This is a genomic window from Paenimyroides viscosum, from assembly GCF_003858535.1.
In the GTDB taxonomy this organism is placed as follows: domain Bacteria; phylum Bacteroidota; class Bacteroidia; order Flavobacteriales; family Flavobacteriaceae; genus Flavobacterium; species Flavobacterium viscosum.
In genome coordinates, this window is record NZ_RQTJ01000019.1 from 1 (window position 1) to 45,446 (window position 45,446).

The 45,446-nt window shown below is 34.4% G+C and carries 51 protein-coding genes; 38 read left to right on the forward strand and 13 right to left on the reverse strand.

Annotated elements, in window-relative coordinates; all coding sequences use genetic code 11:
* Positions 1–260: 260 nt before the first annotated feature.
* Positions 261–590, reverse strand: a complete 330-nt coding sequence (locus EG242_RS09495) for a DMT family transporter (RefSeq protein ID WP_024565581.1) — start codon at positions 588–590, stop codon at positions 261–263.
* Between the two features lie 980 nt (positions 591–1,570).
* Here EG242_RS09495 and EG242_RS09500 point away from each other — a divergent pair.
* From EG242_RS09500 to EG242_RS09530, 7 genes are all read left to right on the forward strand, one after another.
* A complete protein-coding gene (locus EG242_RS09500; protein ID WP_158608861.1) occupies positions 1,571–2,554 on the forward strand; it encodes a zincin-like metallopeptidase domain-containing protein in 984 nt (327 codons plus the stop codon).
* A 427-nt stretch (positions 2,555–2,981) separates the two neighbouring features.
* Positions 2,982–3,581 carry a ParA family protein gene (locus EG242_RS09505; RefSeq protein WP_090410433.1) on the forward strand — a complete coding sequence of 200 codons (600 nt, stop codon included), beginning with the start codon at positions 2,982–2,984 and terminating at the stop codon, positions 3,579–3,581.
* Positions 3,574–3,852, forward strand: coding sequence for a hypothetical protein (locus EG242_RS09510; RefSeq protein ID WP_090410432.1), 279 nt, complete (start codon positions 3,574–3,576; stop codon positions 3,850–3,852). The genes EG242_RS09505 and EG242_RS09510 overlap by 8 nt, the downstream gene beginning before the upstream one ends.
* Positions 3,836–4,060: a hypothetical protein gene (locus EG242_RS09515; protein ID WP_124899663.1), complete on the forward strand. Its 225-nt coding sequence runs from the start codon at positions 3,836–3,838 to the stop codon at positions 4,058–4,060. Before EG242_RS09510 ends, EG242_RS09515 begins: the two co-directional genes overlap by 17 nt.
* Positions 4,061–4,206: 146 nt before the next feature.
* Complete coding sequence (locus EG242_RS09520; protein ID WP_124899664.1) at positions 4,207–5,361, forward strand: hypothetical protein; 1,155 nt, start codon at positions 4,207–4,209, stop codon at positions 5,359–5,361.
* Between the two features lie 1,127 nt (positions 5,362–6,488).
* Positions 6,489–7,286: a topoisomerase C-terminal repeat-containing protein gene (locus EG242_RS09525; RefSeq protein ID WP_090410429.1), complete on the forward strand. Its 798-nt coding sequence runs from the start codon at positions 6,489–6,491 to the stop codon at positions 7,284–7,286.
* Between the two features lie 244 nt (positions 7,287–7,530).
* Entirely contained in the window at positions 7,531–7,707 is a 177-nt protein-coding gene (locus EG242_RS09530; RefSeq protein ID WP_090410428.1) for a histone H1, read from the forward strand.
* Positions 7,708–7,788: 81 nt separating this feature from the next.
* Here EG242_RS09530 and EG242_RS09535 read toward each other — a convergent pair whose 3' ends face one another.
* Together EG242_RS09535 and EG242_RS09540 are read right to left on the reverse strand one after the other, a co-directional pair.
* Complete coding sequence (locus EG242_RS09535) at positions 7,789–8,256, reverse strand: LexA family protein (RefSeq protein ID WP_090410427.1); 468 nt, start codon at positions 8,254–8,256, stop codon at positions 7,789–7,791.
* The gene (locus tag EG242_RS09540; protein WP_090410426.1) at positions 8,253–9,506 is read right to left on the reverse strand and encodes a Y-family DNA polymerase; all 1,254 of its coding nucleotides are present in this window, start codon (positions 9,504–9,506) and stop codon (positions 8,253–8,255) included. The genes EG242_RS09535 and EG242_RS09540 overlap by 4 nt, the downstream gene beginning before the upstream one ends.
* A 45-nt stretch (positions 9,507–9,551) precedes the next feature.
* Between EG242_RS09540 and EG242_RS09545 the strand changes: the two genes are divergently transcribed.
* The 8 genes from EG242_RS09545 to EG242_RS09580 all read left to right on the forward strand — a co-directional run bounded on the left by EG242_RS09545 (position 9,552) and on the right by EG242_RS09580 (position 18,186).
* On the forward strand, positions 9,552–10,007 hold the full coding sequence (locus EG242_RS09545; protein WP_090410425.1) for a hypothetical protein: 456 nt from the start codon (positions 9,552–9,554) through the stop codon (positions 10,005–10,007).
* 119 nt (positions 10,008–10,126) lie between these two features.
* A complete protein-coding gene (locus EG242_RS09550; RefSeq protein WP_090410424.1) occupies positions 10,127–10,582 on the forward strand; it encodes a helix-turn-helix domain-containing protein in 456 nt (151 codons plus the stop codon).
* Positions 10,572–11,135, forward strand: a complete 564-nt coding sequence (locus tag EG242_RS09555; RefSeq protein ID WP_090410423.1) for a PIN domain-containing protein — start codon at positions 10,572–10,574, stop codon at positions 11,133–11,135. Before EG242_RS09550 ends, EG242_RS09555 begins: the two co-directional genes overlap by 11 nt.
* A 126-nt stretch (positions 11,136–11,261) precedes the next feature.
* Positions 11,262–11,825: a recombinase family protein gene (locus EG242_RS09560; RefSeq protein WP_124899665.1), complete on the forward strand. Its 564-nt coding sequence runs from the start codon at positions 11,262–11,264 to the stop codon at positions 11,823–11,825.
* A 55-nt stretch (positions 11,826–11,880) separates the two neighbouring features.
* Complete coding sequence (locus EG242_RS09565) at positions 11,881–12,270, forward strand: hypothetical protein (protein WP_124899666.1); 390 nt, start codon at positions 11,881–11,883, stop codon at positions 12,268–12,270.
* 41 nt (positions 12,271–12,311) lie between these two features.
* On the forward strand, positions 12,312–13,859 hold the full coding sequence (locus tag EG242_RS09570) for a type I restriction-modification system subunit M (protein WP_124899667.1): 1,548 nt from the start codon (positions 12,312–12,314) through the stop codon (positions 13,857–13,859).
* Positions 13,856–15,046, forward strand: a complete 1,191-nt coding sequence (locus EG242_RS09575; RefSeq protein WP_124899668.1) for a restriction endonuclease subunit S — start codon at positions 13,856–13,858, stop codon at positions 15,044–15,046. Before EG242_RS09570 ends, EG242_RS09575 begins: the two co-directional genes overlap by 4 nt.
* Before the next feature lie 38 nt (positions 15,047–15,084).
* Positions 15,085–18,186, forward strand: a complete 3,102-nt coding sequence (locus tag EG242_RS09580) for a type I restriction endonuclease subunit R (protein WP_124899669.1) — start codon at positions 15,085–15,087, stop codon at positions 18,184–18,186.
* A 123-nt stretch (positions 18,187–18,309) separates the two neighbouring features.
* Here the strand turns inward: EG242_RS09580 and EG242_RS15150 are convergent, their stop codons facing one another.
* Positions 18,310–18,444, reverse strand: coding sequence for a hypothetical protein (locus EG242_RS15150; protein WP_262673791.1), 135 nt, complete (start codon positions 18,442–18,444; stop codon positions 18,310–18,312).
* Between the two features lie 543 nt (positions 18,445–18,987).
* Between EG242_RS15150 and EG242_RS09585 the strand changes: the two genes are divergently transcribed.
* A complete protein-coding gene (locus EG242_RS09585; protein WP_090410538.1) occupies positions 18,988–19,299 on the forward strand; it encodes a hypothetical protein in 312 nt (103 codons plus the stop codon).
* A 102-nt stretch (positions 19,300–19,401) separates the two neighbouring features.
* Here the strand turns inward: EG242_RS09585 and EG242_RS09590 are convergent, their stop codons facing one another.
* Positions 19,402–19,590, reverse strand: coding sequence for a hypothetical protein (locus tag EG242_RS09590; RefSeq protein WP_124899670.1), 189 nt, complete (start codon positions 19,588–19,590; stop codon positions 19,402–19,404).
* A gap of 297 nt (positions 19,591–19,887) precedes the next feature.
* Between EG242_RS09590 and EG242_RS09595 the strand changes: the two genes are divergently transcribed.
* Genes EG242_RS09595 through EG242_RS09605 form a run of 3 tightly spaced genes read left to right on the forward strand, consistent with a single transcriptional unit; the run spans position 19,888 to position 23,237 of the window.
* The gene (locus tag EG242_RS09595; RefSeq protein WP_124899671.1) at positions 19,888–20,451 is read left to right on the forward strand and encodes a BfmA/BtgA family mobilization protein; all 564 of its coding nucleotides are present in this window, start codon (positions 19,888–19,890) and stop codon (positions 20,449–20,451) included.
* Complete coding sequence (gene mobB / locus EG242_RS09600) at positions 20,451–21,608, forward strand: MobB family relaxase (protein WP_124899672.1); 1,158 nt, start codon at positions 20,451–20,453, stop codon at positions 21,606–21,608. The genes EG242_RS09595 and mobB overlap by 1 nt, the downstream gene beginning before the upstream one ends.
* A gap of 12 nt (positions 21,609–21,620) precedes the next feature.
* Complete coding sequence (locus tag EG242_RS09605; RefSeq protein WP_124899673.1) at positions 21,621–23,237, forward strand: type IV secretory system conjugative DNA transfer family protein; 1,617 nt, start codon at positions 21,621–21,623, stop codon at positions 23,235–23,237.
* 429 nt (positions 23,238–23,666) lie between these two features.
* On the opposite strand, the gene EG242_RS09610 is transcribed toward EG242_RS09605, so the two are convergent.
* The 4 genes from EG242_RS09610 to EG242_RS09625 form a co-directional block, all read right to left on the reverse strand.
* Positions 23,667–24,395, reverse strand: a complete 729-nt coding sequence (locus EG242_RS09610) for a hypothetical protein (protein ID WP_124899674.1) — start codon at positions 24,393–24,395, stop codon at positions 23,667–23,669.
* Between the two features lie 25 nt (positions 24,396–24,420).
* Positions 24,421–25,335, reverse strand: a complete 915-nt coding sequence (locus EG242_RS09615; protein ID WP_124899675.1) for a hypothetical protein — start codon at positions 25,333–25,335, stop codon at positions 24,421–24,423.
* Between the two features lie 396 nt (positions 25,336–25,731).
* Entirely contained in the window at positions 25,732–26,385 is a 654-nt protein-coding gene (locus EG242_RS09620) for a hypothetical protein (RefSeq protein ID WP_124899676.1), read from the reverse strand.
* A gap of 540 nt (positions 26,386–26,925) precedes the next feature.
* Positions 26,926–27,384: a hypothetical protein gene (locus tag EG242_RS09625; protein ID WP_124899677.1), complete on the reverse strand. Its 459-nt coding sequence runs from the start codon at positions 27,382–27,384 to the stop codon at positions 26,926–26,928.
* Positions 27,385–27,731: 347 nt separating this feature from the next.
* On the opposite strand from EG242_RS09625, the gene EG242_RS09630 reads away from it, so the two are divergent.
* The 10 genes from EG242_RS09630 (at position 27,732) to EG242_RS09675 (ending at position 36,995) form a co-directional block, all read left to right on the forward strand.
* Positions 27,732–28,022: a hypothetical protein gene (locus EG242_RS09630; protein ID WP_124899678.1), complete on the forward strand. Its 291-nt coding sequence runs from the start codon at positions 27,732–27,734 to the stop codon at positions 28,020–28,022.
* Between the two features lie 247 nt (positions 28,023–28,269).
* Positions 28,270–30,708 (forward strand): TraG family conjugative transposon ATPase, encoded by a 2,439-nt coding sequence (locus EG242_RS09635; protein WP_124899679.1) that lies wholly within the window; start codon positions 28,270–28,272, stop codon positions 30,706–30,708.
* 15 nt (positions 30,709–30,723) lie between these two features.
* Complete coding sequence (locus EG242_RS09640) at positions 30,724–31,233, forward strand: hypothetical protein (RefSeq protein ID WP_124899680.1); 510 nt, start codon at positions 30,724–30,726, stop codon at positions 31,231–31,233.
* The gene (locus tag EG242_RS09645) at positions 31,234–32,034 is read left to right on the forward strand and encodes a hypothetical protein (protein WP_124899681.1); all 801 of its coding nucleotides are present in this window, start codon (positions 31,234–31,236) and stop codon (positions 32,032–32,034) included.
* 1 nt (position 32,035) lies between these two features.
* Positions 32,036–32,671, forward strand: coding sequence for a hypothetical protein (locus EG242_RS09650; RefSeq protein WP_124899682.1), 636 nt, complete (start codon positions 32,036–32,038; stop codon positions 32,669–32,671).
* Positions 32,672–33,694, forward strand: coding sequence for a conjugative transposon protein TraM (traM, locus tag EG242_RS09655; RefSeq protein WP_124899683.1), 1,023 nt, complete (start codon positions 32,672–32,674; stop codon positions 33,692–33,694). It abuts the gene before it with no gap.
* On the forward strand, positions 33,691–34,479 hold the full coding sequence (locus EG242_RS09660; protein WP_124899684.1) for a DUF4138 domain-containing protein: 789 nt from the start codon (positions 33,691–33,693) through the stop codon (positions 34,477–34,479). The genes traM and EG242_RS09660 overlap by 4 nt, the downstream gene beginning before the upstream one ends.
* Positions 34,480–34,489: 10 nt before the next feature.
* A complete protein-coding gene (locus EG242_RS09665; RefSeq protein ID WP_124899685.1) occupies positions 34,490–35,038 on the forward strand; it encodes a hypothetical protein in 549 nt (182 codons plus the stop codon).
* Positions 35,039–35,097: 59 nt separating this feature from the next.
* A complete protein-coding gene (locus EG242_RS09670; RefSeq protein WP_124899686.1) occupies positions 35,098–36,276 on the forward strand; it encodes a hypothetical protein in 1,179 nt (392 codons plus the stop codon).
* Positions 36,277–36,323: 47 nt separating this feature from the next.
* A complete protein-coding gene (locus tag EG242_RS09675; RefSeq protein ID WP_124899687.1) occupies positions 36,324–36,995 on the forward strand; it encodes a hypothetical protein in 672 nt (223 codons plus the stop codon).
* 22 nt (positions 36,996–37,017) lie between these two features.
* Here the strand turns inward: EG242_RS09675 and EG242_RS09680 are convergent, their stop codons facing one another.
* Positions 37,018–37,911 carry a lytic transglycosylase domain-containing protein gene (locus EG242_RS09680; RefSeq protein WP_124899688.1) on the reverse strand — a complete coding sequence of 298 codons (894 nt, stop codon included), beginning with the start codon at positions 37,909–37,911 and terminating at the stop codon, positions 37,018–37,020.
* Between EG242_RS09680 and EG242_RS09685 the strand changes: the two genes are divergently transcribed.
* The 6 genes from EG242_RS09685 (at position 37,912) to EG242_RS09710 (ending at position 40,873) form a co-directional block, all read left to right on the forward strand.
* On the forward strand, positions 37,912–38,130 hold the full coding sequence (locus EG242_RS09685) for a hypothetical protein (protein WP_124899689.1): 219 nt from the start codon (positions 37,912–37,914) through the stop codon (positions 38,128–38,130).
* A gap of 99 nt (positions 38,131–38,229) precedes the next feature.
* Entirely contained in the window at positions 38,230–38,460 is a 231-nt protein-coding gene (locus EG242_RS09690) for a hypothetical protein (protein ID WP_124899690.1), read from the forward strand.
* 6 nt (positions 38,461–38,466) lie between these two features.
* A complete protein-coding gene (locus tag EG242_RS15245) occupies positions 38,467–38,652 on the forward strand; it encodes a zinc-ribbon domain-containing protein (protein ID WP_124899691.1) in 186 nt (61 codons plus the stop codon).
* Between the two features lie 36 nt (positions 38,653–38,688).
* On the forward strand, positions 38,689–39,597 hold the full coding sequence (locus EG242_RS09700; protein ID WP_005807145.1) for an IS1595-like element ISBbi1 family transposase: 909 nt from the start codon (positions 38,689–38,691) through the stop codon (positions 39,595–39,597).
* A 71-nt stretch (positions 39,598–39,668) separates the two neighbouring features.
* A complete protein-coding gene (gene sul2, locus EG242_RS09705) occupies positions 39,669–40,484 on the forward strand; it encodes a sulfonamide-resistant dihydropteroate synthase Sul2 (protein ID WP_001043260.1) in 816 nt (271 codons plus the stop codon).
* 86 nt (positions 40,485–40,570) lie between these two features.
* Positions 40,571–40,873 (forward strand): phosphoglucosamine mutase, encoded by a 303-nt coding sequence (locus EG242_RS09710; RefSeq protein WP_000251875.1) that lies wholly within the window; start codon positions 40,571–40,573, stop codon positions 40,871–40,873.
* A 175-nt stretch (positions 40,874–41,048) separates the two neighbouring features.
* Here EG242_RS09710 and EG242_RS09720 read toward each other — a convergent pair whose 3' ends face one another.
* From EG242_RS09720 to EG242_RS09730, 3 genes are all read right to left on the reverse strand, one after another.
* Entirely contained in the window at positions 41,049–42,542 is a 1,494-nt protein-coding gene (locus EG242_RS09720) for an IS91-like element ISCR2 family transposase (protein WP_001120888.1), read from the reverse strand.
* A gap of 210 nt (positions 42,543–42,752) precedes the next feature.
* On the reverse strand, positions 42,753–42,977 hold the full coding sequence (locus tag EG242_RS09725; protein WP_000743213.1) for a hypothetical protein: 225 nt from the start codon (positions 42,975–42,977) through the stop codon (positions 42,753–42,755).
* Complete coding sequence (locus EG242_RS09730; protein ID WP_001366550.1) at positions 42,974–43,711, reverse strand: recombinase family protein; 738 nt, start codon at positions 43,709–43,711, stop codon at positions 42,974–42,976. Before EG242_RS09730 ends, EG242_RS09725 begins: the two co-directional genes overlap by 4 nt.
* Positions 43,712–43,858: 147 nt before the next feature.
* Between EG242_RS09730 and EG242_RS09735 the strand changes: the two genes are divergently transcribed.
* From EG242_RS09735 to EG242_RS09745, 3 genes are read left to right on the forward strand one after another with little or no spacing between them, the layout of a single operon-like run.
* Positions 43,859–44,191 (forward strand): ArsR/SmtB family transcription factor, encoded by a 333-nt coding sequence (locus EG242_RS09735; RefSeq protein ID WP_000447876.1) that lies wholly within the window; start codon positions 43,859–43,861, stop codon positions 44,189–44,191.
* Positions 44,188–44,955, forward strand: a complete 768-nt coding sequence (gene arsH, locus EG242_RS09740; protein WP_001239389.1) for an arsenical resistance protein ArsH — start codon at positions 44,188–44,190, stop codon at positions 44,953–44,955. Before EG242_RS09735 ends, arsH begins: the two co-directional genes overlap by 4 nt.
* Complete coding sequence (locus EG242_RS09745) at positions 44,952–45,335, forward strand: arsenate reductase/protein-tyrosine-phosphatase family protein (RefSeq protein ID WP_203227699.1); 384 nt, start codon at positions 44,952–44,954, stop codon at positions 45,333–45,335. The genes arsH and EG242_RS09745 overlap by 4 nt, the downstream gene beginning before the upstream one ends.
* Positions 45,336–45,446: the final 111 nt, after the last annotated feature.

The window sequence follows — 45,446 nt, forward strand, 5'->3', positions numbered from 1 at the left end:
AGGTTCCGAAATTCGGAGCCTTTTTGTTTTAACTGCGTTTGCGGCTAAAATTACACATAACGGGAAAGGGCTTTGCGAGGTGCGGGCTACTGCAACCGGAAGTGGAGAGGATAACCGAACGCTAGCAAAAACTTTTTCCATTTTTTAAAATTACGAAAAAACTAAAAATGGAAAAGTTGTTTGCGGGTATTTTCTACAAATTTTCTGAGATTTACTTCAACCCCGCATCTTGCAAAACCCATGTTATCTGCAGGCATTTTTTAGTGTGTTGAAGATTTAGAGAAAAAGTTCATAACAAAAACACCTGCAACAATCAAAATAATTCCAATAATTGCTGGTAAATCCAAAGATTGTTTAAAGATAATTACTGAAATCAATGCAGTTAAGACAATTCCTAAACCTCCCCAAATCGCATAAGCAATTCCTAAAGGTATTGATTTTAATGCTTGAGAAAGGAAGAAAAAGCAAGCAATATATGCTATTATTGTTATTGTCGTGGGTAAAAGTTTTGAAAATCCGTCAGATGCTTTCATAAAACTTGAACCTAAAACTTCAAGAACAATCGCTAATGCTAAATATAAATATTTCATTGTTTGTTATTACTTTTTGTTAAGATAAAATTACTATAATTTAAATTCTTAGATAGTTTTTTTGTGAAATTCCTTCTATGAAATGGGTTTGGATATGCTTGCAGATAACTCCCAAATATACGCAATTACATTTATTTAAGAAATATTTGTTTATTCTTTATCAACATAGGTATAATACGGGATATAATAAAAAGATATAGTGCGTAATTTGTATTGTAATTTTAAATTTTAATGCGATTTTAAATAAAATATATACAAAATACGAATCTGGAAATTTAGGTGTTGATAAGCTCTTTATATTATATTATTTTTTATACATGAACATGATAATAATCCCACCCACCCTATTTCAAAGTTAAATTTCTATCTAACTGTTTAATACTTTACAACCGGGAAATAACCCCTTGCTGTAAATAATTAAACAATAAATTCACAAAACACAACCTCTTAAAATCGGTTGAGTTTTTAGTCGTTCATTTTACGATAGAAATTAGTGTGTTCATCCCAGTTTAAAGGAAAAGTAATTAATGTTTTAAGTTATTCTTTTTGCTTGGTTTTTATTGCTCCATCAATATATTGAAAATAGTTGTTCCTCTTTTTACATCATTCTACTCGGAGTGATCGCCATATATGGTTTTCTTGTTGCAAAATAATTGCCTATTCCGCTTTATAAAAATCTATTGAGGTTTCTACTTCTTAAGAACTACAAAAATAGATATCACCTTAAAATCGTCATTATTTTTAGGAAAAATAACGCCAATTTTCAGTTTATCTATCGTGTATTTCTAACTCGCAGACACTCCTAAATATATTTACCAGTCGAATCCATTTGTCAGCTTCAGTTCTGTAGCGGCCAATGGATTTTTCCTTTTATAAATCGTTCGGTAGGCAATAGTTCTATTTCGCACAGAAAAGCCATAAGCGACAACTCACGAAGAATGATTAATAAAAATTGTAGAACTATTAAATATTATTTTATTATGGAAACAAATGTAAAAACTGCCCAAGCAAAAAGAACCTTTAAAACAACAGATAAGAGCCAAGCTCAAACTACAAAGAATAATTATAACGATTTGTTCTTTAGTTCAATTATTGAACAACTGGAAAGCGTAGAAGAGAAACATTGGCAACATTTTTTAAAAGAAAATGTATCTTTTATGCCTGCTAACAGACTTTCTTTACAATCTTACACACGATTAAACCAATTTATATTGGCACTTGATATGTTGATTAATAAGCGTTCAAATTGCTATTATGCAACTTTTAATCAAATAACTAAATCAAAAGGTAAAATAAAAAAAGGCTCAAAATCATTGCCTATACAGTACTTTAGTTATGATATTAGACATAAAGAAACGGAAGAACGTATTCAACTTGCTGATTTTAAGGCTTTAGATAGCACCAAACAAAAGCAATATCGAGTAAAAAGCTTTATGAAGTATTATCGTGTATTTCATACGGATAACATTGAAAATATAAATGATTGTGACTTTCCTATTATTGCAGATATTGAATTCATTGAGCTTGACGAATGTGCCGAAAAATTTATTAATGATTTAATTGAAACCAAAAATTTATCCTTACAACATCTAGTACAAGGCGAAGCGTATTATACTCCTGGAAAAGATGAAATTCATTTACCCAAACCGCAGTATTTCAAAAATAAGGGTGCATATTATTCAACTGTTTTTCATGAAATTATTCATTGGACAGGACACAAAGATCGGTTAAACCGATTAGACCAAGATTTTGAAGACGGTAGAAATAAATATGCTTTTGAAGAGTTAGTTGCTGAACTGGGTTCTTTATTGTTTTCATTAGAATTTAATTATTCGGAGCAGTTTATTAACTCAATTATCTATCTAAAAAGTTGGTTAAAGCATACATCTGAAGAGAAAAAACATCAAATTTTAGAAGAGGCTTTTAGTTATGCGAATAAAGCAATAAATTATCTTAAATCATAATCTTTTACGCCCTTTATTATTTTTAAAGGGCGTAAAAATTTGCCCCTTCGGGGCGGATTGCTTTAGTTAGTGATACCTTACATTTTTATCCTAATATTTTCTTACCCACCCACCCTATTTCAAAGTTAAATTTCTATCTAACCCTCTAATACTTTACACCCGGGAAATACCCCTTGCTGTAAACAATTATATGGTACATTCACAAAACACAACCTTTTACAATCGGTTTAGTTTTTAGTTGTTCATTTTACGATATAAATTAGTGTGTTTAACCCATTTGTAATAAAGTATTTATAAAATATTATTTTATAAAAAACAGTAGTATATAAATATATATTTATATGTAAATATATTAATATTTAACTATACACATATTTGTATATCAATATATTTTGTTTTATTTTTGATAAAAATTAATAGATGAATTATGGCTAAGATCATTTTATTTACTCATCAGAAAGGTGGTGTTGGGAAAAGTACATTGTCTTACAATGTTGCAAATTTACTCAACCAAGATGCTAAGGTTGGCTTAATTGATTGGGATTATCAAGGTACATTACTTCAAGTAAAAGACTTAAATGACCAGCTGACGTATATTGATGTGGATCGTAAAATTAATAAGATTCCGCATGAAGATTTCGATTTCATCATTATCGATACACCTCCTTACCTATTCGAAGAAATACACTCATTGGTACAACAAGCTGATTTAATTGTAATACCAACGCAAGCGAGTATTAATGATTTATTAGCTATTGATAAAACTGTACAGATTATTAAAGATAATAATGCTGTAGATCGATCTTTAATCGTTTTTAATAGAATTAAAGCTAATTCATCACTTAAAGATAGATTAAGTGAAAATTTTAATGAGTTGGATGTTCCTATTGCTAACACTGTAATCAACGATTATGATGCAATTACCAACAGTATTGTAACCAAAGGAGTTGAAGGAAAGCACAAAGCGAGTAATCAACTTCAGAATTTGACAAGAGAATTAATGATTAAACTTTTAAGTAATGGCTAATAAAAAAGTAGATTTATCTGCATTAGTTAATCAGGTAAAAAAAACACAAGTAGAAACACCAGTACAAAAAGTGGTGCCGGTACAAAAACCTTCTACGTCTGAAAAAGGATTATATGTAAAAGTTCCGAGCGAAATGATTACGTTCCTTAAAAATAAAGCATCATTGATAGAAGGAATGACTGTGAAAGAATTGATTAATACTGCATTAGTAAACGTTTATGAGGAAGAATACAATGAATTCTTAAAGCGTTATCATGGAAAAGTCAAATAAAGTATATGTAGTAAACGTAAAGCTCTTAAATGGTAACTGGGTTAAATATCGTGCTGTACAAGGATCAGCTGGAGTAAAACGCCTGATTAAGTATTTTGATGAAAACTTTACAGGAGAAAACAAATGGTTATTCTGTAATGTTTATGAAAAAGAAAGTCAGCAACAAGTAGCTAACTATTTAAACGGTAAGAACCCTACCCGACCATAAAATAAAAGAGGAGCCGAAGCCCCTCTTTCGGAAACAAAATAAATTTTGTTTTCCTTTTCGTATTTCAAATATACGATTAAATTTTATTTGGTCACTAAAATATTTATTAAATTACAGCACTTTAACGAGAGAGAAAATTACAACTTATGAATGAGGAAGAAAAAGATAATAAAGTAAAAGAAACCTTTAGCAGCAATAAGATTGCTGATAAGGTGAAAATTTCTAATGAATTTTATCGAGATCTATTTTTTCATGAAGATAATGGCAATTTCGTTGTTAAAGAATCCATGCCGATTGAGGCGAACCGTATTATAATTAATATTTTAAATACGTTACGAAACAAGCAGTTCCAATATGGAGTTTCAGATGATAGTTTTCAATTGGACTTATTTAAGAAAACTTATTTAGAAGACGACGAATCTTATGCTAAAATAGTAATGAAATCTTCTGATATTTCTAAATCAAGAAATTTAGAGTTAACTAAAAAAGGACTTCAATTTTTAGTTAATTACAAGCAAGAATGGCATACGGTCAAGTTTTTTAACTCTAAAGGTGAAGTAGAAAAAAAACAATTTTATGGTGGTTTAATTATTGATCCAACCATTTATAAAGGACAAGTATCTTTTTATATTAATCCTTATTGGTTTAAAAAGATAGTAGCTTTAGCAAATTATAATTACGTTCTATATTCTTTAGTGTATTCTGTAAAATCTCATAAACAGTTCCTATTTGCACTCTGGCTAAATACTCTTAGAGAAGATGGTACTAAGGTTACTTTAGAATATATGAATAGAACCTGGGGAATTAATTATAAAGATTTAAGAACGCTTAAAAAGGGCTTTTTAGATCCGATTAAAAAAGTATTAGACAAATCCTCGTCTTTCTCTTTTAATAGCTCTGTAAATGGAAATTACATAGGTATAACGAGATATCAGCTTAAATCCATTGGAAGTGGCGCAGCAGAATCTTCGAATATTGCAAGTCAGGACGATCAATTTAAATTATATAAACTTTCTTATATTAAGAAAAGACATAACCTGACTAAAAAAGAGTTAGAGCATTTGGAAAAAATATTTAATATTGATTTTGGTGCAAAGTTTCTCTTTAGCAGTGCATATAAGAATGTGGTTAAGAAATATAATACAGCAAGAAGAAAAGATAATAACAAACCTTTAATTACTGATATTCCTTTCTCAGAATTGTTAGATGAAATTCAAGAAGAAGTTATTTCTATTTATTCTGTAACGAAACACGCTCAAATATCCCCTAAGGGTTATCCAATTTTTAATGCTCCGTTGTAGGAGCATTTTTTATTAATATTTTCGAAATTCCACTACCCATATTTAAGGTGAGGGTCTAAGATTTTATTCGAAATTTCAATGTATACAATAGTTTCGATTAAAATATCTGTTTTAATATTCGACATTCCACTACCCATTAAAACAAAGCTATTAATAAATTAAAGAAATCTTTTCTTTTAGTTTTCGACATTCCACTACCCATCATTATATAAAGCCTTTCATATATCAAGATTAATTACTTAATTATTTCGAGATTCTACTACCCATTAATCCTTAATGAATTAAAATTAAATAAGATACCTGGTTGATGATCATTTAGTTTCGGTATTTATATATTTGAAATTTAGCACCTAACTTAAATTTCAATTTTTCGACATTCCACTACCCATCGTTATATAAATACACTGATATATTAAGATAATTTAGATGTATATTTCGAGATTCCACTACCCATGTTATATTAATGTGTTAACTATCATTGCTTTATATATGTTTATTTTTACAGTTGAGTATATATTTATACTGTTTATCATCATATTACATTATTAATTTATCGTATCTTTATATGATTTAATTATTAAAAATCGAGATTCCACTACCCAAAATTCAATGAAAAACCATCATTTCCTTTTTTTTCGACATTCCACTACCCGTATTTTATGCAGTTTTCCCATTTAATATTCGACATTCCACTACCCATCGCACTTTTTTTAGATTTAGAGTCAGTTTTTAATGTCAAAAATCGACATTCCACTACCCAAAAATCGAGATTCTACTACCCACATAAATTTATTTCGAGATTCCACTACCCAAAAATCGAGATTCCACTACCCAAGCATTCGACATTCTACTACCCATATCTTCGAGATTCCACTACCCAAAATAACTTAAAATATAGGCTATAAAACCCTACAAAACAATACTTTATATCTAAAAAAAACAGTTGCTTAAAATTAATATTAAAATTAATATTAAAATTAAACTAAGAAACGCATAAAATCATATTCCCATTTTAAAAGGAATTTTTTTAATCTTTTTCCCATTATTGATAAAAAAGTCCGAAAAGGAAAGACTATATTTTCACCAGTGCCCGGCGAATTTTTGTAAATAATAGCTAATTTTATAGAATGAAACGAGTTGGTACATGCCCCATTTGCAACAAAGGAGAGCTTTTAGAGTTTGAGGATAAATTTCAATGTAATTTCGTTGAAAATAATAAGCAGTTGTGCAATTTTTTTATTTATAAATCGTACTCAAAGAAAAATATTTCTCCCGAAATGCTATTTGACTTACTTCACAATTACGAAACAAAATTTTATTCAGATTTTGTGGATGATAAAGGTGAAAAATTTGAAGCTGCATTAAAAATAGTACACGGTTATATTAATTATAAGTTTCGAAATCAAATTGTAGATAATGTTAAGTGTGTTAATTGTGATGGCGAAATTCTAAGAACAAAGCAAGGCTGGGGATGTGAAAATTATTTTAACCGTAAATGTGGAATGTTTATTTACCGTTCTTATAATGGAATTGCAATGACTGAAGATAATGTACGATTATTAGTTACTGGCAACTACACTCCTTTTTTAAATTTTACTTCAAAACAAGGTATTAATTTTCAAGCAAAACTTTTTGTAAATGACAGTACTTTTCAAGTGCAATTTGATTACTCTTTAGGAGATTGTCCGAAGTGTAGCGGTGCCGTATTGAAAATGGAGAAATTCTTTGGTTGTACTAATTATCTATCAGATTTAAGATGTGATTTTATAATTTGGCCATCAATTTTTGGCTATAATTTATCTTCTAATGATGTAGAAATATTACTTAGAGGAGATCAAACTGATGTTAAATCTTTTAGGTGGAAAGATAAGGATTTTGAGGGAAGGCTTTCATTAGATGAAAATTTTAAATGTAAAGTATTATAATAACTTACTTGTTATCATATATTTAAGAACATATATGTATAGTAATATATATAAATATACATATATAAAAGTATATACATATTTAAATATAAAGATAGCTTTATATTTAAATATTGTTTTATAATTTAGTCTTACTTTTTAAAGATGATTATGATAATTTTCAATTTTAAAGCATTAAAATATTAATGTAAAGTCTCTCCCTATTACTGTTTCAAATGCTATATTTGCATAAAATAGTATTATAATGAAAGAACTTTTAGAACAGTTGAACGCAGAATTTGAAACGTTCAATTCAGATGCTCAATTACAAATGGAAAAAGAAAATAAAGCTGCTGGAACAAGAGCGAGAAAATCATCTTTAGCTTTAGAGAAACTTTTAAAAGAATTTAGAAAGTTATCTTTAGAAGAATCTAAAAAATAATAGACAAGCCGTATATATTAAGATACGGCTTTATTTTTTGATTATAATACGATATATATAAATATATACATAGAAATATATTTATATATTTCTTTTCTTTTTATCTCTGATCAAAGCATCTACCACACCTAATATTATTACTTCATCATCTTCATCAATTTTTACGCTTTTTGCGTAATCAGAATTTAAAGCTATTAAAGTACTATTGTGCTTATCATATCTTTTTAAAGTATATTCTGATGAATTAATCGACACTACAATATCATCGTTATGACACGGTTCATAATCTGTACGTAGAATGATTATATCATTCTCCTGATATTCGGGATACATCGATCGTCCTTTAACTAAATTTAGAAAAGTGCTTTCTATTTTCGATAAATAGCGTTCGTCTAAACTAATACGATCACTTAAAAAATCTTCAGCAGGTGAAGGAAAGCCTGCACGCACACCTCCTAATATTTGAACATATTTTTTTTCACCATCACTATGTATGGTTAGATTTTCCAATTCTGTTCCGAAGTACGGTGCTTTTTTAAAATTTATCATTTTACTCTAAGTATATCTTTCCAATTAGTTGTATAATTTGGACTTAAAAGATCTTGGCGCATCTTCCATGTTTTATCCAGTGCTTGTGAACCAATTTTTAATTTTTTTACTCCATATTTAAAATTAAGTTGATCCATTACCTTCATCAGCTTGCGGTGTTGTGGGTGCTCATCTTCAAATAAGTTGAATTGCTTTTCGCTTTCTGGACTTATTCCTCCAACAATAACGCCAGCTTTTTTATATCCATATCCTTTTTTGAAAATAATATCTAAACCTTTTTTAGCATACTTAATTATCTCAATTGATGAATTAGTAGGGTAGGGGATGGTTACGTTTACAGATTGGTAATATTGTGGTTTATCTGTTTGAAATCTATTGGTAAAAATAAAAACAGTAACTATTCTACAAGTAGAATGTTGGTTGCGTAATTTTTCGGCACAGGTGGTTGCAAAAGTAGCAATGCGCTCTTGTAGATAGGTTTTATCTTCATACGTTTTATCAAAAGATCTTGTCGTAGCAATATTCTTTTTTGTTTTTACATCTTCAAGTTCCATAGCAGATATGCCTTCTAATTCCTTTTTTAGTCGTAAACCAACTACAGTAAATTCCTTTCGGACATATTCATCAGGAAGATTTGTAAAATCTAATGCTTTATTTACTCCTTTTGCCTTTAATTTTTTAGCAAATTGTCTACCAATACCCCATACATCTTCAATAGCTAACCATCGCAAAGCTTTAATCCGTTTTTCTTCGGAATCTATAGCATATACACCTTCTAATTGCGGATATTTTTTAGCTATCCTATTGGCCACTTTAGTTAATGCTTTTGTGGGCGCAATTCCAATACACGTTGGAATTAAAGTGTTTTTAAGCACTTCTTTCCGTATCGCTTTTGCATACGATACTAAATCATAATTTTCAAATCCCTTGAATTGTAAAAAGCTTTCATCTATCGAATAAACTTCTAAATCAGGTGTATATTTTCTAAGGATTCGAGTTACACGGTTACTCATATCGCCATACAGAGCGTAGTTTGATGAAAATACATTTACACTATTATCCTGAAATAACTTTTTGTATTCAAAAGCGGGTGCTCCCATTGGAATACCGAGTGCTTTTGCTTCGTTAGAACGCGCCACAACACAGCCATCGTTGTTGCTTAACACAACAATTGGCTTATGCCGTAATTGAGGTTTAAACACCCTTTCACAACTCGCATAAAAATTATTACAATCGACTAAAGCATACATCCTACAAAATTATTAAATTAGTAAACGTGCTAAAGTTAAATTATTATGATGCCAAGAAACGTCGTTTGTTTAGCGTTAGATTTAGGAAATTCATTAGAACCTGAGCATATATCTAACATTGAGATTGTAGCGAAAAATTTAGAAGATTTTAATAATCGTTTTCAAACAGATTTTTATCTTTTTTATGATACGGATGGATATACTTTTGAAATCCCCGAACAATTTATAATTAATGACTTATTAAATTGGTTTGTTGAAGGTATTGGCAAATTATTAGCTTTTTCATATTCCCCAACTCGGGACAGTTATTTTGATTTAAATTCGTATTTAAATGATCGCAAAACAGAGTTAGACTTTTTACATAGTTTTGAAATGTATAACAATTATCGTCAACGTTATATTGATTATGCCCCATTAGGATTTTTAGAAGAGGACTCGTACTTTTTTATAAAAGAAAATCTTACTAATTTGATATTAGATTATTCTCGGAATTTTAGTTGATAAAAACATTTTACGGCAGTTATATTTAATTACTAATAGGCGAAATATAAAATTATTTATTTTCGTTTATTTTGGTTATTTCGTTTATTTCGTTTAAATTTGTTTAAACAATTTAAAATATGGAAGCATTAGACTATATAAAAAGACCCACTAAGAAAGAACAACGAGTGGCTATTGAATCTTATTCAGCACTTTCTTCAATTTTATCACAATTGAAACAAGATGATACTGAAATAGAAATCGAAGAAACAAACGACAGAATTAAAATACCTTTTAAAGCTTTAAAACTTTTAAGTGAAATTTTAAAGTCAATGAGTGAAGGAAATCCAATATCTATTGTCCCTATTGCAACGGAAGTCACTACTCAAAAGGCAGCTGAAATATTGGGCTGTTCAAGACCACATTTAGTTAAACTTTTAGAGCAAGGTGAAATTGATTTTACAATGGTTGGAAGACATCGTCGTATTTTATTTGAAGATGTAATCAAATATAAAAACGAGATGAAGCAAAAACAGAAAAAGCATATCATTGATATTATGAACTTTGATGACGAAATAGGTTTATATGATTCATAGTGTAAGGTACAAAGCTGTTCTTGATACCAATGTAATATTTCCTATCGTGATTAGAGATTTATTATTTTGGTTTGCTCATTATGATTTATATACCCCAAAATGGAGTAAAATCATTTTTGATGAATGGAAATCTGTAATGATTCGAAAGGGAGTTGAATCTTCACAAGCAGAGAAGCGGATAAACGTAGCAAATTTGGCATTTCCCGATGCTTTAGTATTAAATTATGAAGGATTAATTGAAAATTTAAATTTACCTGATAAAGATGATAGACATGTATTAGCTGCTGCTATTAAAGTAAATGCTAATATTATTGTAACTAATAATTTGAAGGATTTTCCAGATGATTATTTAGACTCTTTTGGATTGAAGGCAGTTTGTGCAGATGATTTTCTGACGGATATCATAGATTTAAATCCAAAAATAGCCCTCCAAGCTTTTAAAGATTTGGTATTAAATCGCAAAAACCCTGCAATGGATGAATTTCAAGTATTAGAAAGTTTTAGAAAAAATGGATTAAATCAAACAGCAGATTATTTACATACTCTTTTGTAATTTAATTATACCAAAAATCGACCGTTTTATGGAACTACTTTTTAGTAGTTCTTTTTTTATTTATAATAGTGCTATTTATCGTTATTTTTAGTAGTTTCGTATAGTAACGTTTTATAGTACTATTTTATGACAATTGGATATGCGAGGGTATCAACAAAGGATCAAAATTTACAAAATCAGATAGATTTACTCAACCAACACAAATGTGAAAAGATATTCTCAGATGTTGCTAGTGGAGTGAAAGAAGATCGTAAAGGGTTATTAGAACTTTTAGAGTTTGCTCGACCTGGTGATACTATTTTAGTATATAAAAATGATCGTATTTTTCGCTCGCTTAAAAATATGGTAGATTTGATTGAAACCTTCAATCAAAAGAAGATTCATTTCAAATCTATAACAGAACCCGAATTTGATACGCAATCAGCTAATGGTAAATTTTTACTTCAGATATTTAGCGCTGTAGCAGAGTTTGAACGTAACTTGATTAGCGAACGTACGAAACACGGTTTAGAAGGAGCAAGGAGACGGAATAAAAATTTAGGGCGACCACAAGGAGTTTCAAAAGAAACTTTAGAAAAATATCAGTTCGCAAAGCATCTTTACGACAATAAAAAATTGAGCATTGATAAAGCTTGTAAACAAGCCGGATTAAGTAAAACTACCTTTTATAGAGTTGAAAAAGAAAAATAAAGTTTTAGATGACAATTAATGACGTCCTAATGTTTTATTTTTAAAAAATTATTTTATGGAAACACTTATAGAAATAAATGGGGTAGAGATTGAAATAACTAAAATCTACCAGATGAAAACTTATGATTCTTTAATTGAGGGAACTGCGAATAAAGAACTAAATGATGATGTTTTAGAAGATATAAAACAACGTGCTAAACGTATTTTTTATCGAAGTTCTTATTATGTCATGGATCCACGAGTGAATGATGATGATGATTTTCCTCACTATTGTATTATTTTAGAATTAATGGTTTTTAATACATTTCAAGACCCTGATAAAGATTATTCTGCTTTAACAGTAATTTGTTTTCAAGATGAGTTTGCATTTCCAATAAATGAAGAAAATTTAATCCATTTGCGACAAATACCTTTTGGACTATTATGGAGGGAATATAGATTATAAATTTATTGTAGCTATAAAAATAAAAATACATAAAACATATAATGACAAATACAGCCCAAAGAGCAGAACTACAAGCCAAAATCTGGAAAATCGCCAACGAAGTACGTGGCTCAGTAGACGGATGGGATTTCAAACACTTTGTGTTAGGAACATTATTCTACCGTTTCATAAGTGAGAATTTCACCAATTACATCGAAGGTGGAGATGAAAGTGTAAACTATGCAAAATTAGCAGACGACATCATCACACCAGAAATCAAAGACGATGCTATTAGAACAAAAGGATATTTCATTTATCCAAGTCAATTGTTTTGTAATGTAGTCGATAATGCCAATACAAATTCAAACCTAAATACAGACTTAAAAGCAATATTTACAGATATTGAAAACTCAGCGAATGGGTACGAATCTGAACAAGATATCAAAGGATTATTCGCAGATTTCGATACAACAAGTACACGTTTAGGAAATACCGTAGAAGATAAAAACAAACGATTAACTGCAATCCTTAAAGGTGTGGCCGAGTTAAATTTTGGTAGTTTCGAGGATAGTCAAATCGACTTATTCGGGGATGCGTACGAATTCTTAATTTCTAACTATGCAGCCAATGCAGGGAAATCGGGAGGTGAATTCTTTACGCCTCAAAACGTATCGAAATTGATTGCGCAATTAGCGATGCACAAACAAACTTCGGTTAACAAAATCTACGATCCTGCCGCTGGTTCGGGTTCTTTGTTATTACAAGCCAAAAAACACTTCGATAACCACATTATTGAGGATGGATTCTTCGGACAAGAAATCAATCATACAACCTACAACTTAGCGCGTATGAATATGTTTTTGCACAATGTCAATTACGATAAATTCAACATTCAATTAGGAGATACCTTAACCGATCCTCATTTTATCGACGATAAACCATTCGATGCCATTGTATCTAATCCACCTTATTCGGTGAATTGGGTAGGTTCAGATGATCCAACGTTAATTAACGACGATCGTTTTGCTCCTGCAGGAGTTTTAGCACCAAAATCAAAAGCAGATTTTGCCTTTGTCTTACATGCGTTGAATTACTTATCAAGCAAAGGACGTGCAGCCATTGTATGTTTTCCTGGTATTTTCTACCGAGGTGGAGCAGAACAAAAAATCAGAAAATACTTGGTGGACAACAACTTTGTAGAAACAGTGATTAGCTTACCTGCAAATTTATTCTTCGGAACGTCTATTGGAGTAAACATCTTAGTTTTATCGAAACACAAGTCCGAGAATACCACACAATTTATCGATGCAACAGGTGAAGACTTCTACAAGAAAGTAACCAATAACAACATGTTAGAGGATGTACACATCGAGAAGATCATGCAGTTATTCGATTCGAAAGAAAATGTAGAACATGTGGCTTTAACGATAGACAATACAAAAATTGCTGAAAACGATTACAACCTTTCGGTAAGTTCGTATGTAGAAGCAGTAGATACACGCGAAGTGATAGACATTGAAGTCTTAAATACCGAGCTAGCAGATACAGTAAACAACATTACAACGTTACGCACAGCAATTGATAACCTAATTAAAGAAATCGAAGGATGAACAAATTAGACGAGTTATTACAAGGGGTTGATGTGGAGTGGAAATCATTAGGAGAAATTTCAGAAATATATGGTGGACTTAAAGGTAAGAATAAGTCTGATTTTACTGATGGTAATGCAAAATATGTTACTTATAAAAATATTTACAACAATATAGAAGTTGATTTTGATACACTTGAAATGGTAAAAGTTTCACAAGATGAAAATCAATATGAAGTTAAATATGGAGATGTATTATTTACAGGTTCATCTGAAAATGCTAGTGAAGCTGGTATTTCTTCTGCCATAACTTTTAAATCTGATGCTAAAGTTTATCTTAATAGTTTTTCTTTTGGATTAAGATTTAATTCTGAAATCAAATTATTACCAGAATTTACTAAATATCTATTTAGAAGTAAATCTATTCGAGATGAAATTATTAAAACAGCTAGTGGAGTGACAAGATATAATGTTTCAAAGAAAAGATTTATTAAAATCCAAATTCCAATCCCACCAATAGAAATCCAACAAGAAATTGTTCGTGTTTTAGATGAATTAACAACGTTAACCAATCAATTAACAACCGAATTAGAAACCGAACGCCAAAACCGTAAAAAACAATTCGAGTTCTTTCGTGAACAGTTGTTTAGGTTTGAGGAGGGTGAAAATAATTATGTTGCTTTAGGGGAATTAGCAGAAAATTTAGATTCCAAAAGAAAACCTATCACAAGTAGTCAAAGAAAACCAGGAAAAATACCTTATTATGGTGCTTCTGGAATTGTAGATTATGTTGAAGATTATATTTTCGATGGAGATTATTTATTAGTTTCAGAAGATGGTGCTAATTTATTGGCAAGATCAACTCCAATCGCTTTTAGTATAAGTGGAAAGAATTGGGTAAATAATCATGCTCATATCTTAAAATTCGAAACAAAATATGAAAGATTATTTGTTGAGTATTATTTAAATAGTATTGATTTAGCACCATATATTACTGGAGCTGCTCAACCTAAATTAAATAAGAAAAATTTAAATAGTATAAAAATTCCTAATCCAGCATTAGAAGAAAAAGAACGTATTGTAAAACTCTTAGATCAATTCGATGCCACACATACAGCCATTGAAGAAGGAATTACAAAAGAAATTAAACTAAGAACCCAACAATACGAATATTACCGAGAAAAGTTATTAAGCTTTCCTCAAAACTAAACCATACAACCAATTAACAGCTACTAGAATAACATAAGATGTACAAAACTATCGCAGAATCCAACAATTACATTGTATTGGACAAATACACCAAATTCTACGAATTAAATGAGGCTCCAGTGGCTTATCAATCAGAAGCTGCCTTAGAAAAAGAATTCATCCAAGATTTAATTAATCTGGGATACGAGAATCCATCTCATCTAAAATCAACAGATGCTATGTTAGCCAATGTGCGTACGCAATTACAAGCATTGAATAATATGGTATTTACCGATAACGAATGGGCGCGTTTCCTTGTAGAATATTTAGATAAACCAAGTGATAGTTTAGTCGATAAATCGCGTAAACTTCACGATAACCACATCTACGATTTTGTATTTGATGATGGACACATTCAAAACATCTATTTAGTCGATAAAGAGAATATTACGCGAAACAAAGTGCAAGTCATCTCACAGGTCGAACAAACAGGATCGCACGCCAATCGTTACGATGTAACGATTTTGGTCAACGGATTACCGATGATTCAAGTAGAGCTAAAGAAACGTGGCGTAGCCATTCGTGAGGCGTTTAATCAAGTACACCGTTATTCTAAAGAAAGCTTTAATTCAGACAATTCGTTATTTAAATACTTGCAGTTGTTTGTCATTTCGAATGGAACAGATACACGTTATTTTGCCAATACCGTTACGCGTAACAAAAACAGTTACGATTTCACGATGAATTGGGCAAAGGCTGATAATACGTTAATCAAAGATTTAAAGGATTTTACAGCAACATTTTTCCAAAAAAATACACTACTTAATGTCTTACTAACCTATACGGTTTTAGACATCAAAGATACATTATTGGTCATGCGACCTTATCAGATAGCAGCAACCGAACGTATTTTATGGAAAATTAAAAGTGCTTATCAAACCAAAAAATGGTCATCTTTAGAAAGTGGTGGGTACATTTGGCATACTACTGGTTCAGGGAAAACGTTAACCAGTTTCAAGGCTGCTCGTTTAGCGACTAAATTAGATTTTATCGATAAAGTATTTTTCGTGGTAGACCGTAAGGATTTAGACTTTCAGACCATGAAAGAATACCAAAAATTTTCGCCTGATAGTGTCAACGGTTCAAACAGTACAGCAGGTTTAAAACGAAATATCGAAAAAGACGACAACAAAATTATTGTCACAACCATTCAGAAGTTAAACAACTTAATGAAGGGGGATCAAGAGTTGGATATTTACAATAAACAAGTTGTTTTCATATTTGATGAAGCCCACCGTTCTCAATTTGGTGAAGCCCAAAAAAATCTGCAAAAGAAATTCAAAAAATATTACCAATTCGGATTTACAGGAACACCAATTTTCCCTGAAAATGCATTAGGTGCAGAAACCACAGCAAGTGTTTTTGGTTCAGAATTACACGCGTATGTCATTACAGATGCCATCAGAGATGAAAAGGTTTTAAAATTCAAAGTGGATTACCACAATGTTAAACCTCAATTCAAAGGGGTTGAGACAGAAATAGATGAAAAGAAATTGAATGCAGAAGATGCGAAGAAAGCCTTTCTGCATCCTGCACGTATCAGCGAAATTTCGAAATACATCCTACACAATTACCGCATTAAAACACACCGTACAAAAGGCGGAAATAACGGTTTCAATGCGATGTTTGCCGTGAGTAGCGTAGAAGCAGCTAAACATTATTACGAAGAATTAAACCGTCAGCAAATTGACAGTGAAAAACCGTTGAAGATTGCGACGATCTTTTCTTTTGCAGCGAACGAAGAACAATCAGCAATTGGAGAAATCATAGATGAATCATTCGAGCCTTCTGCTTTAAACAGTACAGCAAAAGAATTCTTAACGAAAGCCATCAACGATTACAATAAGATGTTCAAAACAAGTTATGGTGTGGATAGCGATGAATTCCAGAATTACTACCGTGATCTTTCAGAAAGAGTAAAAAACAAAGAAATCGATTTATTAATCGTTGTCGGTATGTTTTTAACTGGATTTGACGCACCAAAATTAAATACCTTATTCGTTGATAAAAACTTACGTTACCATGGTTTAATTCAAGCATTTTCTCGTACCAATCGTATCTTAGATGCAACGAAATCTTTTGGAAATATTGTTACATTCCGCGATTTGGAACAAGCAACGATTGATGCCATCACATTATTTGGAAATAAAAACACGAAGAATGTTGTTTTAGAGAAAAGCTACAAAGAATATTTAGAAGGTTTTACCGACGCTTCAACAGGTGATGCACGTAGAGGATTTATTGAAGTAGTTAACGAATTAAATACAAAATTCCCAAATCCAGATGCAATTGAAAAGGAGAAGGATAAAAAGGAGTTTACAAAATTATTCGGAGAATACTTACGCGTTGAAAATATCTTACAAAACTACGATGAATTCACAAGTCTAAAAGCCTTACAAAGCATTGACCAAAGCGATGCGACTGCTGTAGAAGAATTCAAAGAAATGTACCATGTTTCAGATGATGATTTAGCTGTGATGCAAAAGATTCAGTTGTTACCACAACGTGTAGAACAAGACTATCGTTCGACGTATAATGATATTCGTGATTGGTTAAGAAAAGAAAAAGAAGGGAAACAACCAGAAGATGGTGGAATCGATTGGGATGATGTTGTTTTTGAAGTTGATTTATTAAAATCACAAGAGATTAATTTAGATTACATCTTAGAATTGATCTTTGAGCACAATAAGAAAACAAAAGACAAAGCTGAATTAGTAGAAGAAGTAAGCCGAGTAATTCGTGCAAGTATTGGGAATAGAGGAAAAGAATCTTTAGTAGTGGATTTCATTAACGAAACAGATTTAGATACCATTCCAGATAAAGCAACGGTTATTGATTCGTTCTTTAAATATGCACAAGTCAAACAAAAAGAAGAAGCTACTGAATTAATCGTAGAGGAAAACTTAAACGAAGAAGCGACAAAACGCTACATCGAATCTTCTTTAAAACGAGAATACGCAAGTTCTAACGGTACAGAATTAAATGCCATTTTACCAAAAATGAGTCCGTTAAATCCACAATATCTTACAAAAAAGCAAACTGTTTTTCAAAAAATAAGTGCCTTTATTGATAAGTTTAAGGGGGTGGGAGGTAGATTATAATTTTATTAATTATAACTAAAATCTTAATTAAAATAGAACAGCTTTCCATTATGGAAAGCTGTTTTTTATTTACATAAACTCCAAAATTTCTTGCTTCATTTTTACAGGAAACTTGACATTATTTTATTTCAAAAGATCCTTGTCAATGGATTCGATTTCTTTGATAAGCGGTTTTAAATTTTCATCATTTAAGGCTTCTAATTGTGTTTGAAGTTTGTACAATCTCAATGAAATTTTCTTTACATTCTTTTCTTCCATAGCTAATAAAAAAATTTAATGTTAATTATAATGTTTTCCAAGGTTTTTTAAATTTTTGCAAAGGTAAGATTAATATTTTATTTAAAAATAAAAGCTTTTGTCCAGTCTTTAATCATCGGGTTTTAAGTGATTTTTCCCAATCTGTACTGTTGTTGTTTTTAAGCATTCTATCGCCAGTATCCGCCTTAACTATGGTTTTCTTGGTGCAAAATTATTGCAAGTCGATTTTATTAAAAATTAATTTAGGTTTCACTTCATAAGAATTTATACGGTACTGCTGCATTTGTAACAGTCATAATTTTTGTAAAAAATTCCGCCGGTTCCAACCTTGCATTTCCTTCAACTTCTAATTCGCAGATGCTCCGAAATTAATTTACCGTTTCGTAAACCGTGTATCGGTCCATTAAAAAATGGAGCAGCTAAACGGTTTGCTTGCCTTTATTAAAATCTCCGTATGCAATCTTATCATTTGGCACAGAAAAGCCATAAGCGACCACTCACGAAGAATGTTCAATATAAAACAACAACACAAAAATTAGAATCATGAAAAATCTAAAAAATAGTTCCGATGCTTTACAGACCGATCAAAAAGCTACAGAAAAAGACCAAGCTCTTGCTTCAAAGAATAGTTCGTTTTTTGAAAAGACAATTAATAAAGCAAAAAAAGATGTAGTAGGTAAAATAACTTTTTACGATTCGGGAGAAATTATGATTTATGAAACTAAAGAAGATTATATTAAAGCTATAAAAGCAGAATTATACTGTAATCCTTTCGGTTTTAAACCTCAAACGTTGATAAAAGACACCGAATTTCATAAAAAAGTTGAAGACCTTATAAGAGCAGAGTTTGAATAGAATATCAATAACAAATTAATTACTAAAAGTAACAAATTAGAAAAGTATTAGATAATATAATTATTCAATGTAAAAAAAAAACACTCGACCGAGTGTTTTTTTTTACATAAAATCAAGAATTTCTTTCTTCATTTTTGTTGAAAATTTTAAATTATTTTCTTTCAAAAGATCCTTATCAATGGATTCAATTTCTTTGATAAGTGGTTTTAAATTTTCATCATTTAAGGCTTCTAATTGTGTTTGAACCTTGTACAATCTCAATGAAATTTTCTTTACATTTTTTTCTTCCATAGCTTATAAAAAAATTTAATGTTATTTAAAATGATTTCTAAAAATACAAAATTTAATTGTTTGACACAATTGCTGTACCGATAGAAATGACGTATTGTAAATATATGTTCAATCAGGGGCTAAAGTTATAGTGTATGTTTAGCGAGAGGATACGGGGCAAAATTGCCCCGTAATTAATAATTTATTGAAAATCAATAAAATAACATACACTATAAAGTAATTTGTAAACAAATATGTAACTTAATTTGTTTATTAGATTGAAAATTAATAATTTAACTGTATTAAAATCTGTAACTTATGTCTAATGTTGTTCGTATTGATGTTTCTACAAAGTTAAAGCTTGATCAGTTAAAAGAAAATTATAGCATCAAAACTTTTGCGGAAGTTGTAGAAAAAATGACTTCTTTTATTATAGATAATAAATTCGATTTGAATCGAAATTATACTGAAGATTGGCACAATGTAATTGAAAAGTCTAATGACAAAACATTGAAAAGAATTGAAGATGTAATTCGAATTATTCGGAATATTGAAAAGGAATCTGTTATCCCAATTCGCAATCAAGTTTATGACATGTATCACAATAATGATGCGAATTTTAAAGCTGATGTTATTGATGAAGTTAAGAAAGATATTGAAGTAAATAGTTCTACTGAAACTGATATTGAAAAATATAAAATCGAATTAGCACAGGTTAAAAAAAGTCGTGATTTATATTTCAATGAATTAAATAATTTACGTCCATTAGTCAATGAAATTTTAAATTCTATTACTACTAAATCTGGACTGATGGGAACGAAAGTAGAAACAAATATTTCACCAGAAAGATTAACTGAACTAAAACAATTAATCAATAAATAATGTATATCAATTTTACTCCACATAAAGCAAACGTGAATAATTCAAACGCTTCTTCTTGTGCGAATATTTTTGAATATTTAGAAAAAGAAGAACAAGGATTTGTTCAAGAGGAATCTATTTTCAAAGATGAAAATAAAGAATCAATTGGTTTTTTTGATCAACAAAATATCAATATTCCTAAAGATACAGTGATTGAAAATATTGATAATAATAGAGGTAAAAGAGGAATAAAAGAATCAAACTTTTACATGATAAATATTTCTCCTTCTTATTTAGAACAGAAACATCTTTTAAAAAGAATTGATCAGTTTTTAGAGGATAAAATGAAGAATGAAAAAATCAAATTATCTGACAAAGATTTAGCAAATGTACGTGATGTTATGATGCGTGATATGCTTATGAATTATAGTAGAGAGGTCATGAAGGAATATGCTAAAAACTTTGATCGTGAAATTAATGGAAAGAAAATTACTGATGAAAATTTAATGTATTACGGTCGAGTTGAAACGCAACGTACGTACAATTTTAAAGACAGTCAAGTTTTAGTAAATAAAAAACTTTTTAAAAAAATTGAGAAGACCAAAGATGTAAATCGAATAAAAATTTTACAAGAATCTTTATATAAAGATTATTTCTCTGGAGAAGTAATCAAAGAAGGAGTTGCTAAAGGAGGAGTTAATTATCATGTGCATATTGTTGTTTCTCGACATGATAGAACGAATGATCCTCGCAGTAAAATAAGTTTGTCACCAATGAGTAAATATCGTGAACAAAACTCGCAACTCAATAATCAAAAGAATAAAACAATAGGTTTTAACAGAGATGCTTTTTTTCAAAATGCTGAAAAAACTTTTGATGATTTTTTTAATTATAATCGAGATTATTCTAAATCGTATGAAGCGATGAAGAAAAATGCTAATACAAAAGGATTCCGAGAAAATAATAAAAATGGAATTGTAAAAAATGTGAAAAAAGAATTGAGTAGGTATGTAGGAATACCTATTTCAAATCCATCACATATATTGAAAATGCAGCTGTCACAAAATTTAGGAATGAATATTCCTACGCATTTGAGTATACCAACTAATCCAGCACAGTTAACACTTAAAGTTGCCAAAACTGTAGCTAAAACTATTGAAAAAGGTTACGGAATGTAAATTACTATTGCTATGAATTTATTTACTGAATTAACTACCGAAAACAAATTAATCGTTTTAGTAATGATTGCATTTTCATTACTGGGTTTTATTTTTCTTTTTCGTAAAGGGATGATAAATCGGATTATTGGAATCTTAATTACTATTGGAATTATAAGTCTATACTTTTATTTTTTTAAAGGAAATAATCTGTTTATCGCTTTATTATTAGTACCGCCTTTTATTATAGGATTATTGACTTCATTCTTTAAATCAAAACCAAAAGAACCAAACCCTAGAGAAGTTCATTTTCCTGCAAATCGAAAAAATATTTTTATTCCTAATGTGAATACAGGAGTGTTTATCGTGGCAGGTGCAGGATCTGGAAAAACAGAAAGTCCTATTTATTATTTAATGAAACATTTCGCTGAACATCAATTTACAGGAGTAATCTATGATTATAAAAATGGAGAACTTTCTGAAATTGCTTTCGGACTTTTTGGCGATCGTTTAAAACCAATTGCGTTACACAATGTAGATTATTCTTATCGGATCAATCCTATTGCTCCACAATATATCGAAAATGAAGTAGATATTGAAAATATTTCAAAATCTATTTTAGTGAATCTGAAAGGCAAGGATGAAAAGGAGGATTTCTTTTATTCAGCCGGTGCCGGGCTATTTGCGGCTATTATTTTGAAACTTCGCACGTATCACCCAGATATGTGTACTTTACCACATGCAGTAGCGTTTTTTTTAAGTTTAGAAGAGTTATTGAATGCACAGGATGAAGATAATCCACAACCTTTCAAACCATTAGTAGATTGGTTAAAAACCGACCCAAGAGTTATGAGTCAGGCATCTGCCTTTTTAATGGGAATACAATCAACCCGACAAACAGCTGCCGTATTAGCTTCATTAGCTTCTTTGTTGCGAAAGATTGTCAATCTTGAAGCCTTTTATATTTTATCTGGGAATGAAATTGATTTGAATGTCAACGATCCTGAGATTGATATTGTACTGTCGGTTATCAATGAACCTAAAAATGCGACCGCTTTAACGCCACTTTTGGCGGCTATATTACAAACCACAACTTCGCAGATGATGCAGAGAAATAGAAAGCAAAGTTTTGTTTTATTAGATGAAGCACCTACGGTTAAATTACTGAACATGGCAAAAATTCCTGCTACCATGAGAAGTTTTGGTGTAAGTACCGTGTATGCTATCCAAGATATTTCACAAGGTTACGTACAATATGGGCGTGATGATTTTCGAGAGATTACCTCCAATTTAGGAACTCAGATTTTGGGTAAATCAAATGATCCAGATACAGCGAAATTTAATGAGCAGTACTTTGAACTCGTTAAGGAAAAGCAAGTTTCTAAAAACTTAAAAGGAGGATCAGACTTGTTTGGTTCTACTAATTCTCGAACCATTTCCCAAAGAGAAGTTTCTAAAGTCCGGGCGTATGAATTTACGCAATTTAAAGTAGGGCAATTTGCATTTATTAGTGGTGGCAAATCACAAGTGATACAATTCAAGAAGGCAGCTATTAATAAACCTCATTTAAACCGAGTACGAACGGTTTCTAAGGAAGATTTAGAATTGCATTTTCAAAAGATATTTGATGATGTGAGGACGTTGTTTTAAGAGGGAGCAAAAAAGCAGTAATCGTAAAATTACTGCTTGTATATCTTAAAACTAAATACAAATCTAATAGCGTGCCGAAGGGTTCAACGGGCTTTACTTCATGGTTTATTATTTGTTTTAGTATTCAGTGATTTTCAATTTATCTCTTGTCTTCCAGACAAGACGAAAGCTTAGTTATTAGCTGCAGTATTATTTATCCTGATTTGCTTTACGTATTATATTTTCAATGAATTTTGTTTGCTCCGCCTTGCGTTGTATTTCTCTTTCGTGTAATGTTTTTAAAATATATTTCAAATTAGAAATTGCGGAGTTTCTCATTTCAAAATCATACTGAGTATCAAAAATTTAAGCTTCCTAAGGTTGCGTTCAACGGGCTTTCATCTCTTGTCTTTCAGACAAGACGAAAGCTTAGCTATTATGGACAGTTATTTAAAATTTACTTACAGCTATTGGAAAATTGGTACTTCCATCACTCACTGGCCATTGATTTACACCGAATTCGTCACTTGCTTTAACAAATGTACTTGGAAGTACTAATCTCATTAATTCGTCTGCTGGTAAAATTGCACAATGTCTTGAAGAATCAAGATGCCAATTCATTGCATGTTGTAAAAACATTTTGGAAAATATGAAATTGTATGCTTCTTCTCCTAGTTTACAAGCATAACAAACCATTAAACCATTTTGACATCTTTTTATATGACTTTCATAAATCTCTCTGGATTCTTCTATAGTTAATGGATTTCTGAAAATTCCACCATTTTCAAACGCTGGAATTTTATCAGCCAAATCAACTATTGGCACTGATTGTGCTAGAACTCTACAACTTTCAAGTATAATAATTTGTTTATCACAATTTAATATAAATTGTCCCGCTTTTACTATTTCATTTTCATTTAATTCAAATAGTTGATTGTCATTTTGATTTGCACCATGACCAATATATACTATGATTCCGTAGTCTAATTTTTCAGATGATAATTTCTCTTTTAATTCTATGTGAGTAGGTTCATCCATATATTCTATTTCATTGATGTAATAACCTCCGCCTGCTGTACTTTTAAAAAACTCCGAAAACCACTCACAAAATTGTCTGTCAATGGTTCTTTCTCTTTCTGTTTTTGAGTAGCCTTTAATTATATAAACTTTTCTATTCATCAATTTTGTAGTGTGTTATGGGCAGTTATTTATTATTTTTTAGACTGTCTATTTGTTTTACAGCATCAGATTTTGTCTTTTTATTTATCATTGGAGTAGGTCTTGTTAAATGTTTATTAGAAGAGTTATTATTTTCTTTTTTAATCATACCATCCTTACCATAAAGATTATCATAGTTCTCTTTTGTGTTTTTTATTATTGATGATATTCCTCCGTAAATTAGAATACCTATTAATATTCCGACAACCATTTTATTGTTTTTTAATTTATTTAAAACGTTATCGTATAAAGATTCCTTTTTGGAATTGCTCAATAATTTGCCTTGTTCATATAGTTTTAATTCTTTAGAAATAGAGTCATTAAACTCAATAGTTAGTCTTTCCAAGATATCAAAATATTTATCTAAGTATTTTGAATCAATAAGTTCAGGCTTTGTTTCAACGCAATAGAAGTTTTTGTTCTCCTTTGTGTATGTTTCTAATTGCATTGTAAGAAAACTATATGCTGTTTCATTATACTTTTCTAAATGTGAATATTTTGTTCTTTCTGGTTTTTCAAAATATTCAGTTTCTTTTTTATTTACTTCCTTTAGAAATTCTTTATATTTAATAGCATTCCATTGTTTGACTGTTTCAATAATTTCGTCTTTATTCACTTCTGAAAGACTATTTTCAGAAATATTGTCTTTTAATTCCTCAAAAAATGTAGTTATAGTTAATTGATTACTTGTATGAATTATTTGATTTGTTTCTTCTTTTAAGTTTTTAAACAAATTTAATATGTGATTAATTTGAAATTCTAAATTTTCTTTTTCCCAACCATATAAATCATCTGTTTCCTTTCTACTAAAATAAGAAGTGAATTCATATATTGATTTTCCTTCTTTAAATTCAATCAAATTATTTATAGCCCAATTTTTTAGTGGAAAGAGAGGTTTCATTTTCGATGCGTTTTTTTGTAATTGCCCATAACTTATAAAGTAAACGAAACATTCTATTCTATTTCATACCCATATAGCAAGATATGCGAATGTTTTTAATCTTTGTTTCGCTTTATATATTTCAAATATAAGTATTCTTTTAACATCTTGATAAAAGGTATTTAATAAATAAGATGTAAATCATCAGCAAAAAGTGGACAATTTTAGTCACAAAAAAAAGCAGTAATTATAAAATTACTGCTCGTATATCTTAAAGCTGCACTTCGAAAACTCCATAATACGTAATAAGCTACTCCGGTTCCGTTCAACGGACTTTCATCTCTTGTCTTCCAGACAAGACGACTCGACCGAAGGGACAGAGCGAAGCTAAAGCTTAGTTATTATACGCTGGCTTATTTATATTTCAGAAAGTTCTCTTCTTATTTCAGTAACAAGTTTTTCTTTTATTTCAAGAGTTTGTGCAGCTAAATTTTCTATAAGATTTTTTTGTTCATTCATTGATGTCATATCTTTTTCAATGATTTGTTTAGCTAAATCTTTCATCATTTGTGCAGATACATCGAATGATAATTGTGATAAACGATCCATTTCATCTAAAAGAGTTAGTACGCTATCACCAGCTATTAATTTTAAAGAATTTGTTTCATTTTTGAACTTAAAATATCTTTCTTGAGATTTCATCATAATTGCTTGAATAGAATTAGAAAATTCTGAGGCAGCTTTTAACTCTTTTTCTGTATCGCCAACGTTACATAAATAATCTGTATTGAATTTTGTGAGAACAGGGAGAAATTCTTGTTGCGCTTCTAAATTTCCAACTTGTGATTGTTCGTCTAAAAGAGTAAAATATTTCATATAAGCGTTACTTTTAGTTTCATATTGAATTTTACGTCTAGTTGTTTCTAGACCGTATTTTGAAGTAACTTTTTCCTTTTCTTCTGTTATTTGTGAGGTATCTTCAATTATTGCTTTGTTTTTTCCTTTTTCTTTAAAATAGGAAGTTAAATATCCGATTAAAAAACCTCCAATTAGCGATAAGATTATTTCCATTGGTTTTTGGCATGAAGTTTAGAAAGCTTGCGTACAACATATATATATATGCGAAGTTACACTTTTTATTCAAATGTTAAAATTTATTGTAAAACCCTTTAAAGTCAGTAGTTAAGAATACTTGAGCTGCACTTCGCAATAATATAACTGAAGGCGTATATGCGAAGGTTATTTTTTTGTGAAGATATAAAAAAAACAGTGTAAAGTATAAATTAATACTAGTACAGTATTTTCTTAATTAACAGAAGAAAATATTAGCGTACAATATTGTACTACTAAAGTTTTGCATTAATGTTAACTTCCTTCGGTTTAACTCATCTATTTGATTTGTTTTGGCATTCGTTGAATTTACATTTCGTTCAACAGGCTTTACTTCATGGTTTATTATTTGTTTTAGTATTCAGTGATTATTAATTCATCTACCTCATACATTCTATTAGTTTTTGTATTCGGTGAACCTAAAGGTTTCATGTCTTCCACACAAGACGACTCGACCGAAGTGACAGAGCGAAGCTAAAGCTTAGTTATTATCTGCTGCCTTTATTTTTTCATATTTTTTATTAATGATATTAACGTTCCAATTGATAATGTCAAAATACTAGTTAACCAAAGTTTATAACCTAATTCTAATGAAGTTATTTTCGAAAGACTTCCAGATGAACTTGCTGTTATTTCTTCCATTAATGAAAAACTAAATGCAATTATCGATGCAATTATTGAAAGTATAATTCCAACGTTTTTCTTTCTAATAATTTGAATTATTGACAATATATAAATTGGATTTGCACACCAAAAAAAAAAACCTGTAATTCCACCACCTAACGGAAAAGTCCAACCAAAAAAGAAAAGCATTAAACTATTTGCCCAAGCTGCTGGATTTTCATCTCTGTCAATATAAAAAGCGGGTTGCGATAAAGAAATACATAAAATAATCAGACTTATACAAATTGTATATTTCTGAAAATTTGGAAGGCTTTTTAATTGTTTAATTAAATTCATTTTAAGCGGTTGCCTTGGAAAGGTTGCACATAACTTATATATAAGCAAAACATTCTACTCTATTTCATACCCATATAGTAAGATATGCGAATGTTTTTAGTGTTTTTGTTTTATATACATTTCAAATATAATGATTTTTTTAACATTTAGGAATTATTATTTATATCTCAAATTCTAATGAAATCATATCCTTTCATTGCAATAAGAATGTTGCTTTTTTATATATAAAAATATATGTATATATAAATATATTAAAATCGCGTCAAATGTTAAAATTTAAAATTAACATATAAAGGAGTTTATAGTTAGTAAAAAATTTATAACTTGGGTTTTGAAAAAGAAAATCCATGAAAAAGAAATTAATTTATATGTCGATAGCGACCTTTGCTATCGCACAGAGTTCTATTGCTCAGAACCTTGATTTACAGACACCTGCAAACAATCTTAAGCAACAAATTTCATCAATATTTCCTATTGTTGCCTGTATTCTATTTGTAGTTGTTGCCTTAGTTAATTTAGGCCATTTTACCAAAGAGGGTGGCGATTGGAAAAAGGGCGTTTTTAACATTGTTCTTTACTGTGTTATCGTAGGGGTTATTGTTAGTTTATATCAGTATGTAGGTTCCACAAGTTTATAATTTAAAAAATACTTTCTGGCTATGAGAAAGATTAAGAATTATAAACACTTTAGAAAAGAACCTTCTATTTGGGGTATGAATGTAAAGGCTTTTATGGTCTTTATAATTGTTGTTATATGCTCATTAATGACATTAACAACCGGAGTTTCCATCCCTAAACTTATTGTTTTATTACTAATAATAGGAGTCTCTTATTTGGTTTGTGTTTCCCTTCTTTCTAATAAAGGATTGTTTTCAAGTGTATCAGATGAAAAATTACCAAACAAAATATCGAAATACGAATGATACTACATTAGCTATAGATCAAAATAAAATCTGGGCAGCCAATGGAGTGTTTGCTATGGCATATCATATTGATTTGCCTGAGAAATATTCTTTGGGAGAAGATGATCTTGAAGCTATGAATGATTTTTGGCATAAAGCCTTTAAATATCTTCCCACAAATACCATAATTTGTAAGCAAGATATGTATGCTCAACGTAATTTGAGTACGCATGCTTGGTCTGATACTAACTTTTTGCAGAGATCTACTAAAAGCTATTTTAATAATCGACCATATTTAGAACATTCGTGCAATCTATTCTTTGTACAATCAAGTATCGATACGTTTTTCAATGATAAAATTCAAAATCCTTTTAAGCGGCTAACTAAAAAGAAATTTACTCAGTATGATGATAAAATCAGAAGTTTTATTGATGCTGTTGAGAATACCGTTTCCTTTTTGATTAATCAAAAACTAAATAGTGGTAATGCGTTCTGTATTCAGCCCTTCACTTTTGAGGAAACTATGGCGTATGAAGATTTCTTCTTCAATGGTTTTACTAATGATGTAATTACAGATCGAATTTTTGAAAAAGACCATATTCAGATAGGTGATAAATTTTTGGCAACCGTTTGTATTAATGATGAGAAACAAATGCCTGATGCTATCAATTCATATAAATTAGATAAAGACTTCTCTACGGCAAATTATAAATTCTATCAAAGTAATGGAGACATTTTTGGGTTCGATCTAAACTTTGATCACGTGTATAATCAAATCATTTTTATAGATGATAGTAAAAAGCATACTCGTGATTTAGAAAAACGAAATGAACAACTGGAGAAATCTCAAAGATTTTCCAATGAGAACAAAATTGGATTTGATCAAACCAAATTAATTATAGAAGATGTAATCAACGAGCGAGATCATGTGCAAATTATTCGTGGCCATAATAACATTATTGCAATGGCATCGAATATGGAAGATTTAAAAATGCGTTCGAATCAAATTATTCAAAAGTGCCGGGAGCTGGATATCAAAGCATATTTGCCTATTTCGAATTATTTAAATGCTACGTTTAATTACTCATTCCCTTTATTTGCGCAATATTTTTCAAACCGTCAAACTTATCGTGCAAATTTAGATTTAGCTGTTTCGTTATTCAATAATACCACGAATTATAAGAGCGATAAAGAGGGAATTTTATTCAACTCTCGCTTTAATTCTAACATTCCTGTACGCGTGGACACCTGGGATGAAAACAAAAAATATATGAACGCCCGAAACTTCTTTATTGTTGCTCCTACGGGTTATGGAAAGTCGTTTTTAGCGAATCATATTTTTAGAAATTTTAATGAGCAGAATAACAGTAAAACCGTAATTATTGATTTAGGAGGATCTTATAAAAAGCTATCTGCCCTTTATTCGGACACAGCTTATATTACCTATCAAGAAGGACAAAGCTTAGGGATTAATCCTTTTTTAATAGAGGGAGAAATAACGTCTAAAAAGATTGAAGAATTAACGCTGTTCGTGCAAACGCATTATAGAAGAGATAGTGTTCCTAGTCAAAAAGAAAGTACAGCTCTAAAAAAAATTATAGAGCATTATTATCTAACAAAAAGTAGAAATAATGATACCTATTTTTCCTTTTTGAATTTTGTTGATTTTGTTGAAAATTCAAAGGATAATCTTTTATCTACTCTAGAAATTGATACAGATTATTTTGATTTAAGAGAGTTCCTCTTCTTGTTGTCTGATTTTAGAAAAAATGGATTGTATGAATTCCTTTATCGAGAAGATGAAGATACAATTATTCAATCATTAGCCGACAAACGAATTATCGTTTTTGAATTAGATGAAATAAAGGATAATGAACTTTTGCTTACCATTATGCTTCAGCTAATCGGGATTACTATTGAGGATATTATTTGGAAGGATAAATCAACACGAGGATATATCTTTTTTGATGAATTCGCTAAACAATTAAAATTCGATGGAATTTTAAATAAAGTGGAATACTTCTTTCAGGCGGTACGTAAACAAAACTCGGCTATTGGTATTGTTCTACAATCAATTACCCAATTACCTGAAAATACCACAGCCCGATCAATTATTGAAAATACTCAAATGTTATATGTTCTTAATGCTAAGGATTACCGTGAAATTCAAAAACGTTTTCATCTATCTGATCATGCGTATAATCAATTAGTATCTATACAAAGTAATTTTTCTGCGGAACAACCTTATTCGGAGGTCTTTATTATGCGTGGAAACGTTCATGGTGTTTATCGATTAGAAACACCTCAGGAAGTGTTTTGGGCATATCAAACAGAAGGTAGCAAGAATCAAGAATTGATGAATTATTACCAGGAATATGGAGATATGGAGAAAGCAATTGCAAAAATGATTAGTAATAAATAATGTAAAAAATAAGCTATGAAAAGAATTTTTTTACTCGTTGCATTATTAGTTGGTATAAGTAGTAATGCACAAATGATTACCGTTACTGAAGCTCCTGCCACCGATATTTTATTAGGGGAGCAGATTGCAGACGGATTGAAGAGTTTACAGGTATCGATGGACAATTACGAATTGGTGAAATCGAACGTGGAAAAAATTGAAAAGGTGAATTCATATATCGGACAGTTACAACTTATCTCTGATATGATCGATCGACAGCAAGAAGCTATAAAAAATGCTCAACAGGTTGAAAAGCTGATAAAGAATATTAAAAATGCTTCTACTGCTAAATCCACATTGAATTCAGTTTCTAATTCGCTAACAGCCATTAATAATTCGGCAAAGATGATTAACAAAATTACTTCGTCCGGGTTTTTTAATATGAGCGACAAAGAACGTATTGATATGCTTGAAAAAGAGAATCAGACAATATCATCTAATGCAAGAAAAATAAAAAGTAAGCTGTACATCCTTAAAAATTTGTAGATGGACGCATTTGATTTTTCATTCATAAATAGCATTCGACAATCCATTGAAAGTGAAGATATTTTAAACTACACTATTACTGGTTTTAAAGCATTTGCGATTGCTTTATTAGGGTTAAAATATTTAGGCAAGTACTTTCAGAATATGGATCATGAAGAACCGCGATTAGGTGGGTTTATGGAGGTTTTAGGTGCGGGTATGATTATTATTTCAGCCGACTGGATTATCGATATGATTGAAAACATATTTGCTCAAATTGATGATTCTATAACCACCAAAACCGTTCCTTTTAATACGGAAGTATTTACTAATGCAATGCTTGAATTGCAAATGTTACAAGACGGATGTTCGGGGTTTGACTGTATTAATGTCTTTATTGATTCGTTTGTTGCCAATTGTATCATCGTCATATTCTATTCGATTTATTGCTTGTTATGGGTGTTGGATAATTTGGTGTACGGGTTTTATTTGATAGAACGAGTTTTTTTAATTCAGATTATGAGGTTCGTTTTTCCCTTAGCTATTGTCTTTTCACAGTTAGATGGAACAAAAGATTTTTTTTACCGTTGGATAAAAAAATATGTAGGGATTTTAATATTGCCCATACCGTATATGGCCATATTTCATTTGTCGAATTTAGTAATGACACATACCTCGCAAATTCAAAGCGTAAACCCTGATGATCCTGCTAATTTAACTAAGAGATTATTGCTCTATATCGCAGGTTTAGGTATATCATTTTTCTTGAAAATTAAACTGTTTAGTGGTACCAAACGATTAGTAGATAATTTATTCAATTAGTATGAAAGTAGGAGAAAACATATTTTATAAACTAAAAAGAAACAATGTAGCCGTATACGTTATGGCTGTAATTACGTTGGTTTCTGTTGTGTCATCAGCATACTTTAGCTATCAAACCTATCTTCATAGTCGCAATCATGTGTATGCAATAGATAGTAAAGGTCAAATGATTCCTTTAACGCTGATTGATCAAAAGAAAGACCGTATTAGACAAGTAATGGCAAATGCTGATTTGTTCGTGAATTACGCTTACGATATCGACGCCTTTAATTACAAAGAAAAGAAAGAAAAATTATCCTGGTTGTTAGACAATCATGTAATACGGATTTTTAAGAATAAAGAGAATGCCGGCTATTATAATCAGTTGCTGCAATACAATATTATTCAACACGCAAAAGTGCTTCCTGAAACCATGAAATGGTCAGAAGAAAACGGAAAATATACGTTGCGATTTATTTCTCAGATACAAATTATTAATACAGGGCAAAGGCAGGTTTACAATATTCAAATTAAGTTGAATATGATTGATGTGTCAATTAATTATCCATACAATCCTTACGGACTTTTGATAGTTGATTATGTGGAAGAAAATAAGGTTTTAATTCAAGATGTTGAACAGTTAAAAGAAATGGAATAGATGAATTGGGATTTTAAGAATTTAAGTGAAGAAGATAAACGTAAATACATTGTTTATACCATTTTTGGAATTATTTCAATAGGTGTAATTGGTATTGGCTTTTCTTTCGTGGGTACTAAAGATTCATCCAATAAGGAAGTGAATACTATAGATGTTCCTTTATCTTCAGAAAAAGAACAATACGAAACAAGGCTACAAGCTTTACAAAAATTTGATACCGTTAAGGCTGATCCAAATCAGCGCATGACTCAATTTTTTGCAAGAAAAAAGTCGGATGATATAGAAGATAATATAGAGTATTTCAATCAGAATAAATCGGAAACAAATATGAATTCTGATTATGAGCCAATTCATCAGCAAGTGGATAATACTGCTCCTGCCCAAACTTCGAATTACAACCGATACGGAAATTCATCCATGTGGCAAGTAGAAGAACCTCAAAATAGTAACATTGGGTATTCATCAGCTAATTACGTTGAAAACAGAGTACAGCAAATTGAACAACGCACTACAGTTCAGACTACTGAAACTTATATGAACAATATCGTTGCCGTAGAACAATCAAAAAAAGATCTGTTCGAGAATGGCAAACAAGTAGGTAATGGTACGATTCAAGCAGTTGTTAGAGGCACACAAGAGGTTAAAAACGGACAAACTTTACGGTTTCAAACCAATGCAGATGGTGTCATTAATGGCGTGAAAATTCCTCGCAATACGTCATTATTTGGTATCGTCCGTTTTAATCAATACCGTGCTGAAATTACCATAGAAACAGCTAATATTAATGGATCGATCGTGCCTGTTAATCTAGTGGTTTACAGTAATGATGGTTTAAAAGGAATTCCTATCTCTTTAGATGAAAGTCTAAAACAAGGAAGAAATAGTGCTGTTGATGATGTAGCAAGAAGTGGTGGTATTTTAGGTAAAGCTGGAAGTGTAGTTGGTAGCGTAGTATCAAATAAAGTTAAAGAATCTTCAGTGAAATTTATTGATAATCAAAAAGTCTTATTAATTCAAAAATGATAAAGTTATTTACAATCGCATTATTCTTCATTGGATTAGAAGTAAATGCACAGGTACAAGTCTTAAAAGCATCAACAGATAAATTCATTACGGTACAATTCCCTTCGAAAGTTGATTTTTATCAAAACTCAGTATCTATCCATGATAAAGTCGGAATTAGACAAGTAGATGATATTTTGTTCATACAGTTTTTAGAACCCAATGTTCAAGAAACCAACTTATTTGTAAAAACGGTTGATAATAAAACGTACAATTTTCTATTACAATACCATGAGGATCCAACAGATCTTACCGTTCGAATTGGTGCAAGCGATATAATGAAGGAATCACAATCCAACGCTACTTCATTACCAGTAAGTAGTTCCAACATAAGCCAAAAGCTTTTGAATGAATCCGGGTATATCAAAAGCCGTAATATCTCATCTTATAAAAACATCAAGGTTATTTTAAATGGGATTTATGTCAATAGCAATAAGATGTATGTTTTAATGCGAATTGATAACAATAGCAATATAAATTACGATGTAAATGCCTTTAAGTTTTATATCACTAACTCCAAGGGTATCGCTACCAGTGAGCAAACGGTTGATGTGAATATTCTAAATGTAACTCCTGATTTAAAAGTACTTCCTAAGGGAAAAAATAATATAGTTTTTATGTTCGATAAATTTTCTGTGGGGGATGATAAACAGCTTCTTTTTGAATTAACAGAGAAAAACGGAGATAGAAATTTAAGTTTCAAAATTTTAGCATCATTAATTGATAACGCACGCTATTACAATTAAAAAACAAACTATGAAAAATATTTTATTGTTCCTTTTCGGACTTTTCTATGCAACAACTTTTGCTCAAACACATTATGCAGGTCAATACAGCTTAGGGCTTAATTATGGCTTTGTAAATAGTGGAACAAACTACAATATTAACGTTCAAAAGCTTATTGGAAATAAATTTTTTGGAATGCGAGCCGATTTAGACCTTTTGAAACAAGATTATAGCCTTGCATTTTTTGGTGCAACAAAATACCAAGGGAATTTTAATAGTAAAAGAGTTGGTATTGCAGCTACCTATTCGCTTGAAAAAGTAATACCACATCCCTTTTATCTTCAGCTTTATATCGGTGGAATTTATAGTAATGAAGATCTTAAAAATTTTGATCTTCCTGAAGGAGCGATGCCTTCATACAACCGAAATAATTTTGGTGCATATGGAGGTACAGAATTAGAGTTTGTTCTTTTTCCAGCGCTCTCATTCACTGGAGGGTTAAAATATCAAAACATCTTTAAGTCTACTATTGATAAAGAAATCATTTTTGGGCAAGTAGGTATCAAAATAAACTTTTAGTCTAACACATTTAAACTTTTTATGCTATGAAAAAGATTTTAAAATTATTCGTTTGTTGCGTGCTTCTTATAAGCTGCTCAGATGAGGAGAATCTTATCGGTGGAAATTCTGATTATAAATTTCCGTTTGAAATTGTTATTACTGGTGAGAGTAATTCGGTAAGTAATATTCCTTTTGATATTACTATTCATCCATTAGAATCGGGAGAGATTGAAAACCCTAATCCGGATTATAAATTCAAATTTTCGGTTATGGATGCACAGGTTAAAAACGGTGAAACATTGCTTACAAATGATACTTGGCTGAATTATAGCGATCTGTCGCAAGGTAAGCTTAACCTAACATTTAATTCTAACAACAATTCTTCTGCTAAAACCTTGACTGTTACTATGAAAAATAGCCAAGGATATGAAGTAACTCAGACCAAATCTTTCGGTGTGGCTAATCTTGAGTTAGATTTTGAAGTGAGTCTTTTAGATGATCAGCAGAATCCTTTACCTGATAACGTTATACCGTATGTAAAAAGACAAAATACGGTAATAAAAGTGCAGAATTTAGTTCCCGAAAATACTATTACAGGTGTAAAGTTTCATAGTAATGCTATTTTATCTGTAAATGGAAATCCTATTACAAACTCTACTGTTATTCCATATGGTTCAGGTGTATTTACAATTAAATATAAAGATGATAGTTATGGTGTACAGCCTATAAATGTTATTGCTATGGATCAACAAAACAATGAGGTTACTAAAGGATTGATTGTTGATTTAAAGTATAAAGTTTTTGATGTGAATTTTACGTGGGGAACTAGTTCTTCTGTAGCTACAAATACCAGTGATTTATTAGAGTTTTATGTAGTAGGTAATTGGAATTCTAGTCCTTATCATTTTACTAGAACTGGTGGAAGAACTGATAAATACATAAAAATAAACCTACAAAAATATGACCCAGACGAAACATTTTATTTAGAATGTATTCGAACACCTAATACCCTTCTTAAATATTATGGGGGAAGTTCTAATGGAAATCAAAATACCGATCCATTGGATACAAATTGGCAAGGTCATTATATATTGGAAGAAGGTTCAAATTACGTCATATTAGATGCGAATTTTGTTGCTCAATCTTCAACAATATGGGGTTCTGGTACAGTAACTTTTAAAGTAGTTAGTAGTAATGGAAACGAGAAAACTAAAAATTATAATATAAACGTGTATTTAAACGGATCATTAAATTAAAATAATTATATATGAAAAAGTTAATCTTATTTGTCTCAACTGCATTTATGCTTATATCGTGTAATGAAGATGAACAATTTGTAAGAAATGAAGATGGTATTTCTGCTTTACAAATTGAAAGTTCATTCGTGTCTCTTGATAAAAATGAAATCCCTGTTGATTTTACATTTTATTCGGCAACAGATGTTCAATCTGTAATTATGAATATTGATTTTGATGGAGAAATCAAGCTAAATGGCAGTACAGTAAGTGGTAATTTTCAATATCACATAAATGATAATGTGACATTAACTCCTAATGAATATGGAAGAACTCAAGCAATTGTTTCTTTACCTGAACATAGTGCTTTTTCAATAAAAGATTTTTACACTATTGAATCAAATGGTCAGCCGTATGTATTTGTGAATAATTTGATACAAAGATCACCACAATACTCTAATGGTAAAATATATTATGAAACAACCGATGGTAATTCATATTCAGTAAATAAAGTCCAATTAGTAGTATTAAGTGCACAACCGTATGAATTTTCTATTGATGAAAATAATTCAATCTTAAACTCTTCAACTACTATTTTTCAACGAACTGATTTATTATCTACATTTGAGTTAGGGCTAAAAGATCAAAATTATGGATCTAATAGTTTTTCTTTTATTTTTTCTGACGGTCACGAAGTCGATTACAACTTTAATTACGTAAAGACATACTGGTTAAATTAATTATTAAAATCAAAGGGCGCTTTTACCGCTCTTTGATTTTGTAATAATGTACTCCTTCAGGAATATGTGTATGTAACAAATGCGGATTAGCAAACTTGAAAAGAGGGTCAGCTATTATTTTTTGTTGCCTCTCGTTTCGTACAATTTGAAAATCAAAAAACGTGTACTTAAAATATATTGGCTTTAGTTGGTGCTGCTTATAGAAATTAAATATATAGTTTATAGCTATAAAAGTAGGCACATATGCTTGGGTTTCCTTGGGCATATAAGGACGTAATTTCCAATAGTTTTTTGTTTTATGCTTTTTGATTAAATTTTCTATTCGTGCGGGTCCGGCATTATAAGCCGAGATGGCTAAATTCCAATCTCCAAATTTGTCGTGCAAATATTTTAAGTAGCGTGCAGCTGCATCGGTTGATGCTACTGGATCATAAAACAAATCGACATATTTATCCTGGTATAAACCATATTGTTTGCCTGTAGCTGGCATAAATTGCCAAATCCCCTTCGCCCCTGCTGAAGATATCGCTCGTGGGTTTAAGTTTGACTCTACAATGGCTAAATATTTTAATTCAGGAGGAAGATTATATTGTGCTAATTTGGACTCAAATAAAGGGAAATAATAGGTTGACAGCCCTATTATTTTAGGTAACCATTTATAAGACAGGTATTTTTTTACATAATAATAGGTAACATCGTTATATTCAATATCTAGAGAAGTTTTGTTATTTAAATAATAAAAATATTCTTTATAGTTATTTAGTGATAAATTAATATTATTGTTTATATTTTCGCTTAGTTGTATACTATTAAGAAATTTGTTGTCATTTTTTAAAAAAATGGTGTCTTGTAATTGCGAGAAGCTTTTAACTGAGGGGATTATTAAAACGTATATGATGAAAATAATCTTTTTCATATGGAAATTAACAAGTTTAGAAAGCAAAATAAATTAACCCAAAAACGGATTTCTGAAATAATCGGTTGCCACCACAAGACTATAGCCTATATGGATAGCCGAATGAATGAACATCTTTTTATTCAATATTTAAAAGTACTTCGACAACATGGGTTTGATGTGAATGAATTTATTGATTATCAAATTACTCTTACTGAAAAGTCACCTGAAACCGAATAATCAAATATAATAATTTTCATTTTGAGGTGTTAAAAAAAAGAGTCTATATTGAGGAATATGTTATATTTATATTTTAAATAATTAATCAATTTTTCTCGTATGAAAGGAAAGCCTTTTATATTTTTAATTACCATTTTTTTATTAATTAGTTTGTTGGCTTTATCCTTTTTGGATATACCATCCCTTGTACAAAACATTATCTATTTTGTATTTGGGTTAATTGGAGCTTATTTTATTTTCAATAATTATTTTATGGGAATGAGCGATGAAGAAAAGAAAAATTGGAATATTAATTTAGATTTTTATAAAAAGAAGAAAAGTAAAAACTAAAAATTTATGCTTATTTCATGCAAAGAATGTAACCATAAAATTTCTGATAAAGCTAATACTTGTCCCAATTGTGGCTATCCATTGCGGAGAATTAAACCAGCTGTAAAATCAAAAGAAGGACTTTTTCTAAAGTCTATGAATTTTGGTTGCTTTCTATTTATAATATTTCTGATTCTCCGCAAACACACCTAATATTTTTAGTATATTAGCGCTCAAAAAGCAGGGATTATGAACATATTCAGTTTTACGGCTCATTTCGGTTCGGAGGAAGATTGTCGTTTGCATTTCAAGGAGCAGCGTGATAAGGAAGGGGTTGTCTGCAAGCGATGCGGGGGCACTTCCCATTATTGGTTACAGGGTAAATGGAGTTATGAATGCAAAGGTTGCCGTTTCCGCACCTCGTTGCGCAGCGGTACGATCATGGAGAGCTCCAAGCTGCCGTTTCTGGTGTGGTACAAAACGATGTTCCTGATGAGTTGCACAAAAAAGGGATTCTCCACCAACGAACTCCAGAAGCAATTAGGATTGAAGCGTTACGAACCGGTATGGGCGATGGTACACAAACTCCGCAGGGCGATGGGCAACCGGGATGCAAGGTATACACTGGAAGGGATGATAGAACTGGATGAGGGTTACTTTTCGGTGGCCAGTAAGGAAATCGAGCGAGGCAAGGGTACACGTGGCCGGGGAGCCGAGGGAAAGCAGAACGTTGCGGTGATGGCCGAAAGCACCCCGTTGGAAGATATCGAAACGGGCAAAAAGGAGAAGCATGTGCGTTATTTCAAGGCCAGGGTACTGGATAGCCATCAAAGTGAAGGAATCAACGGCGTGGTCAGGGACTGCATGGAGGATGATGCCATCGTATTTTCGGACAAAAGCACTTCTTACGTTGACATCTCCGATCTGGTGGAATTGCACGTCACCGAGAAATCAGACGCCAAAACCACCAAGGAAACACTCAAATGGGTGCATATCGCAATCAGTAATGCAAAACGGACATTGCTGGGCAACTACCATAAAATCAAAAGGAAATACTTACAGTTGTATCTCAACGAGTTTATTTACAAATTAAACAGACGGTATTTTGGAGACAAACTCTTTGACAGACTAGTAATTGCGAATATAACAGGTGCATAAACGGATAATCAGAATCTTTAAACATCCTAATTAACTACCTGCGGATTTTAGGTATTATTATAGAAGCCCCCATGAATAAATCGCTCATCATTTTCGGCATCGTCAACATAACCTCGGACAGTTTCTCCGATGGAGGCCGGTATCTGGCGCCAGACGCAGCCATTGCGCAGGCGCGTAAGCTGATGGCCGAGGGGGCAGATGTGATCGACCTCGGTCCGGCATCCAGCAATCCCGACGCCGCGCCTGTTTCGTCCGACACAGAAATCGCGCGTATCGCGCCGGTGCTGGACGCGCTCAAGGCAGATGGCATTCCCGTCTCGCTCGACAGTTATCAACCCGCGACGCAAGCCTATGCCTTGTCGCGTGGTGTGGCCTATCTCAATGATATTCGCGGTTTTCCAGACGCTGCGTTCTATCCGCAATTGGCGAAATCATCTGCCAAACTCGTCGTTATGCATTCGGTGCAAGACGGGCAGGCAGATCGGCGCGAGGCACCCGCTGGCGACATCATGGATCACATTGCGGCGTTCTTTGACGCGCGCATCGCGGCGCTGACGGGTGCCGGTATCAAACGCAACCGCCTTGTCCTTGATCCCGGCATGGGGTTTTTTCTGGGGGCTGCTCCCGAAACCTCGCTCTCGGTGCTGGCGCGGTTCGATGAATTGCGGCTGCGCTTCGATTTGCCGGTGCTTCTGTCTGTTTCGCGCAAATCCTTTCTGCGCGCGCTCACAGGCCGTGGTCCGGGGGATGTCGGGGCCGCGACACTCGCTGCAGAGCTTGCCGCCGCCGCAGGTGGAGCTGACTTCATCCGCACACACGAGCCGCGCCCCTTGCGCGACGGGCTGGCGGTATTGGCGGCGCTGAAAGAAACCGCAAGAATTCGTTAACTGCACATTCGGGATATTTCTCTATATTCGCGGTTCAGCAGGCATGTCCCCTTTGAGGGCGACCCGACGACAGGATAATCGACCTTATGGTGCGCAAATATTTCGGCACAGACGGTATTCGTGGCAAAGCCAACGAAGGCGCGATGACGGCGGAAACCGCCTTGCGCGTCGGCATGGCGGCTGGCCGTGTCTTTCGTCGCGGTGACCACCGCCATCGTGTCGTGATCGGCAAGGATACGCGCCTGTCGGGCTATATGCTTGAACCCGCGCTCACAGCCGGTTTCACCTCGATGGGCATGGACGTATTCCTTTTTGGCCCGCTGCCGACAACGTATAGGAAGAATAAACGCCCTTTTCACCCAAGTCCAACAGCTTTGGACCGCAGTTGACTCTTTCGACACCCCTGCGATGCAACCCAATCCGGCTGACGGGGAGCCAGCAACGCTGAAAATTTACCCTCCTCTTTCCCACTAGCGGCTCCTTTTCCGACAACCAGCACGGCGGATCCCTGCCGCGGCGCTGTGAACGCAGCATTTTGATTGGTATCGTTGGCCTTCAGGCTCGTCAGTCAAACAGACCCAGGAGCAGCTCAGCCGGTGGCGCCCGGCTTTCGGGTAACGCCCTGGTCCCGCTGGTTTCGGCTTTGTGCTTCAGGTGATCAAGGATCTGCTTGATCACTATAGGGTCTTCAATGCAGGCGATGACTTTCATGGCGCCGCCGCAGCCGCTGCAGGTCTCGATGTCGATATTGAAAACACGCTTGAGCCGTTGCGCCCATGTCATCGACGCTCGCCGTTGTGCTGGTGTTGCCGGTTCATCAGCCACCCTGACCTTGTTGCCCCTGCCCCGTTTTGCCGGCGTGACCAACGCCCGGTGCCGACTGTTGGGTGCGAACACCCCGTGGAAGCGGGTTAGGTTGACTCTGGGCTTCGGTACCAGGGCGGCCAGCCTTGCAATGAAATCCAATGGTTCGAAAATGACGTGCGTGGTGCCGTCCCGGTACGGCGTCTTGAGCTGGTAGCGCACGTTGCCGCCTCGTGTTAACGACAGCCGCTTCTCGGATACCGCCGGGCGGCTGATGTACCGGCACAGCCGTTCGAGCTTCTTGCGTTCATCGGCCCTGGCCGCCACGCCGGCGTGCAGGCTGGACCCGGCTACCTTGCCAATCCCGTCACCGAACGGATCACCACTGGTCGGCAGAGTTTGCAAAGTGAACACCTTTCGCCCCGCCTGTGAACCGACAGCGATACGGTAAGTGATCGAGTGCCCCAGCAGGGGTGTCATCGGGTCGTCATCCACCGCATCCGAGGCCAGATAGCTGTTTTCGACATCCCGTTCCAGCAGGCCTTGCCGTTCCAGATAGCGACCCACCCGGTGGGCGATGGTGTGCGTCAGCTGGGTGAGCTCTGGGCTGGTCGGCGCCTTGACCCAGCGGAAACGCGCTGAGCCGTGGGATTGCTCGACATACACACCGTCGAGAAACAGCATGTGGAAGTGAACATTCAGATTGAGCGCCGATCCAAAACGCTGGATCAGGGTGACCGCGCCCGTCTTGGCCACTTGGTGGGTATGGCCCGCTTTCTTGACCAGGTGCGTGGCAATGACGCGGTAAACGATGCCCAGCACCCACCCCATGATCTCGGGCCGGCTGGCAAACAGGAAACGCAGCTGAAACGGGAAGCTCAACACCCACTGACGCATGGGTTGTTCAGGCAGTACTTCATCAACCAGCAAGGCGGCACTTTCGGCCATCCGCCGCGCCCCACAGCTCGGGCAGAAACCGCGACGCTTACAGCTGAAAGCGACCAGGTGCTCGGCGTGGCAAGACTCGCAGCGAACCCGTAGAAAGCCATGCTCCAGCCGCCCGCATTGGAGAAATTCTTCAAATTCCCGTTGCACATAGCCCGGCAATTCCTTTCCCTGCTCTGCCATAAGCGCAGCGAATGCCGGGTAATACTCGTCAACGATCTGATAGAGAAGGGTTTGCTCGGGTCGGTGGCTCTGGTAACGACCAGTATCCCGATCCCGGCTGGCCGTCCTGGCCGCCACATGAGGCATGTTCCGCGTCCTTGCAATACTGTGTTTACATACAGTCTATCGCTTAGCGGAAAGTTCTTTTACCCTCAGCCGAAATGCCTGCCGTTGCTAGACATTGCCAGCCAGTGCCCGTCACTCCCACTCGATTGTAAACAAGCACACAAAACCCTTTAGTGACAACAATTTGCAAGAACTATCAGGCTCAGTGCCATGAAAAATACCATGACCAGATCATGAGGTTGAACACGGCTTGCGCCGGCAGCGTTCACGCTCCTGGTCGGCGATCTCGCCCGGCTGCAATGCTAGCTCAGCATCGGTCATGCGCTCCAGCACGTCGCGTAGGCGGATGGTGCAAGGAATGGGCGGCAGCTCGAACTCATAGCCGCCGGCGATCATTTCGGCCGCAATCTCCTCGGTGATGAAAAACGGCTCGTCGTCTTGGTTCGGCTTCTTCATGCCCTTTCCTCCTGGCGCTCATCCTGGCCGACAGCGGCCAGGGCATCGGCTTCCGTCAATGCGTCCTCCACGAACGCGCCGTGCTGCTTCGCTTCGGCCTGGCTGACCTCGGCCCATATCCGTTTCACCTGGGCCGCACTGTACCCGGCCAGCTCGGCGGTCTTGTTGATGCTGTAGCCGGACTTGCGCAGCGCGACAACTTGGGCGCGGCGCTTCGGATCAGCACGGCGGCCCTTGTACCGCCCGGCCTGGCGGGCCAACTCAATGCCTTGGCGCTGGCGTTCGCGCCTGTCCTCGTAGTCGTCGCGGGCCATCTGCAAGGCCAGGCGAAAAAGCATGATCTGCACGGCTTCCAGCACGATCTTGGCGACGCCCTGGGCCTCGGCCGCCAGGTCGGATAGATCGACCACGCCAGGGACGGCCAGGCGTGCGCCTTTGGCCTGTATCGAGGCCACCAGGCGCTCGGCCTCGGGCAAAGGTAGGCGGCTGATGCGGTCGATCTTCTCGGCAATGACCACCTCGCCGGGCTGTAGGTCGCCGATCATGCGCAGCAGCTCAGGCCGGTCGGCGCGTGCGCCGGATGCCTTCTCACGGTAGATGCCGGCGACGTAGTAGCCGGCGGCCTTCGCGGCCGTAGTGATCGCCTCTTGGCGTTCCAAGTCCTGCGCGTCGGTGCTGACGCGCAGATAGACCCGCGCCACCATCGGCGCGGCTACTGGCTTCGTCCTGCGCATACTTGCGGGCTCCTTTGGGCATACTCAAATGCACCCATCTTAAACTGGCAGGCCAATTTATCACATATCGATCTAAATGCGCCTAGCTCATTTTTACAGCTTAAATGAGCTATTGAGCACACTCCATATTTCGACTATTATTGAAACATGGAAACGATAAATGCTGTAGCCGCCCTGGCGGCCATCGCTCAAGAATCGCGCCTCGCGGTGTTCCGGCTTCTCGTCCAGGCCGGCCCCGCCGGCATGGCCGCCGGAAAAATCAGCGAAGCGGCCGGCATCCCGCCGTCTTCGCTATCCTTCCACCTGAAAGAGCTGGCACACGCCGGCATGGTCACGTCGCGGCAAGAAGGCCGATTTGTGATCTACGAGGCGAACTTTTCGACGGCCACTAACCTGGTGGCCTTTCTCACGGAAAACTGCTGCGGCGGCCAGGTGTGCAACCTGTCTTGCACCACGGAAGCCGGGAAGGTGTTGGCATGAGACTTCGCCATCTTTCCGACCCCGATTCTTTGCCCGCTTTGGACAAATCCTTTGCCATCGAGCGCCCGGCGCTCGGGCTGGCACCCGACGCCCCGCCGGTGCGTATCCTGCTGCTGTATGGCTCGCTGCGCGCCCGCTCGTTCTCACGGCTGGCCGTCGAGGAAGCGGCCCGGCTGCTGCAATTCTTTGGCGCAGAAACACGCATCTTCGACCCGTCCGATTTGCCGTTGCCCGATCAAGTGCAAAGCGACGATCACCCGGCCGTCAAGGAGCTGCGCGCCCTGTCCGAGTGGTCAGAGGGACAAGTCTGGTGCAGCCCGGAACGCCACGGTCAGATTACCAGTGTCATGAAGGCGCAGATTGACCATCTGCCGCTTGAAATGGCCGGCATCCGGCCGACCCAAGGCCGCACCCTGGCCGTGATGCAGGTATCCGGCGGCTCGCAGAGCTTCAACGCCGTGAACACCTTGCGTCTGCTCGGCCGCTGGATGCGAATGTTCACCATTCCGAACCAGTCGAGTATCGCCAAAGCGTTCCAAGAGTTCGACGCGGCGGGCCGCATGAAGCCCTCGCCGTACTACGACCGAATAGCCGATGTGATGGAAGAACTGGTGCGCTTCACGGCGCTGGTACGGCCGCACCGTGAAGCACTGACAGACCGCTATTCCGAACGGAAAGCGGCCGGCCACGTCATCGACGAGGCCACCGATCTTTCATCCATCGCCATTGCTCCCCAGCCACTACCAGAAAGCGAAACATCATGACCGAAAGAATCTATAACGTCCTCATCCTCTGCACCGGCAATTCGGCGCGCAGCATCATGGCCGAAGCTCTCATCAACACGATGGGGCAAGGGCGCTTCCGCGCCTACAGCGCCGGCAGTCACCCAACCGGCAAGGTCAATCCCTTCGCCGTCGAAAAGGTGGAGTCGGTGAATTACCCGACCGAGAATCTGCGCAGCAAGAGCTGGGACGAGTACGCCACGCCCGACGCACCGAAGATGGACTTCATCACATCGAGCCGCGGCTTGGCGAAGTGCGGGCTTGAATTGAGCGAAAGTTCAATTCAGAACCGAACGAAGCAAAAGCTGTGGCTTTTGGTAAATTTAATAAAAAAACAAAAGCAAAACAGCTTTTGCGAATAAGGAAGCATTAAATTTCAATTTTGCACTTAACCCCGCATTTTGCTAAGCCGATGTTGAACTAAACCTCCGGTAGCTTTCGCTGCGATGATTTAGTACCTTAGTATTTATTAA

Bases quoted from the DNA above. Each gene is read 5' to 3' on its own strand.
- EG242_RS09735 (WP_000447876.1), top strand. From the start codon at position 43,859: ATGGAAACGATAAATGCTGTAGCCGCCCTGGCGGCCATCGCTCAAGAA.
- EG242_RS09680 (WP_124899688.1), bottom strand. From the start codon at position 37,911: ATGAAAAAGATTATTTTCATCATATACGTTTTAATAATCCCCTCAGTT.
- EG242_RS09565 (WP_124899666.1), top strand. From the start codon at position 11,881: ATGGAAACACTTATAGAAATAAATGGGGTAGAGATTGAAATAACTAAA.
- EG242_RS09525 (WP_090410429.1), top strand. From the start codon at position 6,489: ATGAAACGAGTTGGTACATGCCCCATTTGCAACAAAGGAGAGCTTTTA.
- mobB (WP_124899672.1), top strand. From the start codon at position 20,451: ATGTATATCAATTTTACTCCACATAAAGCAAACGTGAATAATTCAAAC.
- EG242_RS09505 (WP_090410433.1), top strand. From the start codon at position 2,982: ATGGCTAAGATCATTTTATTTACTCATCAGAAAGGTGGTGTTGGGAAA.
- EG242_RS09645 (WP_124899681.1), top strand. From the start codon at position 31,234: ATGGACGCATTTGATTTTTCATTCATAAATAGCATTCGACAATCCATT.
- EG242_RS09575 (WP_124899668.1), top strand. From the start codon at position 13,856: ATGAACAAATTAGACGAGTTATTACAAGGGGTTGATGTGGAGTGGAAA.
- traM (WP_124899683.1), top strand. From the start codon at position 32,672: ATGAATTGGGATTTTAAGAATTTAAGTGAAGAAGATAAACGTAAATAC.
- EG242_RS09745 (WP_203227699.1), top strand. From the start codon at position 44,952: ATGACCGAAAGAATCTATAACGTCCTCATCCTCTGCACCGGCAATTCG.
- EG242_RS09500 (WP_158608861.1), top strand. From the start codon at position 1,571: ATGGAAACAAATGTAAAAACTGCCCAAGCAAAAAGAACCTTTAAAACA.
- EG242_RS09495 (WP_024565581.1), bottom strand. From the start codon at position 590: ATGAAATATTTATATTTAGCATTAGCGATTGTTCTTGAAGTTTTAGGT.
- EG242_RS09630 (WP_124899678.1), top strand. From the start codon at position 27,732: ATGAAAAAGAAATTAATTTATATGTCGATAGCGACCTTTGCTATCGCA.
- EG242_RS09540 (WP_090410426.1), bottom strand. From the start codon at position 9,506: ATGTATGCTTTAGTCGATTGTAATAATTTTTATGCGAGTTGTGAAAGG.
- EG242_RS09615 (WP_124899675.1), bottom strand. From the start codon at position 25,335: ATGAAACCTCTCTTTCCACTAAAAAATTGGGCTATAAATAATTTGATT.
- EG242_RS09610 (WP_124899674.1), bottom strand. From the start codon at position 24,395: ATGAATAGAAAAGTTTATATAATTAAAGGCTACTCAAAAACAGAAAGA.
- EG242_RS09515 (WP_124899663.1), top strand. From the start codon at position 3,836: ATGGAAAAGTCAAATAAAGTATATGTAGTAAACGTAAAGCTCTTAAAT.
- EG242_RS09530 (WP_090410428.1), top strand. From the start codon at position 7,531: ATGAAAGAACTTTTAGAACAGTTGAACGCAGAATTTGAAACGTTCAAT.
- EG242_RS09570 (WP_124899667.1), top strand. From the start codon at position 12,312: ATGACAAATACAGCCCAAAGAGCAGAACTACAAGCCAAAATCTGGAAA.
- EG242_RS09595 (WP_124899671.1), top strand. From the start codon at position 19,888: ATGTCTAATGTTGTTCGTATTGATGTTTCTACAAAGTTAAAGCTTGAT.
- sul2 (WP_001043260.1), top strand. From the start codon at position 39,669: ATGAATAAATCGCTCATCATTTTCGGCATCGTCAACATAACCTCGGAC.
- EG242_RS09685 (WP_124899689.1), top strand. From the start codon at position 37,912: ATGGAAATTAACAAGTTTAGAAAGCAAAATAAATTAACCCAAAAACGG.
- EG242_RS09620 (WP_124899676.1), bottom strand. From the start codon at position 26,385: ATGGAAATAATCTTATCGCTAATTGGAGGTTTTTTAATCGGATATTTA.
- EG242_RS09590 (WP_124899670.1), bottom strand. From the start codon at position 19,590: ATGGAAGAAAAAAATGTAAAGAAAATTTCATTGAGATTGTACAAGGTT.
- EG242_RS15245 (WP_124899691.1), top strand. From the start codon at position 38,467: ATGCTTATTTCATGCAAAGAATGTAACCATAAAATTTCTGATAAAGCT.
- EG242_RS09675 (WP_124899687.1), top strand. From the start codon at position 36,324: ATGCTTATATCGTGTAATGAAGATGAACAATTTGTAAGAAATGAAGAT.
- EG242_RS09635 (WP_124899679.1), top strand. From the start codon at position 28,270: ATGAAAAATTACCAAACAAAATATCGAAATACGAATGATACTACATTA.
- EG242_RS09640 (WP_124899680.1), top strand. From the start codon at position 30,724: ATGAAAAGAATTTTTTTACTCGTTGCATTATTAGTTGGTATAAGTAGT.
- EG242_RS09660 (WP_124899684.1), top strand. From the start codon at position 33,691: ATGATAAAGTTATTTACAATCGCATTATTCTTCATTGGATTAGAAGTA.
- EG242_RS09510 (WP_090410432.1), top strand. From the start codon at position 3,574: ATGGCTAATAAAAAAGTAGATTTATCTGCATTAGTTAATCAGGTAAAA.
- EG242_RS09650 (WP_124899682.1), top strand. From the start codon at position 32,036: ATGAAAGTAGGAGAAAACATATTTTATAAACTAAAAAGAAACAATGTA.
- EG242_RS09560 (WP_124899665.1), top strand. From the start codon at position 11,262: ATGACAATTGGATATGCGAGGGTATCAACAAAGGATCAAAATTTACAA.
- EG242_RS09520 (WP_124899664.1), top strand. From the start codon at position 4,207: ATGAATGAGGAAGAAAAAGATAATAAAGTAAAAGAAACCTTTAGCAGC.
- EG242_RS09555 (WP_090410423.1), top strand. From the start codon at position 10,572: ATGATTCATAGTGTAAGGTACAAAGCTGTTCTTGATACCAATGTAATA.
- EG242_RS09580 (WP_124899669.1), top strand. From the start codon at position 15,085: ATGTACAAAACTATCGCAGAATCCAACAATTACATTGTATTGGACAAA.
- EG242_RS09550 (WP_090410424.1), top strand. From the start codon at position 10,127: ATGGAAGCATTAGACTATATAAAAAGACCCACTAAGAAAGAACAACGA.
- EG242_RS09535 (WP_090410427.1), bottom strand. From the start codon at position 8,256: ATGATAAATTTTAAAAAAGCACCGTACTTCGGAACAGAATTGGAAAAT.
- EG242_RS09720 (WP_001120888.1), bottom strand. From the start codon at position 42,542: ATGCCTCATGTGGCGGCCAGGACGGCCAGCCGGGATCGGGATACTGGT.
- arsH (WP_001239389.1), top strand. From the start codon at position 44,188: ATGAGACTTCGCCATCTTTCCGACCCCGATTCTTTGCCCGCTTTGGAC.
- EG242_RS09710 (WP_000251875.1), top strand. From the start codon at position 40,571: ATGGTGCGCAAATATTTCGGCACAGACGGTATTCGTGGCAAAGCCAAC.
- EG242_RS09585 (WP_090410538.1), top strand. From the start codon at position 18,988: ATGAAAAATCTAAAAAATAGTTCCGATGCTTTACAGACCGATCAAAAA.
- EG242_RS09605 (WP_124899673.1), top strand. From the start codon at position 21,621: ATGAATTTATTTACTGAATTAACTACCGAAAACAAATTAATCGTTTTA.
- EG242_RS09725 (WP_000743213.1), bottom strand. From the start codon at position 42,977: ATGAAGAAGCCGAACCAAGACGACGAGCCGTTTTTCATCACCGAGGAG.
- EG242_RS15150 (WP_262673791.1), bottom strand. From the start codon at position 18,444: ATGGAAGAAAAGAATGTAAAGAAAATTTCATTGAGATTGTACAAACTT.
- EG242_RS09545 (WP_090410425.1), top strand. From the start codon at position 9,552: ATGATGCCAAGAAACGTCGTTTGTTTAGCGTTAGATTTAGGAAATTCA.
- EG242_RS09700 (WP_005807145.1), top strand. From the start codon at position 38,689: ATGAACATATTCAGTTTTACGGCTCATTTCGGTTCGGAGGAAGATTGT.
- EG242_RS09730 (WP_001366550.1), bottom strand. From the start codon at position 43,711: ATGCGCAGGACGAAGCCAGTAGCCGCGCCGATGGTGGCGCGGGTCTAT.
- EG242_RS09690 (WP_124899690.1), top strand. From the start codon at position 38,230: ATGAAAGGAAAGCCTTTTATATTTTTAATTACCATTTTTTTATTAATT.
- EG242_RS09625 (WP_124899677.1), bottom strand. From the start codon at position 27,384: ATGAATTTAATTAAACAATTAAAAAGCCTTCCAAATTTTCAGAAATAT.
- EG242_RS09665 (WP_124899685.1), top strand. From the start codon at position 34,490: ATGAAAAATATTTTATTGTTCCTTTTCGGACTTTTCTATGCAACAACT.